General features: G+C 70.4%; 53 protein-coding genes (2 of these 53 only partly in view). 23 read left to right on the top strand and 30 right to left on the bottom strand.

Annotation, left to right across the window (positions count from 1 at the left end):
- The 6 genes from NQ151_RS04725 to NQ151_RS04700 all read right to left on the bottom strand — a co-directional run.
- Positions 1–572, bottom strand: the 5' portion of a protein-coding gene (locus NQ151_RS04725; protein ID WP_257527157.1) for a 2,3-butanediol dehydrogenase. 484 nt of this gene lie to the left of the window's left edge; only the first 572 of its 1056 coding nucleotides appear in the window; its start codon is at positions 570–572; the stop codon falls past the left edge of the window.
- A 90-nt stretch (positions 573–662) separates the two neighbouring features.
- Entirely contained in the window at positions 663–1130 is a 468-nt protein-coding gene (locus NQ151_RS04720; protein ID WP_257508358.1) for a SixA phosphatase family protein, read from the bottom strand.
- A complete protein-coding gene (locus tag NQ151_RS04715; RefSeq protein WP_257508359.1) occupies positions 1127–1477 on the bottom strand; it encodes a gamma-glutamylcyclotransferase in 351 nt (116 codons plus the stop codon). The genes NQ151_RS04720 and NQ151_RS04715 overlap by 4 nt, the downstream gene beginning before the upstream one ends.
- Positions 1478–1490: 13 nt before the next feature.
- Positions 1491–2762 (bottom strand): DUF445 domain-containing protein, encoded by a 1272-nt coding sequence (locus NQ151_RS04710; RefSeq protein ID WP_257527156.1) that lies wholly within the window; start codon positions 2760–2762, stop codon positions 1491–1493.
- Positions 2763–2783: 21 nt separating this feature from the next.
- Positions 2784–3956 carry an acyl-CoA dehydrogenase family protein gene (locus NQ151_RS04705; RefSeq protein WP_257527155.1) on the bottom strand — a complete coding sequence of 391 codons (1173 nt, stop codon included), beginning with the start codon at positions 3954–3956 and terminating at the stop codon, positions 2784–2786.
- Positions 3953–4708, bottom strand: coding sequence for an alpha/beta fold hydrolase (locus NQ151_RS04700; protein WP_257527154.1), 756 nt, complete (start codon positions 4706–4708; stop codon positions 3953–3955). The genes NQ151_RS04705 and NQ151_RS04700 overlap by 4 nt, the downstream gene beginning before the upstream one ends.
- A 63-nt stretch (positions 4709–4771) precedes the next feature.
- Between NQ151_RS04700 and NQ151_RS04695 the strand changes: the two genes are divergently transcribed.
- Complete coding sequence (locus NQ151_RS04695) at positions 4772–5176, top strand: pilus assembly protein CpaE (RefSeq protein ID WP_257508363.1); 405 nt, start codon at positions 4772–4774, stop codon at positions 5174–5176.
- A 6-nt stretch (positions 5177–5182) separates the two neighbouring features.
- Here the strand turns inward: NQ151_RS04695 and NQ151_RS04690 are convergent, their stop codons facing one another.
- Entirely contained in the window at positions 5183–6388 is a 1206-nt protein-coding gene (locus tag NQ151_RS04690; protein WP_257527153.1) for an MFS transporter, read from the bottom strand.
- A gap of 343 nt (positions 6389–6731) precedes the next feature.
- On the opposite strand from NQ151_RS04690, the gene nrdH reads away from it, so the two are divergent.
- From nrdH to NQ151_RS04665, 5 genes are all read left to right on the top strand, one after another.
- The gene (nrdH, locus tag NQ151_RS04685; RefSeq protein WP_257508365.1) at positions 6732–6965 is read left to right on the top strand and encodes a glutaredoxin-like protein NrdH; all 234 of its coding nucleotides are present in this window, start codon (positions 6732–6734) and stop codon (positions 6963–6965) included.
- A 52-nt stretch (positions 6966–7017) separates the two neighbouring features.
- Complete coding sequence (gene nrdI, locus NQ151_RS04680; RefSeq protein WP_257508366.1) at positions 7018–7452, top strand: class Ib ribonucleoside-diphosphate reductase assembly flavoprotein NrdI; 435 nt, start codon at positions 7018–7020, stop codon at positions 7450–7452.
- Positions 7434–9590, top strand: coding sequence for a class 1b ribonucleoside-diphosphate reductase subunit alpha (gene nrdE, locus NQ151_RS04675; RefSeq protein WP_257508367.1), 2157 nt, complete (start codon positions 7434–7436; stop codon positions 9588–9590). The genes nrdI and nrdE overlap by 19 nt, the downstream gene beginning before the upstream one ends.
- 51 nt (positions 9591–9641) lie before the next feature.
- Positions 9642–10616: a class 1b ribonucleoside-diphosphate reductase subunit beta gene (gene nrdF / locus NQ151_RS04670; protein WP_257527152.1), complete on the top strand. Its 975-nt coding sequence runs from the start codon at positions 9642–9644 to the stop codon at positions 10614–10616.
- 215 nt (positions 10617–10831) lie between these two features.
- Positions 10832–12352 carry an ATP-dependent DNA ligase gene (locus NQ151_RS04665; RefSeq protein ID WP_257527151.1) on the top strand — a complete coding sequence of 507 codons (1521 nt, stop codon included), beginning with the start codon at positions 10832–10834 and terminating at the stop codon, positions 12350–12352.
- A gap of 28 nt (positions 12353–12380) precedes the next feature.
- Here the strand turns inward: NQ151_RS04665 and NQ151_RS04660 are convergent, their stop codons facing one another.
- Complete coding sequence (locus tag NQ151_RS04660; RefSeq protein ID WP_257508373.1) at positions 12381–12752, bottom strand: VOC family protein; 372 nt, start codon at positions 12750–12752, stop codon at positions 12381–12383.
- Between the two features lie 172 nt (positions 12753–12924).
- Here NQ151_RS04660 and NQ151_RS04655 point away from each other — a divergent pair, with 172 nt between their 5' ends.
- Entirely contained in the window at positions 12925–13299 is a 375-nt protein-coding gene (locus tag NQ151_RS04655) for a cupin domain-containing protein (RefSeq protein ID WP_257527150.1), read from the top strand.
- Positions 13300–13309: 10 nt separating this feature from the next.
- Positions 13310–13600: a DUF4287 domain-containing protein gene (locus tag NQ151_RS04650; protein ID WP_257508375.1), complete on the top strand. Its 291-nt coding sequence runs from the start codon at positions 13310–13312 to the stop codon at positions 13598–13600.
- Positions 13601–13804: 204 nt separating this feature from the next.
- Here the strand turns inward: NQ151_RS04650 and NQ151_RS04645 are convergent, their stop codons facing one another.
- Positions 13805–14308 (bottom strand): hypothetical protein, encoded by a 504-nt coding sequence (locus tag NQ151_RS04645; protein ID WP_257527149.1) that lies wholly within the window; start codon positions 14306–14308, stop codon positions 13805–13807.
- An 84-nt stretch (positions 14309–14392) separates the two neighbouring features.
- Here NQ151_RS04645 and NQ151_RS04640 point away from each other — a divergent pair, with 84 nt between their 5' ends.
- From NQ151_RS04640 to NQ151_RS04600, 9 genes are all read left to right on the top strand, one after another.
- The gene (locus NQ151_RS04640; protein ID WP_257508377.1) at positions 14393–14824 is read left to right on the top strand and encodes a MarR family winged helix-turn-helix transcriptional regulator; all 432 of its coding nucleotides are present in this window, start codon (positions 14393–14395) and stop codon (positions 14822–14824) included.
- Positions 14825–14844: 20 nt separating this feature from the next.
- On the top strand, positions 14845–15303 hold the full coding sequence (locus tag NQ151_RS04635; protein WP_257527148.1) for a DUF3817 domain-containing protein: 459 nt from the start codon (positions 14845–14847) through the stop codon (positions 15301–15303).
- Between the two features lie 43 nt (positions 15304–15346).
- Entirely contained in the window at positions 15347–16114 is a 768-nt protein-coding gene (locus NQ151_RS04630; protein ID WP_257527147.1) for an LLM class flavin-dependent oxidoreductase, read from the top strand.
- Positions 16115–16185: 71 nt separating this feature from the next.
- Positions 16186–16938, top strand: coding sequence for a DUF1684 domain-containing protein (locus tag NQ151_RS04625; protein WP_257527146.1), 753 nt, complete (start codon positions 16186–16188; stop codon positions 16936–16938).
- 80 nt (positions 16939–17018) lie between these two features.
- Positions 17019–18530: an ABC transporter substrate-binding protein gene (locus NQ151_RS04620; protein WP_257527145.1), complete on the top strand. Its 1512-nt coding sequence runs from the start codon at positions 17019–17021 to the stop codon at positions 18528–18530.
- A gap of 36 nt (positions 18531–18566) precedes the next feature.
- A complete protein-coding gene (locus NQ151_RS04615) occupies positions 18567–19511 on the top strand; it encodes an ABC transporter permease (RefSeq protein WP_502883554.1) in 945 nt (314 codons plus the stop codon).
- Positions 19508–20383: an ABC transporter permease gene (locus tag NQ151_RS04610; RefSeq protein ID WP_257527144.1), complete on the top strand. Its 876-nt coding sequence runs from the start codon at positions 19508–19510 to the stop codon at positions 20381–20383. Before NQ151_RS04615 ends, NQ151_RS04610 begins: the two co-directional genes overlap by 4 nt.
- Complete coding sequence (locus tag NQ151_RS04605; protein WP_257527143.1) at positions 20380–21210, top strand: ATP-binding cassette domain-containing protein; 831 nt, start codon at positions 20380–20382, stop codon at positions 21208–21210. Before NQ151_RS04610 ends, NQ151_RS04605 begins: the two co-directional genes overlap by 4 nt.
- Positions 21207–21986, top strand: coding sequence for an ABC transporter ATP-binding protein (locus NQ151_RS04600; RefSeq protein ID WP_257527142.1), 780 nt, complete (start codon positions 21207–21209; stop codon positions 21984–21986). The genes NQ151_RS04605 and NQ151_RS04600 overlap by 4 nt, the downstream gene beginning before the upstream one ends.
- Positions 21987–22101: 115 nt before the next feature.
- Here the strand turns inward: NQ151_RS04600 and NQ151_RS04595 are convergent, their stop codons facing one another.
- Both NQ151_RS04595 and NQ151_RS04590 read right to left on the bottom strand, forming a co-directional pair.
- Positions 22102–23208, bottom strand: coding sequence for a class I SAM-dependent methyltransferase (locus tag NQ151_RS04595; RefSeq protein ID WP_257527141.1), 1107 nt, complete (start codon positions 23206–23208; stop codon positions 22102–22104).
- Entirely contained in the window at positions 23205–24464 is a 1260-nt protein-coding gene (locus tag NQ151_RS04590) for a DUF4921 family protein (protein WP_285891847.1), read from the bottom strand. Before NQ151_RS04590 ends, NQ151_RS04595 begins: the two co-directional genes overlap by 4 nt.
- Positions 24465–24568: 104 nt before the next feature.
- Here NQ151_RS04590 and NQ151_RS04585 point away from each other — a divergent pair, with 104 nt between their 5' ends.
- The gene (locus NQ151_RS04585) at positions 24569–24994 is read left to right on the top strand and encodes a DoxX family protein (RefSeq protein ID WP_257527139.1); all 426 of its coding nucleotides are present in this window, start codon (positions 24569–24571) and stop codon (positions 24992–24994) included.
- On the opposite strand, the gene NQ151_RS04580 is transcribed toward NQ151_RS04585, so the two are convergent.
- The 3 genes from NQ151_RS04580 to NQ151_RS04570 are packed head-to-tail and all read right to left on the bottom strand — an operon-like array spanning position 24964 to position 27412.
- Positions 24964–25830, bottom strand: a complete 867-nt coding sequence (locus tag NQ151_RS04580; RefSeq protein WP_257508388.1) for an NYN domain-containing protein — start codon at positions 25828–25830, stop codon at positions 24964–24966. The genes NQ151_RS04585 and NQ151_RS04580 overlap by 31 nt on opposite strands.
- 2 nt (positions 25831–25832) lie before the next feature.
- On the bottom strand, positions 25833–26816 hold the full coding sequence (locus NQ151_RS04575) for a Gfo/Idh/MocA family protein (RefSeq protein ID WP_257527138.1): 984 nt from the start codon (positions 26814–26816) through the stop codon (positions 25833–25835).
- 53 nt (positions 26817–26869) lie between these two features.
- On the bottom strand, positions 26870–27412 hold the full coding sequence (locus NQ151_RS04570; RefSeq protein WP_257527137.1) for a hypothetical protein: 543 nt from the start codon (positions 27410–27412) through the stop codon (positions 26870–26872).
- Between the two features lie 116 nt (positions 27413–27528).
- Between NQ151_RS04570 and NQ151_RS04565 the strand changes: the two genes are divergently transcribed.
- From NQ151_RS04565 to mmsB, 5 genes are all read left to right on the top strand, one after another.
- Positions 27529–28548, top strand: coding sequence for a LacI family DNA-binding transcriptional regulator (locus NQ151_RS04565; protein ID WP_257527136.1), 1020 nt, complete (start codon positions 27529–27531; stop codon positions 28546–28548).
- Positions 28549–28691: 143 nt separating this feature from the next.
- Positions 28692–29426, top strand: coding sequence for an L-ribulose-5-phosphate 4-epimerase (locus NQ151_RS04560; RefSeq protein WP_257527828.1), 735 nt, complete (start codon positions 28692–28694; stop codon positions 29424–29426).
- Between the two features lie 65 nt (positions 29427–29491).
- On the top strand, positions 29492–30622 hold the full coding sequence (gene chvE, locus NQ151_RS04555) for a multiple monosaccharide ABC transporter substrate-binding protein (RefSeq protein ID WP_285169147.1): 1131 nt from the start codon (positions 29492–29494) through the stop codon (positions 30620–30622).
- 101 nt (positions 30623–30723) lie between these two features.
- Positions 30724–32250, top strand: coding sequence for a multiple monosaccharide ABC transporter ATP-binding protein (mmsA, locus tag NQ151_RS04550; RefSeq protein ID WP_257508392.1), 1527 nt, complete (start codon positions 30724–30726; stop codon positions 32248–32250).
- A gap of 22 nt (positions 32251–32272) precedes the next feature.
- A complete protein-coding gene (mmsB, locus tag NQ151_RS04545) occupies positions 32273–33520 on the top strand; it encodes a multiple monosaccharide ABC transporter permease (protein ID WP_257508393.1) in 1248 nt (415 codons plus the stop codon).
- Positions 33521–33585: 65 nt separating this feature from the next.
- Here mmsB and NQ151_RS04540 read toward each other — a convergent pair whose 3' ends face one another.
- From NQ151_RS04540 to NQ151_RS04465, 16 genes are all read right to left on the bottom strand, one after another.
- Positions 33586–34896 (bottom strand): O-acetylhomoserine aminocarboxypropyltransferase/cysteine synthase family protein, encoded by a 1311-nt coding sequence (locus tag NQ151_RS04540; RefSeq protein ID WP_257508394.1) that lies wholly within the window; start codon positions 34894–34896, stop codon positions 33586–33588.
- A 185-nt stretch (positions 34897–35081) separates the two neighbouring features.
- The gene (locus NQ151_RS04535) at positions 35082–36029 is read right to left on the bottom strand and encodes a quinone oxidoreductase family protein (RefSeq protein ID WP_257527134.1); all 948 of its coding nucleotides are present in this window, start codon (positions 36027–36029) and stop codon (positions 35082–35084) included.
- A gap of 29 nt (positions 36030–36058) precedes the next feature.
- Complete coding sequence (hrpA, locus tag NQ151_RS04530) at positions 36059–40021, bottom strand: ATP-dependent RNA helicase HrpA (RefSeq protein WP_257527133.1); 3963 nt, start codon at positions 40019–40021, stop codon at positions 36059–36061.
- Positions 40022–40157: 136 nt separating this feature from the next.
- Positions 40158–40784 (bottom strand): hypothetical protein, encoded by a 627-nt coding sequence (locus NQ151_RS04525; RefSeq protein WP_257508397.1) that lies wholly within the window; start codon positions 40782–40784, stop codon positions 40158–40160.
- Positions 40781–41284, bottom strand: a complete 504-nt coding sequence (locus NQ151_RS04520; protein WP_257508398.1) for a hypothetical protein — start codon at positions 41282–41284, stop codon at positions 40781–40783. The genes NQ151_RS04525 and NQ151_RS04520 overlap by 4 nt, the downstream gene beginning before the upstream one ends.
- A complete protein-coding gene (locus tag NQ151_RS04515; protein ID WP_257508399.1) occupies positions 41281–42909 on the bottom strand; it encodes a hypothetical protein in 1629 nt (542 codons plus the stop codon). The genes NQ151_RS04520 and NQ151_RS04515 overlap by 4 nt, the downstream gene beginning before the upstream one ends.
- A complete protein-coding gene (locus NQ151_RS04510) occupies positions 42906–43193 on the bottom strand; it encodes a hypothetical protein (protein WP_257508400.1) in 288 nt (95 codons plus the stop codon). Before NQ151_RS04510 ends, NQ151_RS04515 begins: the two co-directional genes overlap by 4 nt.
- Before the next feature lie 73 nt (positions 43194–43266).
- Positions 43267–43560 carry a WXG100 family type VII secretion target gene (locus tag NQ151_RS04505; RefSeq protein ID WP_257495991.1) on the bottom strand — a complete coding sequence of 98 codons (294 nt, stop codon included), beginning with the start codon at positions 43558–43560 and terminating at the stop codon, positions 43267–43269.
- A 98-nt stretch (positions 43561–43658) separates the two neighbouring features.
- The gene (locus NQ151_RS04500; protein WP_257508401.1) at positions 43659–48131 is read right to left on the bottom strand and encodes a type VII secretion EssC family protein; all 4473 of its coding nucleotides are present in this window, start codon (positions 48129–48131) and stop codon (positions 43659–43661) included.
- Entirely contained in the window at positions 48128–48871 is a 744-nt protein-coding gene (locus NQ151_RS04495) for an FHA domain-containing protein (RefSeq protein WP_257508402.1), read from the bottom strand. The genes NQ151_RS04500 and NQ151_RS04495 overlap by 4 nt, the downstream gene beginning before the upstream one ends.
- 20 nt (positions 48872–48891) lie before the next feature.
- Positions 48892–50319: a serine/threonine-protein kinase gene (locus NQ151_RS04490; protein WP_257527132.1), complete on the bottom strand. Its 1428-nt coding sequence runs from the start codon at positions 50317–50319 to the stop codon at positions 48892–48894.
- Positions 50316–51425: an FHA domain-containing protein gene (locus tag NQ151_RS04485; RefSeq protein ID WP_257527131.1), complete on the bottom strand. Its 1110-nt coding sequence runs from the start codon at positions 51423–51425 to the stop codon at positions 50316–50318. The genes NQ151_RS04490 and NQ151_RS04485 overlap by 4 nt, the downstream gene beginning before the upstream one ends.
- Positions 51418–52278 (bottom strand): PP2C family protein-serine/threonine phosphatase, encoded by an 861-nt coding sequence (locus tag NQ151_RS04480; RefSeq protein ID WP_257508405.1) that lies wholly within the window; start codon positions 52276–52278, stop codon positions 51418–51420. Before NQ151_RS04480 ends, NQ151_RS04485 begins: the two co-directional genes overlap by 8 nt.
- Positions 52278–53645 carry an FHA domain-containing protein gene (locus NQ151_RS04475; RefSeq protein WP_257527130.1) on the bottom strand — a complete coding sequence of 456 codons (1368 nt, stop codon included), beginning with the start codon at positions 53643–53645 and terminating at the stop codon, positions 52278–52280. Before NQ151_RS04475 ends, NQ151_RS04480 begins: the two co-directional genes overlap by 1 nt.
- Positions 53646–53711: 66 nt before the next feature.
- Positions 53712–56240, bottom strand: coding sequence for a transglutaminase domain-containing protein (locus NQ151_RS04470; protein WP_257527129.1), 2529 nt, complete (start codon positions 56238–56240; stop codon positions 53712–53714).
- Positions 56237–57394: the 3' portion of a DUF58 domain-containing protein gene (locus tag NQ151_RS04465; RefSeq protein WP_257527128.1), read on the bottom strand. The gene runs 198 nt beyond the window's last position; 1158 of the gene's 1356 nt are visible here — the last part of the coding sequence; its start codon lies beyond the right edge, outside the window; its stop codon occupies positions 56237–56239. Before NQ151_RS04465 ends, NQ151_RS04470 begins: the two co-directional genes overlap by 4 nt.

The raw sequence follows: 57394 nt of genomic DNA, 5'->3' as shown, positions 1-57394 counted from the left end.
AACCACACGCCGATGCCGATGGGTCCTGCCCCGGCGATCAGGGCCGTGCCGCCCGCGGGCACCTCGACCTGCGCGACGGCGTGCCACGCGACGGCCATCGGCTCGACGAGAGCGCCCATGCGCAGATCGACGCTGTCGGGCAGCACGTGCAGCATCGAGGCGGGGACGGTGGTGAACTCCGCCATCCCGCCGCCGTGCGAGGTCAGCCCGTGGAAGCCGATCTTCTGGCAGATGTTGTACATGCCCTTGCGGCACGCGGGGCACTCCCCGCAGTAGTACACCGGCCACACCGCGGCACGGTCGCCGACCGAGATCCCTTCCACGCCCTCGCCCAGCTCCACGACGGTGCCGGCGAACTCGTGCCCGAGGATCTGCGGCGGCTTGGCGCCGGTGAGCGGGTGCGCATGCTCCAGGTCGACCCCCGCCGCCTCCGGCGTGTAGTACACGTGCAGGTCTGAGCCGCAGATGCCGGAGTAGGCGTTGCGCAGCTTGACCTCCCCGGGCCCCGGCGTCGGTTCGTCGACCTGCTCGACTCGGAGGTCCTCTTTCTTGTGGAAGCGTGCAGCGCGCATGCGTGCGGTCCTTTCCTCGGTAACGCGGGGGAGCCTACGTCCGCTGCAGGGCGCTGTCGACCCACTTGCGCAGCACCCGATCGGCACCGTTCAGCGGGGAGTGTCGAATGTCCAGTCGTCGGGCGCGAGCGCCGTGGCGACGTCCCAGTCGTCCTGGTCCCACGTGAAGGTCGCCACCGCGCAGGTGGGCATGTGCCCGATCTCGTCGCTCAGCCGCCCCGCCAGCGCGCTCATCCCCGGATCGTGCGCGACGACGAGGACGGATGCCGCGCCCTGCCGCGCCGCAACCTCCAGCAGTTCGTCGGCCGAGGCGCCGTACAGCTCCGGGAGCAGGCGGGGCTGCACCGCGAACTGCTCTCCGAAGAACTGCGCCGTCGTCCGCGCCCGCAGCGCCGTCGAGGCCACGATCACATCCGGAGAGAATCCGCTGTCGGCCAGGCGCGCGGCCATGACCGGCGCATCCCGCAGGCCGCGGGCGTTCAGCGGCCGGTCGTGGTCGTCCAGCTGCGGGTGACCCCAGTCGCTCTTGGCGTGCCGTACCAACCCGAGACGGATCATGATCCCGCCGCCACGTACACCCAGGCGACGCGCCCGCTCGCCAGCGTCACGGGCATCCGTCGCAGCAGCGGCGTGACCAGCTCGTCCGCGGCGTCCAGCTCGGCTGCGGTGAGCACCAGCAGCCTGCCGATGACCTTGTCGCGTGGGTCGCGGGTCTCCCGCAGCACTCGCTGCGCGATGGGGCCGATGCGCTCGGCGAGCAGAGGGTCCGCTCGCGCGCGGGGTTCGGCGACGTAGCCGGGCAGGACGTCCTGCTCGGTGTGCACGACGCGACCGAATGTGTCGAGCTGAATCTCGCCGCCGCCGAGCGATCCGTAGCTGAACAGCAGTTCGCCCGTCTCTCCCATGCGCCCAGGCTACCTAGCCGACGAGGGCGTGCGCGATGGTGAAGATGAGCAGTCCGGCCAGTGCCCCGACGATGGTTCCGTTGAGGCGGATGTACTGCAGGTCGCGGCCGACCATGAGCTCGATCTTCTCCGTCGTCTCGGCCGGGTCCCACTTCTCCACGGTCTCGGTGATGATCGAGGCGATGTCGTGGCGGTAGCGGTCGACGAGGAACACCGCGCCGTCGGTCACCCAGGTGTCGACGCGGTGCTGCAGCGCCGGGTCGGTGGACAGGCGCGCGCCGGCATCCACGAGGGCCTGCGTGGCGCGCTGGCGCAGGGCGCTGGCGGGATCGGCCAGCGACGTGAGCAGGCCCGCCTTGGTGGTGTTCCACGCTTCGGCGGCCAGCTCCCGCACCCGCGGCGAGTCGAACACGCCGCCCTTGGCGTCTTCGAAGCGGCCGATGGTCGCCGGGTCGTGCTGCAGGTTGTCGGCGAGGCGTTCCAAGTACTGGTCGACAGCGCGACGGGCGGGGTGGCCTGGGTCGTCCTGCACGGCGCGGACGAAGGTGACGGCCTCCTTGTAGAGCGTGTCGTCGATGAGACGGTGTGCCATCGACGGCACCCACGACGGCAGGCGGCGGGACACGAGACCGTCGAACGAGGCGCGGTTGACCTCGAGCCAGGCCGCGATGGTGTCGGCGGCGAGGTCGACGGCACCGTGATGCGCACCGGCATCCACCAGTCGCTCGAGCCAGCCGCCCAGCGGCGGACCCCACTCCGGGGCGATCACGTGCTCGCGGGCGATGTCGGTGATCAGATCCTGCACATCGCTGTCGCTGAGCGCGCGCAGGACACCTGCGACCATCGCCGAGCCCTCGTCGGCGACGCGATCGGCGTGCTCGGGGCGGGCCAGCCATTCGCCCAGGCGCCGGGACACGCCCATCGACTCGAGCTTGGTGCGCACGACGTCGGCGGAGAGGAAGTTCGTCTCGACGAACTCGCCCAGCGTGCGCCCGATCTCGTCCTTGCGGCTGGGGATGATGGCGGTGTGCGGGATGGGGATGCCCAGCGGATGCCGGAACAGTGCCGTCACCGCGAACCAGTCGGCCAGCGCGCCGACCATGCCGCCTTCCGCGGCGGCGCGAACGTACGCCAGCCACGGCACTTCCTGCTGCAGCGGGAACGACACCGCGAACACGACGGCCATGAACACCAGCGCCCCCAGCGCCACGTTCTTCATCACGCGCAGCGCGCGGCGCCGCTCCTGGTCGGCCGGGCTCAGCAACGCGGTGGGGGTGGGGGACATGTCGTCATCCTCGCACGCGGTTCAGCCCCCGACAGGCCCCAGCCACGCGGTCGCGACGGTGGAATGGGCCGACTCCGGGTCGGAGGGGTGGAACAGTCCCGCCAGCACGTCGCGGTACAGCCGGCCCAGTTCCGCCGTCGCGAAGTACGACGACCCGCCGGCGACCAGCACGGCGTCATCGACGATGGTCTTGGCCGCCGTCACGGCGCGGTGCTTGACGCCTGCCAGCAGCGAGAACCAGCGCGCACCGTGGTCGGTGAGTTCGTCGACGTCGCGGCACAGCGCGTCCAGCTGCGGCGGCAGCGCGTCGTAGGCCAGTGCCATGTCGGCCACGCGCCAGCGGATGTCGGGGTCCTGGCTGTAGGTCTTCCCGGTCTTCTTCGAGGTGCGCCAGCCCGCGGTCTCCACCGCGACATCCAGCGCACGACGGGCGATGCCGGTGTAGACGGAGGCCAGCAGCAGCTCGAACACGCTGAAGATCCCGAAGACGATCGGGTCGGGGTTGGGCCCCGGCGGGATGCGGCGGGCGATGCGATCGGCGGGCGCGACGGCGCCGTGCAGTTCGGTCGTGCGCGACTGTGTGCCCCGCATGCCGACGGTGTCCCAGTCGTCGCGGGTGACCACGCGCCCGCCCTGCTCCTCGGTGCGCGGCACGAACGCGTAGACGAGCTTCGGCGCGTCGGGGGAGGTGGTGTCCAGGCCATGCAGCCCCAGCTGGGTCCACACCGGGGCGAGCGAGGTGAAGATCTTCGTCCCGGTGAAGGCGTATCCGCCGTCGGGGCGCGGCGCGGCATCCGTGTCGCTGCCGAACAGCACCAGGTCATTGCCGGCTTCGCTGATGCCGAAGGCGTACACCTCGCCGGCGACGGCGCCTTCGAGCACGTGATCGAGGTCGTGGATGCCGCGGTCGCGCAGCACCTTGGCCACTCCCGTCCACACCAGGTGCATGTTGACGGCCAGTGCGGTGGCCGGTGCGGCGCCGGCCAGACGCTGCTGCAGCAGCGAAACTTCGCGCAGGCCCAGGCCCGCCCCGCCGAGTTCGGTGGGAGCCAGGACGCCGAGGTAGCCGGCGGCGGTGAGGTCGGCGAGGTCGTCTTCCGGGAAGGTGTTGTCGCGGTCGTGCGTCGCGGCGCGGGCGCGGATGCGCTCGATCAGGTCGTCGGGCAGCACCGTGGTCGGGTCGAACGAGGTCATGCGAGAGCCTCCATCAGGTGTCGCACCGTGTCGGCGGGCTGGTCCCGGTGCGGCGAATGACCCGCGCCGGTCACGACCGACATCGTGATCTGCGGGTTGGTGAGCACTTCGTCGGCGAGGCTGCCGCTGAAGATCGAGTACACCTTCGGGTCGCTGGCGATGATGTGGGTGGGCACCCGCAGCCGGGCCGCCGAGTCCCGGACGTCCCAGACGGCGTTCTGCTCGCTGGTCTGCTCGACCGCCCAGATGCTGGCCTGCCGGGCGGCGAGGGCCTTGAGTTCGATGTCGTTCGGATGCCAGTCGGGGTGTTCGGCACGCACTGCCGCCGCGGTGGGATCGGCGAACGCCCGCGCCTGGCTGTTGCGCACGATGGAGCGGTCGCGGCCGGCAAGTTGGATGCCGGGATCGACGAGGACCAGCCGCCTGGTCCAGTCGGGGGCAGCGGCGGCGGCGACGGTGGCCGCGGCACCGCCGAGGGAGTGGCCGATGACGAGATCCCACGGCCCGCCGTGGTCCGGGGTCGTCGCCGTCACGTCCGCCGCGTAGGCGGGGATGGAGTAGTCCAGCGCGCGCGGCGCGGTGCCGTGGCCGCGCAGGTCGACGGCGGTCGCGTGCCAGCCGACATCGGCCAGCGCCGTGCCGTACAGCCACATCAGCGGCCCGTTGGAGCCCAGGCCGTGGATCAGCAGGGCGTGGCGGGAGGCGGCGGGATCGCCCCACGCGTACCGGGGGAGGGTGACGGGGGCGGTCATGGTTCCAGCCTAGAACTGCGTACGACGGCCTGGCGCGGTGCGGACTCGGGGCATGATGGTGACGTGATCTCGACGGACCTGGCACGGGAGCTGCGCGCGGCGGGGCTGGTCTGGCGGCCGCGGTCCGGTGACCGCTTTCAGCTGGACGAGCCGGAGTTCGACGCGGATGTTTTCACCGTGAGCGACATGACGATCGAGCCGCGGATGTTTCCCACCGGGACGCTGCTGGCCTTCAACGGCACGACCGAGTGGGCGCTGGATTCGGTCGCGCTCGAGGATGCGCTGTGGCTGCCGTCCGAGGCGCAGCTGCGGGAGATGCTGCGGGGGACCTTCCGCGCGCTCACCCGCCTGCCGGACACGTTCCAGGTGGAGATAGAGGTCGCCGGGGCGCGCCACACGTTCCGGCATCCGGCCCCCGCCGACGCCTACGCGCGGGCCGTGCTGTTCCTGCTCGGCCGCATCGCCTGACGCCGGTCAGGCGACGATCGACACCGGTTCGGTGTCGGGGATGGGGCTGGCGTCCTTGCCGCGGAGGTCCGGGAAGCCCCGCACGAACAGCACCGACACCAGCACGCCGGCGACGGCGAACGCGGCGCCGGCGATGAACGCGCCCTGAGGGCCGATGCCGTCGATGAGGAATCCGGCGACGGCGGAGCCGGCGGCCGAGCCGATGAGCTGGCCGGTGCCGACCCAGCCGAACGATTCGGCCGTGTCGCTGAACTTCACACTCGCCGAGGTCATCGCGAACATGACCGCCAGAGCCGGGGCGATGCCGACGCCGGCGATGAGGAGCGACCCGCCGAGCCACCAGATGTCCAGGGACACCATGGTCAGCGCCAGTCCTGCGGCGACGATCGCGAAGCGGCGCGCCATCGCCCAGCGCCCGATGGGGATGTGCCCGAACCCGAGCCCGCCGGCGAGGCTGCCCACCGAGAACACCGCCAGGACGAGCCCGGCTTCGAGGCCGCCGTGGTCGAAGGTGGCAACGACCCCGGCCTCCACGGCTGCCGTGGCGCCGATGAGGAGGAATCCGGTGGCGGTGGCCAGCAGCACAGCCGGCTTGGTCAGCACCTTGCCGATCCGGCGGCGACTGCGAGGGATACGCACCCGGCCGAGCTCGGGGGAGGCGATGAACCAGGAGCAGCCGGCGAGCAGGATGACGACGATGCACACCAGCGCGGGCACCGTTCCCGCCTGCGTCGCGATGAAGGTGATGAGCACCGGCGCGATGATCCAGATGATCTCCTGCAGCGACGCGTCGAGGGAGAACAGCGGCGTGAGCTGGCGGGAGTTGACCATCTTGGGATAGATGGTGCGCACCGCCGGCTGCACGGGGGGTGTGGACAGGCCGGCGAGCAGGGCCACGGCCATGTAGCCGGGGACCACAAGTGGGACCAGCGCCAGCACGCTGATCGCGGCGGCGCAGATGAGGGTGGTGAGGATCAGCACCTTGCGCATACCCCACGCGCCCATCCAGCGGCTGGTCACCGGGCCGGCGACGGCCTGGCCGACCGAGGTGGCGGCCAGCACCAGGCCGGCAGCGCCGTAGGAACCGGTGACGTGCTCGATATGCAGCAGGATCGCCAGGCTGGTCATGCCGTTGGGGAAGCGCGCCGTCAGCTGCGCCGCCATGATGCGCCCCACGCCTGGGGTGCGCAGAAGATCCCGGTATCCCGCCACGTGGGTCAACGCTACCGCGACGCCTCGCGACACGCCGGAGGGGTCGATGCGCACCGAATGTGGATGTCGGAGGGTGCCTCTAGCGTGCTGCCTGTGGATGGATCTGGCCGCGGGCTGCGCGAGCCGCGTGATTCAGCGCCTTTTCAGGCATCGGACGATCTCGCGTCCTGTGGATGAAATGGTGGACAACCTGTGTTGTACATGGGGAGAGCGGTGGAAAACTACACGGATGTAACTACTATCCCTTGTGGTGCTTCTGAACGTCGGCACCCATATGTAGTATTGGACTCCCGGCGAGCAGATGCCGGGGACAACGAAGATTTTTGAGGGGAACACGGTCGACATGGCGATCACGGTCTACACCAAGCCTTCCTGCGTGCAGTGCAACGCGACCTACCGGGCACTGGACTCGAAGGGCATCGAATACGAGGTCCTGGACGTCTCCGAAGACGCCGCGGCGCTCGAGCACGTCAAGTCGCTGGGCTACCTGCAGGCGCCGGTCGTCGTCACCGACGAGGACCACTGGTCGGGCTTCCGTCCCGACAAGATCGCCGAGCTCGCCACGCGCCTGGCCTGAGGCCTCGATGTCCCGCGCCTCGGCGCGGACTCGGTCACCGGAGGGGGTGGACATGCAGGCAACCGCGACGCACGCGCCGCTGCTGGTCTACTTCTCCAGCCTGTCCGGTAACACGGCGAGATTCATCGAGAAGCTCGGGCTGCCGGCCGTGCGCATTCCCCTGCACGCGTCCGACGCCGCCCCTGCGGTCGACGAGCCCTTCGTCCTGGTCACGCCCACGTACGGCGGCGGTCAGGGCAGGGGCGAGGAGAAGGGTGCCGTACCCAAGCAGGTGATCCGGTTTCTCAACGACGAGAACAACCGGCGCCTGATCCGCGGAGTCATCTCCGCGGGCAATACCAATTTCGGCGAGGCGTTCTGCGTCGCCGGAGACATCATCAGCCGCAAGTGCAACGTGCCGCACTTGTATCGGCTGGAACTGTTCGGCACGCCGGAAGACGTCGATCGCATAGGCGAAGGACTGGAGCGATGGTGGAAGCAGCACTGACCGACAAGGGTTTCAAGATGGACACGCGATTCGAGGGCATGGATTATCACTCCCTCAACGCGATGCTCAACCTCTACGGCCCGGACGGCAAGATCCAGTTCGACGCCGACAAGCGTGCGGCGCGGGAGTTCTTCCTGCAGCACGTCAACCAGAACACCGTGTTCTTCCACTCCCTCGAGGAGAAGCTCGACTACCTCGTCGAGAAGGAGTACTACGAGCCGGCAGTGCTGGCGAAGTACTCGATGGAGTTCATCAAGCAGCTCAACGACTTCGCCTACGGCAAGAAGTTCCGCTTCGAGACCTTCCTGGGCGCGTTCAAGTACTACACCAGCTACACGCTGAAGACCTTCGACGGCAAGCGCTACCTGGAGCGGTTCGAGGACCGCGTCGTGATGACGGCGCTGGGCCTGGCCGACGGTGACGAGCGTCTCGCCACCGAGTACGTCGACGAGATCATCTCCGGCCGGTTCCAGCCGGCGACCCCGACGTTCCTCAACACCGGCAAGGCGCAGCGCGGCGAGCTGGTCTCCTGCTTCCTGCTGCGCATCGAAGACAACATGGAGTCGATCGCCCGCGGCATCAACTCCGCACTGCAGCTGTCCAAGCGCGGCGGCGGCGTGGCGCTGCTGCTGTCGAACATCCGCGAAGCGGGTGCGCCGATCAAGCAGATCGAGAACCAGTCCAGCGGCATCATCCCCGTCATGAAGCTGCTCGAAGACAGCTTCAGCTACGCCAACCAGCTGGGTGCGCGTCAGGGCGCCGGCGCGGTGTACCTGTCGGCGCACCACCCCGACATCCTGCGCTTCCTCGACACCAAGCGTGAGAACGCCGACGAGAAGATCCGCATCAAGACCCTGTCGCTGGGTGTCGTCATCCCCGACATCACGTTCGAGCTGGCCAAGAACGGTGAGGACATGTACCTGTTCTCGCCGTACGACGTCGAGAAGGTCTACGGCGTGCCCTTCGGTGACATCTCGGTGACCGAGAAGTACCGCGAGATGGTCGACGACGAACGCATCAAGAAGACGAAGATCAACGCGCGCGAGTTCTTCCAGACCCTCGCCGAGATCCAGTTCGAGTCGGGCTACCCGTACATCATGTTCGAGGACACGGTGAACAAGGCCAACCCGATCAAGGGTCGGATCAACATGTCCAACCTGTGCTCGGAGATCCTGCAGGTCAACACCCCGACCACCTACAACGAGGACCTCTCGTACAAGGAGATCGGCAAGGACATCTCCTGCAACCTCGGGTCGATGAACATCGCCCTGGCGATGGACGGCGGCAACCTCGCCAAGACGGTGGAGGCCAGCATCCGGGCCCTCACCGCGGTGAGCGAGCAGAGCCACATCCGCTCCGTGCGCTCGATCGAGGACGGCAACGACCGCTCCCACGCGATCGGCCTCGGGCAGATGAACCTGCACGGCTACCTCGCCCGGGAGCACGTCCACTACGGCTCCGAAGAGGGCCTGGACTTCACGAACATCTACTTCTACACGGTGCTGTTCCACGCCCTCCGGGCGTCGAACCTGCTCGCGATCGAACGAGGCACGGCCTTCGACGGCTTCGCCGACTCCACGTACGCGTCGGGGGAGTTCTTCGACAAGTACCTCGAGCAGGAGTGGGTCCCGCAGACCGAGAAGGTCAAGGAGATGTTCGCCGGCGTCCCGATCCCGACGCAGGACGACTGGCGCGAGCTGAAGGCGCTGATCCAGCAGCACGGCATCTACAACCAGAACCTGCAGGCCGTGCCGCCGACGGGCTCGATCTCGTACATCAACAACTCGACGAGCTCGATCCACCCGATCGCGTCGAAGATCGAGATCCGCAAGGAAGGCAAGCTCGGCCGCGTCTACTACCCGGCGCCGTTCATGACGAACGACAACCTGGAGTACTACCAGGACGCGTACGAGATCGGCTACGAGAAGGTCATCGACACGTATGCCGCCGCCACGCAGCACGTGGACCAGGGCCTGTCGCTGACGCTGTTCTTCAAGGACACCGCCACCACGCGTGACATCAACAAGGCCCAGATCTACGCATGGCGCAAGGGCATCAAGACCATCTACTACATCCGTCTGCGTCAGCTGGCCCTCGAGGGCACGGACATGGCCGAGTGCGTCTCCTGCATGCTGTGACCCGCGGTCACTGAGCGAACGCAGCGAGACGAAACGACGAAGGACATCGACATGACCGAAAAACTGCCGCTGCTGGACCACGTCCAGGCCATCAACTGGAACCGCATCGAAGACGACAAGGACCTCGAGGTCTGGAATCGCCTGGTGAACAACTTCTGGCTTCCCGAGAAGGTGCCGCTGTCCAACGACATCCAGTCGTGGAACACGCTCACCCCCGAGGAGCAGACGCTCACGATGCGGGTGTTCACCGGCCTGACGCTGCTGGACACCATCCAGGGCACCGTCGGTGCGGTCTCGCTCATCCCCGACGCGATCACCCCGCACGAGGAAGCCGTCTACACGAACATCGCGTTCATGGAGTCGGTGCACGCGAAGAGCTACTCGTCGATCTTCTCGACGCTGTGCTCGACGAAGGAGATCGACGAGGCCTTCCGTTGGTCCGTGGAGAACCCGAACCTTCAGAAGAAGGCTCAGATCGTCATGGAGTACTACCGGGGCGACGAGCCGCTCAAGCGCAAGGTGGCATCCACTCTGCTGGAGAGCTTCCTGTTCTACTCGGGCTTCTACCTGCCGATGCACTGGTCGTCGCGGGCGAAGCTGACCAACACCGCCGACCTCATCCGCCTCATCATCCGCGACGAGGCCGTGCACGGCTACTACATCGGCTACAAGTTCCAGAAGGGGCTCGAGCGGGTCGACCAGGCCAAGCGGGACGAGATCAAGGACTACACCTTCTCGCTGATGTACGAGCTCTACGAGAACGAAATGCAGTACACGCAGGACCTCTACGACTCGGTCGGCCTGACCGAGGACGTCAAGAAGTTCCTGCACTACAACGCCAACAAGGCGCTGATGAACCTCGGTTACGAGGCGATGTTCCCGGCCACGACGACGAATGTGAACCCCGCGATCCTGTCGGCGCTGTCCCCGAACGCGGACGAGAACCACGACTTCTTCAGCGGGTCGGGTTCGTCCTATGTCATCGGCAAGGCCGAGGCCACCGCAGATGAGGACTGGGACTTCTAGCCTTTCATCGCTTCGCGAAAAGCCCCGGTCGACCCTCCTCGCGAGGTGTCGGCCGGGGCTTTTCGGTGTCGCCCTCACGCGTCGCTTCAGGTGGCAGTTGTTGTCGCTTGGGGTGCGGGGAAGCGGCACGAACGGCCCTGAGCGCGTCGGTTTTCGCATGCGCAGGTGCAGCAAGCCCCTCGATGAGCGTCGGATGCCGCTGGCAGACTTGCTGCATGCTGCTCACCGACCTCGTCGACACCGCCGAAGCCGTGGCGGCCACGCGCTCCCGGCGGGCGAAGGTCGAGTCGCTCGCGGGCCTGTTGCGGCGCCTCGAGGCGGATGAACTCGCCCCGGCCCTCGGTCTGATGCTGGGCAAGCCGCGCCAGGGACGCATCGGCGTCGGGTGGCGCGGCCTGGCCTCCGCAGCGGGCGAGCCGGCGGCGGAACCGACCCTCACGATCGCCGACGTCGACGCCACGCTCGATGCGCTGGCGTCGGCATCCGGTGAGGGTTCGGCCCTACGCCGTTCCTCGGTGCTCACCGGGTTGCTCGGCCGTGCGACGGCGCGGGAGCAGGACTTCCTGCGCGGCGCGCTGCTGGGGGACGTGCGCACCGGCGCACTCGAGGGCGTCGTCACCGAGGCGATCGCCGCCGCCGCGGAGCGCCCCATCGCCACGGTGCGGCGCGCGGCGATGCTGTCGGGCGACCTCGGCGAGACGGCGCGCATCGCCCTTCACGGCACCGAGGCCGAGCTGGCGGGGACCGGTCTGGTCGTGGGGCGCGCCGTGCTGCCGATGCTTGCGAGCACCGCAGCCACGGCGGCGGAGGCGCTGGCCGCAGTGGGTGAGGCATCCGTGGAGTACAAGCTCGACGGCGCGCGCATCCAGGTGCACCGCAGCGGCGACGACGTGCGCATCTTCACCCGTAACCTCGCCGACATCACTCATCGCCTGCCCGAGATCGTCGACATCGTGCGGGCGATGCCGGTGCGCGACGTGGTGCTCGACGGCGAGACCCTCGCCCTCGATGAGGACGACGCGCCGCGTCCCTTCCAGGAGACGATGTCGCGGTTCGGTGCCGAGGTCGCCCGCGAGCTCGTGCTGCATCCGTGGTTCTTCGATGTGCTGCACCTCGACGGCCGGGATCTGATCGATGAGCCGCTGCGCACGCGGCTGGACGAGCTCGCCCGCATCGCTCCGGCTCACCGCATCCGAGGCGAGATCACGTCCGACCCCGAGGTCGCCGAGCGGGTCAGCCGCGATGCCCTCGCCGCCGGACACGAGGGCGTCGTCGTCAAGGCGATCGACTCGACCTATGCGGCGGGCCGTCGCGGATCGAGCTGGCTGAAGGTCAAGCCCGTCCACACGTTCGATCTCGTCGTGCTCGCCGTCGAGGGCGGATCGGGGCGTCGTGCGGGGATGCTCTCCAACCTCCACCTGGGTGCCCTCGACCCCGATGGCGAGTTCGGCGAGCCAGGGGGATTCGTGATGGTCGGCAAGACCTTCAAGGGCCTCACGGATGCCACGCTGCGCTGGCAGACCGAGCACTTCCCGACGATCGCGACCCACCGCACCCCGAACACGGTGTGGGTCGAACCGGTCACGGTCGTCGAGATCGCGATCGACGGCGTGCAACGCTCGCCCCGGTACCCCGGGGGGATCGCGCTGCGTTTCGCGCGCGTCAAGGCCTACCGCGGCGACAAGCGCGCCGAGGATGCCGACACGATCCAGACTTTGCGCGGGCTGTTGCGGTAGCGGGGCGGCGTCTCGCGCGCCGCCGGGGTCAGTCCCGGGGCGGCAGCTGCTGCAGCGTCCAGGTGTTCCCGTCCGGGTCGTCGAACGTCACGAATCGTCCCCACGCCTGCTCATCGACACCCCGGGCCTCGACCCCGGCAGCGCGAAGCTGGGCCAGCGCCGCGTCGGCATCCGCCACGACGACCTGGATGGAGTCCTGGCTGCCCGGTTCCATACGCGAGCCCAGCCCGGTGCCGAACGCGATCGAGCACGCCGACCCCGGCGGGGTCAGCTGCACGAACCGCAGACCCTCGTACGGAACCTGGTCGTGGTCGGCATGGAAGCCGATCTTCACGTAGAAGTCCTTCGCGCGGTCGACGTCCGTCACCGGCACGAAGATGAGCTCGATCTTCCAGTCCATGGCGTCCCCCTCAGCCTGGGATCCCGTCGGGATCGCTGTGCCGGTCACGCTACGCGCGGATCCGGACACATGCTGTCCTGGAGAGGGCGTGGCCAGATCGGGTCTTGGGTCGTGGGACCGTGTATGCCACCCTCGGAGCAGCGACGACGCACCGGGAGGGACGATGGACGAGATGCTGAAACCGATCCCCGCCGAGGTGCTGCGGATCGGCAGCGGCCGCACCCGGCGGTTCGTCGGGCGCGAGCACGGCGCAAGCCTGTCGTACTTCTTCGTCGACAACGACCCCGGTCAGGGCCCGGAGCTGCACCGACATCCGTACACCGAGACCTGGATCGTGCTGGAGGGCGAGGCCGACGTGACGATCGGCGATCGCGTCATGCGCGCGACGGCGGGGGACACCGTGACCGCGCAGCTGTGGACCTGGCATCGCTTCGTCAACTGCGGCACGTCGCGGCTGCGGATCGTCTGCATGCACGCGTCGCCGGTGATCATCCAGGAGTGGTGGGACTCCCGCGGCACGCTCGACATCCCCTCGCTGACCGACTGAAGGAGTGCACATGTCTTTCCAGGCCTACCTCGACGCCGTCGAGAAGAAGACCGGGCTCACCCCGCGGCAGCTGGTGGAGATCGCAGGGGAGAAGGGTTTCAATTCGTCGAGCCCTGCCGGTCCCATCGTGCAGTGGCTCGCCGATGACTACGGACTCGGGCGAGGGCACGCCATGGCGATGGTCCACGTCATCACGAAGGGGCCGCAGATCAGTGCGAAGCACGTCGGTAGCGGCGCCACGCACGCAGACCCGACCGACACGCTGTGGCTCGACGGAGCGGCTACCAACCCGCATCCCTGACGCGGCGGATCAGAACCGGGCCGAGAACCACCGTCGGTCTGCAGCAGCTGCCCGGTGACTCAGCGGCCCTGGGAGAGATGCGAGGGCGGCGGCGGCGTCGGAATTCAGGCTCACGAGCGCCGGCGGGGCCGAAATCCGCCCGAGCGGGCGGCTCAGCCTGAATTCCGACGTCGGTGGGCCGCGGACCCGCGGGATGGGTCGGGCTCAGCCGACCGTGGCAGGCACGCGCGCGGCGCGCGTGGCCCGGCGGCGCGCGACGAGCGCGGCGATCCACTCCACGACGAGCCAGAGCCACCCGGCGATCCAGACGAACGCTGCCAGCGAGGAGACACCGGAGGACAGCTCGGATGCTGCGCGGTCACCGGCCTGTCCGGTCCACAGCATGAAGGTCGATCCTCCGGGGCCGGTGTCGCCACCGTCGACGAGGAACAGACCGACGAGCACCACGGCGATGCTCGTCGCCCAGGCGGCGATCAGTCCGCGCAGGGCGGCAGGTCGCTCCCGCAACACGGCGCGCGGCGTGAGGTACCCGTTCACGGCGGCGGCGATCTGCACGCCATAGCCGATGAGCCACAGCGGTGCAGTGATGACGAGTGCGAGCATGACCCAGCCCGCCGAACCGAGCTTGAACACCAGCGCGATCGGCGGCAGCACAATGAGGGCGGTTGCGGTCAGAACCGCGATGGCGGGGCTCAGGGGGCGAGTCATTCCTCAATCATGGCCGCTCGTCAAGCCCACTCGCTCCAGGTCGATAGCATCGGGAGTATTGGTCTATTCGAGGGAGGAATCGCGATGAACGCTGAACGCCCCCCTTTCAGTCCTGTCATCTCGCTGCTGACGGTGTCTGCCATCTGGGATGCGCGACTGGGTGCCGCTCTGAAGTCGGTCGGACTCACGACGCGCAAGTACGGATTGCTCGCCCACGTCGGCGCAGAGCCCGGCATCTCCTTCAGTGAACTGGCCCGCCGCAGCCAGATCACGGTGCAGACCGCGCACACGGCCGTGCGCGCCCTCGCCAGTGCGGGGATGGTGACGGATGCCACGGCTCACGCCGGCGCGGCATCCGACCTGCGCGTGACGAAGAAGGGCCAGCGCGCCCTCGACAGCGCCGAGGCGCTCGTGGCGGACCTGGACGTCACCTTCACCGCGACCCTTCCGGGTCTGGCCGCCGCGCTGCAGGGGCTGCACGAGCGGCCCTTCGGTGAAGCGCCGCCGGCCGCCTAGCCTTCAGGTAGGCTGAAGGTATGTTCCGCACGCCACTCGCTCTGTTCCGCACTCTCGCGATCGCAGAGGCCGTGTCGTGGACACTGCTGATCGCCGGGCTGGTGCTGCGGGCCACCGCGGACCTGGACATCGCCGTGTCGATCGGGGGAGGGGTGCACGGGTTCGTCTTCCTGTCGTACGCGGTGACCGCCGTCGTCGTCGCGAAGAACAACCGCTGGTCGCCGTGGCCGGCCACGGTCGCCATCGCCGCCGCCGTGATCCCGTACGCCACCATCCCCGCCGAGATCTGGCTGCAGCGCACCGGGCGTCTGGCGGGCACCTGGCGCCCCGACGAGACGGCCGACCCCCGCGATGGCACCTGGCACGACCGGCTGTTCCGCACGCTGCTGCGGCATCCATTGCTGTTCGCCGTCGCGCTCGCCCTGGGCGTGGCCGTGGTCTTCACGGTGCTGCTGATCGTCGGCCCGCCCGGACGCTGAACCCACCACGCGGGCACCGCGCCCCCCCAGAGAAGGAGCTGACATGCTGTCGATCGGCATCGCCGCCGCCGCAGGCCCGGGGGTCGCGGCCGAACTCGCACCCCTCCTGGAGCGCGCCGGCTTCCACGGCCTGTGGGTCAACGACACCCCCGGCGCCGACGCCCTCGAGGTGCTCGCGGCCGCCGCCGCGGCATCCGAGCATCTCGTGCTCGCGACCGGCGTGCTGCCGATCGACCGGCGGCCTGCCGCGGAGATCCTGCGGGAGGTCGATCGCCTCGCCCTCCCGCAGCACCGGCTGGTGCTGGGCATCGGGTCCGGTCAGCTGAGGACGGGTGCATTGGATGCCGTGGCGGGTGCTGCCCGGATGCTGCGCGCCGGGACGCAGGCGCGCGTCGTGGTGGGCGCTCTCGGCCCGCGCATGCGCGGACTGGGCGCGACGACGGCGGACGGGTTGCTGCTGAGCTGGCTGACACCCGCGGCCGCGGCGGAGCAGGCCCGCGCCGCGCACGCCGCCGCTCCCGACGCGCACGTCGCGCTATACGTGCGTACGTCGCTTCATCCGGACGCGGACGGGCCACTCGCGGCGGAGACCGCCCGGTACGGCGGGTTCCCCGCCTACGCGGCCAACTTCGCGCGACTCGGATTCGCCGCCGAGCAGACGGTGATCGACAGCTCCGCCGACCTGCGCGAGGTCGTCGCGGCCTACCGCGGCGGTGTCGACGAAGTGGTGCTGCGTGCCATCGTCCCCGCCGCCGATCCGGCGGCCTACCGGGAATTCACGGAGCAGGTCGCACGCACCCTGACGCCGTGATTGCACAATCCGCGGCAAAGAAACAGTCGGCAACGGAATTTCTCAACCGTCGCCACGTTTGATTACCTGTCATGGTGAGCACTGAAACGATCACAACCGAGCCCGAAACCCACGCCGAATGGGTGCGCGCCCGTCGTAAGACGGTGACCGCGCCGCACGGGGCGCTCTCGCTCGTGCTCACGCACTGGTCCGCTCCGGGCGAGCCGCCCGTCGATGAGGCCGTCGCCCGTGAGGGTCACCCGGCGTCCGCGCTGTTCACGCGCCTGCAGCGCACCGATATCGAGACCGGCCTGCCCCAGGAGGCGTATCGCATCTGGCGTCAGGATTCCCCGGCGAACCTGGCGTTCGAAGACATCGAGCGCTACCCCTACGACCCCGCCTGGGTGCTCGAGGGCCGGTTCGAACTCGTCGACCAGCAGCGGGTCGTGCCGTTCGAGCACATCCGGGATGCCGGTGCCACGCGGGGTCTGCCCGTCTCGGGGGATCTCGTGTTCACCGTCGACGGCACCGAGTACCGCCTGAGCGCGTTCGACACCGTCTACGGCGGCACCGCCAGCCTGCAGCTGGTGTTCGGAGACCGCACCAACGGGGCCGAGACCTACGGTGCTGGTCGCTTCCTGGTGCTGGACCACCCCGCCTCCGGCGGCACCCTGCGCCCGGGCGACAGCATCCCGATCACGATCGACTTCAACCGCGCCACCGTGCCGCCCTGCGGGTTCTCGAACCAGATGAACTGTCCGCTGCCGCCGCTGCAGAACCGGCTGCCGTTCGCGCTGCGCGCGGGCGAGAAGCGCGTGCGCTTCGCCGACGGCTTCACCCTCTGACCTCCGCGACACCCCAACATCTTGAACACGGCGCCGTCCCGGGCCGCCGAGCCGCACCACTTCACAGCAAAGGACCCGACGTGACCTCACGCCGCCCAAATCGAATCCTCGCCGCGTCCGCCGCGGCATCCGCCGGTCTGCTCGTCCTGGCCGGCTGCGCGTCGGGCGGGTCTGCCGACTCCTCCGGCGACGACGCCACCGCCGCGGAGATCGTGGTCGGCTCGCAGAACGAGCCCACCAACCTCGACCAGATCTTCGGCGGCTCGTCGGGTGTGACCGAGGTGTTCACCGGCAACGTGTACGAGGGCCTGTTCCGCATCACCGACGACGCCGAGGTCGAGCCGCTCCTGGCTGCCGAGACCGAGGTGTCCGAGGACGGCCTGGTCTACACGTTCACCCTCGCCGACGCCGCGTTCCACTCCGGCGAAGAGCTCAGTGCCGAGGACGTGAAGTACAGCCTGGAGCGCTTCGTGGGCGAGGAGTCGATCGCCGCGCGCAAGAGCCAGCTGAGCGTCATCGACCACATCGACGTCGTCGACGACCAGACCGTCGCCGTCACGCTGAAGCAGCCGTCGATCAGCTTCACCTACAACCTCGGCTATGTGTGGATCGTCAACGAGGATGCCGGGGATCTCACCACCTCCTCCGACGGCACCGGCCCCTACGCCCTCGCCGACTACCGCAAGGGCGACTCGATCACCCTCGACGTCAACGAGGACTACTGGGGCGAGGCTCCCGCCAACGGCGGTGTGGTCTACCAGTACTACGCCGACCCGACCGCACTGAACAACGCGCTGCTGACCGGCGCCGTGGATCTGGTCACCAGCCAGTCCAACCCCGACAGCCTGGGCGAGTTCGAAGCCGCCGGGTTCGAGATCATCGAGGGCACCTCCACCACGAAGGAGCTGCTCGCGTTCAACGACCGGCTCGCGCCGTTCGACGACGCCAACGTGCGCAAGGCGATCTACTCCGCGATCGACCGCGAGAAGCTGCTCGACGCGATCTGGGACGGCCGCGGTGAGCTCATCGGCTCGATGGTGCCGCCGTCGGAGCCGTGGTACCTGGACCTCGCCGACAACAACCCCTACGACGTGCAGTTGGCAGAACAGCTGCTGGCGGATGCCGGCTACGCCGACGGGTTCACGTTCACCATCGACACCCCCGACTCCGGAGTGCACTCCACGGTGGCGGAGTTCCTCAAGTCGGAGCTGGCGAAGGTCGGCGTGACGGTGGAGATCAACATCATCACCGATGACGAGTGGTACCAGAAGGTCTACACCGACAAGGACTTCGAGGCGACCCTGCAGGGCCACGTCAACGACCGCGACATCAACTTCTACGGCAACCCCGACTTCTACTGGGGCTACGACAACGCCGACGTGCAGAACTGGCTGGCCCAGTCGGAGGCGGCATCCTCGGTCGAAGAGCAGACCGAACTGATCGCCCAGGCGAACCAGCAGATCTCCGACGACGCCGCGAGCGTGTGGCTGTACCTCAACCCGCAGCTGCGCATCGCGGCGGAAGGGGTGACCGGCGTGCCGGAGAATGGACTGAACTCACTGTTCTACGTGTACGACATCACGAAGGCGTAGCAAATCACCCGGTACCTGCTTCGACGAACAGGATTGTTGCTGCTGGCGTTCGCGCTGGCGGTGACAATCCTGTTCGTCGTGCTGCGGGTACTCGGAAATCCGGTGTTCGCGCTGATCTCGGTCGGGGCGACGGATGCCGAGATCGCCGCGGCCGCCGCGCGCCTCGGGGTGGACCGGCCGATCCACGAGCAGTACTTCGCCTACATCGGGCAGCTGCTGTCGTTCGACCTCGGCCAGTCGTTCACCAACCACCTGTCCGTCGGTGACGAGATCCTGCGGCGGCTGAACGTGACCCTGCCGCTGACGCTGCTGGCGTTCACGCTGTCGGTGCTGATCGCGGTGCCGGTCGGCTTCTTCGCCGCGTGGAAGTCGCGCACCTGGTACGGCACCGCGTTCTCGGCCGCGTCGCAGCTGGGCGGGGCGGTGCCGGTGTTCTGGGTCGGCATCCTGCTCGTGGCGGTGCTGTCGCTGGGCTGGCGCATCTTCCCCGCCGGCGGCTTCCCCCGCACCGACTGGGAGGACCCCGGGGCCGCGCTGTATTCGCTGACCCTGCCGGTGCTGACCATCGCGCTGGTCGCCGGCAGCGACCTGGCCCGCTACGTCCGCAGCGCCACGCTGGACATCCTCGGACAGCAGTACCTGCGCGCCGCGCGTGCCTCCGGCCAGAGCTTCGCCACCGCGCTGCTGCGCCACGGGGTGCGCAACGGGGTGGTGCCGCTGATCTCGATCCTCGCGATCCAGCTGTCCACGACCTTCGTCGGGGCGGTCATCATCGAGCGTGTGTTCGCGTTGCCGGGGCTGGGGGACATGCTGCTGGTGGGGATCAAGGAGCAGGATTTCCCGAGCGTGCAGGGCGTGCTGCTGTTCTCCACCGCCCTCGTGCTGGTGCTGGGGTTCATCGCCGACGTGCTCCAGCGCATCATCGACCCGCGGCTCCGGGGCTCCATCTCCGGCAACCGGCGAGCGAAGGCCGTGGCATGACCGCGACGACCCTGCCCGAAGCGGCGACGCCATCCGTCGTCCCGGCCGCCCGTCGCCGCGTGCGCCGGTCGGTCAACCTCGCCGTCGGCGCCGCGCTGTTCGGCCTGATCGCCGTGATCGGCCTGGTCTCGGTATTCTGGACGCCGTTCGCGTACGACGACACCACCGGCGACCGGCTGCAGCCGCCGTCGCTGGAGCACTGGGCCGGCACCGACCGCCTCGGCCGCGACCTGTTCACGCAGCTGATGATCGGGGCGCGCCTGGCCCTCGCGGTGGGGTTCGGTTCGGTCGCGATCGCCGCGATCGTGGGGATCACGCTGGGACTTGCCGCCGCGATTGCCCGGCGCTGGGTGGACGATGCCATCTCGAGCCTGCTCGACATCGCGATCGCGTTCCCGACGCTGCTGCTGGCGATGCTCATCGTGGCCTGGCGGGGCGCGTCGCTGGAGTCGGCGATCCTCGCGATCGGGCTGGCGGGGGCGGCGATCATCGCCCGGCTGACCCGCATCACCGCCACCCGGGTGCTGGCGATGGACTACGTCACCGCGGCGCGCACGTCCGGCACCGGGGTGTTCGGCATCATCCGCCTGCACGTGCTGCGCAACGTCTGGCCCACGCTCATCGTGCCGCTCGCGCTGCAGTTCGGCGGCGCCGTGGGCGCCGAGGCGTCACTGTCGTACCTCGGGCTCGGGTCGCCGCCGCCCAACGCGTCGTGGGGGCGGATGCTGCAGGAAGCGCAGAGCACGGTGCTGGTCGCCCCGACCGCCGCGATCCTCCCCGGCATCCTGCTGGTCGCCCTCATCATCAGCGTCAATCTGCTCGCCGACGGCCTGCGGGACGTCGCCGACCCGACCTCGCGGAGCATCCGATGAGCGCCCTGCTGAGCGTCGCGGGCCTGGGCGTGCGCATCGACGGGCCGGACCCGGTCGATCTCGTACACGCGGTGGACGTCGTGCTGCAGCCGGGGGAGCGCCTCGGGATCATCGGCGAGTCGGGCTCGGGCAAGTCCCTTACGGCGCTGGCGGTGCTGGGGCTGCTCGGGCACCCGCTGGTCGCGCGCGGCTCGGTGCGCGTTGCTACCGCCGGCGGCGAGGTGGAGGTCGTCGGCACTCCGTCGCGGCGACTGGACAAGGTGCGCGGGGCGACGATGAGCGCGGTGTTCCAGGAGCCGCTGTCGTCGCTGGACCCGCTGATGCGGGTCGGCAAGCAGGTGGCGTGGCCGCTGGCCCACCATGGCGGGCTGCGCGGCGATGCGCTGCGCCGCGGCGTGCTCGACGCCCTCGCCGACGTGCAGCTGAGCGACCCGGAGCGCATCGCGCGGTCGTACATCCATGAGATCTCCGGGGGGCAGCGGCAGCGCGTCGCGATCGCGCTGGCCCTGGCGGCGGGCCCTCAGCTGCTCATCGCCGACGAGCCGACCACCGCGCTGGATGTCACGGTGCAGGCCGGCATCCTGGACCTGCTGCAGCGCGAAGTCACCGAACGGGGCATGGCGCTGATCTTCATCAGCCACGACCTGCCCGTCGTCTCGGGCATCGCCGACCGTGTGCTGGTGATGCGCGGCGGTCGGCAGGTGGAGCTGGGGGAGACGACGCGGATCCTCGGCGCGCCGGCCGACCCCTACACGGCAAAGCTCGTCGCGGCATCCCGCCGGCTCGACGACTTCCTGCCGCGCGCGAGCGAAGGACTGGGCGCATGACGGCTGCCGAGCAGACGCCGCTCCTCGCGGCGGAGAACGTGACCTTCGCGTACGGGCGCGATGCCCCCGTGCTGCGCGAGGTGTCGGTGGCGCTCGCGCCGGGGGAGAGCCTCGGCCTCGTGGGCGAATCCGGTGCGGGCAAGACGTCGCTGCTGCGGCTGCTGCTGGGGCTCGCGGCGCCGACGGGCGGGCGCGTGCTGTTCGACGGGCGGCCGCTGCAGCTGCGGTCGGCGGCGACGATGCGGGACTTCCGCCGCGCGGTGCAGCCGGTGTACCAGGACCCGTTCTCGTCGCTGGATCCTCGCATGACGGTGGGGGAGTCGATCGCCGAACCGCTGCGGTCGCTGCGTCTTGCCGGCGACCGGGAGTCGCGTGACGCGCGGGTGGCGGAGCTGCTGGCCGCGGTGGATCTGCCGGTGGATGCCACCGAACGCTACCCCGAGGCCTTCTCAGGCGGCCAGCGGCAGCGCATCGCGATCGCACGCGCCTTGGCGCCGCGGCCCCGGCTGATCCTCGCCGACGAGCCGGTGAGCGCGCTGGACACCTCGGTGCGCATGCACGTGATCGAACTGTTCCAGCGCCTGGCGCGCGAGCAGAGGATCGGGATGCTGCTGGTCTCCCACGACCTGACGATCGTGTCGGCGCTGTGCGGGCGGATGGCGGTGCTGGAATCCGGCCGGATCGTCGAGGAGGGGCCGACCCAGCGCCTGCTCACCGCACCCGAGCATCCGTACACCCGCCGCCTGCTGGCATCCGTCCCGCGCCTGCCGGTCTGAGCCCGGGTGGCCGCGTGCCGGTTCTTCGGAGATCGGCGGGTTTTCAAAGCGGATCGGGGTTGTGGCTCCGAAGTTGTGGCGTTCTCCGAAGTTGTGGCGCGGGCGGGCGGGCGGGTCAGCGGCGGGTGGAGACCGTCACGGTGAACTTCGCGTCGCGGGCGACCTGCCGGGTGGGGCCGACGAGACGCTCGAGCGCGGGGCGGTAGCGCAGCGGCGAGTTCCAAACGCACCACAGTTCCCCGCCGGGGCGCAGCGCCCGTGCGGCATCGGCGAACAGCCGCGGGGCCAGGGCATCGGTGACGGCCGCGCCGCTGTGGAACGGCGGATTGAGCGCGACGAACGCCGCCGACCCGTCGGGCTGCGCCGACAGCGCGTCGTCGCGGACGACCGTCACCCGGTCGCCCACACCGTTGGCATTCGCCGTCGCGCGCGCCGAAGCCACCGCAGCCGCCGACGCGTCGGACGCGTACACCTGCAGGGACGGATGCCGCATCGCCAGCGTCACCGCAATGACCCCGGTGCCGCAGGCCAGGTCCACCACGAGCCCTCCGGAGGGAAGCACCTGCGGCAGGTGTGCCAGCAGCAGCCGCGTGCCGATGTCGATGCGGGCGCCGGCGAACGCGCCGCCGTAGGCGCAGACCACGAGTCCGTCGTGCCGCTCGCGGGCGGGCACCGGGTCCGCGCCGTCATGCGGTCCGCGGGCCACCAGCACCCGCGCCTTCTGCCGTGCGTGGGTCACATCCACCCGGGTGAAGTACTCCCGCAGCACGTCGTTCATCGCCAGCGACATGTGCTTGATGCGGCCGCCGGCGAACACCACGACGTCGGGGTGCGCGTGCGCCGCGACCAGTCCGGCGGTGTCGCGCAGTGCCGCGAGCGACCGCGGCAGCCGCAGCAGCACCACCCGCGCGTCCTGCACCAACTCGGTCTCCAGCGGCAGCGACCGCACCCGGTCGGCGAGCCCGAACGTGGCGGCGTTGGCCGCGAGGGCCTGCTCCCCGGTCACGGCATCCTGGTGAACGCGGATGCCGCTCGCGCCCGCGTCGGCTGCACCCAGCGCCAGCGCGCCGTACGCGTCACCGATGACGATTAGCTCACCGTCACCGGCCGCAGCCCGCGCCGCGGCGGATTCGTCCAACAGCAGCCGGTCGGCGGCGTCGACGGCCCCCAAACCGGCATCCTCGACGTCCGGCCAACGCCGCAGCGAATCGAGGTCGATCATGCGTCCTCGGCGTAGCGCAGGCGGCTGTCCGCGGGGGTGCATTCGTCACCGATGCGGATGCCGTCGGCGATGCGGCCCGCGTCGCGCAACTGCTGCAGCTGCGCGACGGTGCGTCGACGCAACTCCCACGGGTCGATCGTGTTGACGTAGATCTTGGTGCCGCCCTCGAACCCGGCCGGGTTGGAGGTGCGCCATTTCAGCACGACCCGCCACGGCATGGGCCACGGCGCCCCCGGCGGCCGGTAGTGCCACTCCTCATTGGTCGGCACGTGCGGCCCGGTCGCGGCGTGCAGCGCGTGCACCAGGTCGGACATCGCCCGCACCTCGGCGCCCGTGTGCTCGTGGGGGAGGTTCGCGGGGGAGGTGGAGTACACCTCGAACGCCGGGTACCGGTGCCCGACGCCGGCGAACGCCACGGCACCGTCGGTCGCGGCCACGACGAGCCCTTCCTGCACCGACATGTCGGCGATCGCGTGCTGGTACAGGCCGTGATCGGCCGACAGCATCCGCAGCTCGTGGTCCAGCTGCGGGCCGGGTTCGTCGATCGCGACCAGCTGCTTGTGCAGATGCTCGAACGAGGCGCCGGCGGCGCGCAGCCAGTTCTGGAAGACGGCGACGTACGCGGCGTTCGGCTGGGCCCGGAGGATCTCCTGCAGCGATTGCACCGTGAAGGCGATGTAGACGGCGTGCTCGTCGGGTGTGAGCAGCCCCGAGGATGCCAGTTCGTCGTCGGTCCGCGCGCCGTCGGTGACGTGACGGCGCGCCACGATGACGTCGTGCGACCCGCCGACCAGATCCAGCGCCGCCTCTTCCAGGCTCTGCGGCGTGCCAGAGGCCCGCGCGCGGATCGCAGCGAGGTACTCCAGATGCTGCCGTCCGACGGGGTCGGCCAGGTAGTCCTGCGCCCACTGCACGACCTGCGTGGGCTGGCGGAACCCGTGGTTCTCGCGCCAGTACTCGGCCGAGACGATCTCGAACAGGTTGCCGAAGCGGCGGAACTCCGCGACGGTGTCGGACAGCTCCCGGGCCGGGATGCGCCGCAGCTGCTGGAAGTCGGGCCCGACCAGGCGCACCTTCTCGGGCGTGGTCTCCAGGTACCGGTCCTCGCAGAACGCGCACAGTCGTCGTTCCTGGCCGGGGGCCAGTTGCACGACGTCCTCACGCGGGGTGAACAGGGGCCGCCCAGCGCGGCCGGGGACGGTCCACACGCGAGTACCGGTCAGCGGACCGACCTGTTTGACCGTGCCGTCCGGCATCCGCTGCAGGGGAGGGCGTTGCCTGGCATCGCTCACGCCATCAGCCTAACCTCGTGCCCTGTCAACCCGTCGACGCCCCCGCCGGGGTGGAGTTGACTGCCCCCATGAAAACCGTCGCGCGCTGGTTGCTGGCCGCCTTCATGCTGTTCGCCGGCCTGAGCCACCTGTTCTGGGCTCGCCGGGAGTTCCAGGCCCAGGTGCCCGACTGGATCACCGAGACGGTCCCCATCGACAAGGACGGCGTGGTCGTGGCATCCGGGGTCGTCGAAGCCGCGTTCGGGGCGGCGCTCATCGCGCTGCCCAAGGAACGGCGCCGCATCGGCGCCGCCCTCGCGGCGTTCTTCGTCGCCGTCTTCCCCGGCAACATCGCCCAGTACACCCAGCACCGTGACGGCTTCGGGCTCGACACCGACCAGAAGCGCCTCGTGCGGCTGTTCTTCCAGCCGTTGCTGGTCGCCTGGGCGCTGTGGTCGACGTCCCCCGCTTGCCCGGGGTCGCGTCAGCGCGCGTCGGGGTGGAAGCGCACCTGACGGGTGTTGCCCTCTTCGCGCAGTTCGACCACGGCCGGGTACTCGCGCAGGAAGTCGGTGAACGACTTGTGGCCGAGCTCCTTCTCGCTGAACGACGGGTCCATGCGCCGCATGAGGTCCTTGACCGCCGACGCGTTGACCCACTCGTCGTCGGTGCGCACGCCCTCCAGGCGCAGCGCACGTTCGAGCAGCTCGGTCGCCGGGTCCACCACGCGCTTGCGCGCGCGGGACCGTGCCGGCGTGGAGTCCTTCTTCTCCGTCGGGTCCGGGCGGGAGACTCCCGGGAGCGAGTCGTAGGAGTCGAACTGGTCGCATGCGGCAGCGAGGGACTTCGCGGTGGATCCGGCCACGCCCACACCCACCACGACCCGGCCGAGTCGCTTGCAGCGCTGCGCGAGCGGCACGTAGTCGCTGTCGCCGCCGACGATGACCACGTGGGTCAGGTCGGGCAGGCGGAACATGTCCTCCACGACGTCCACTGCCAGGCGGATGTCGGCGCCGTTCTTGGCATACGCGGCGGCGGGGAACAACTGCACGAGATCGACGGCGCGGGCGACCAGCTGGGCGCGGTACTCGGCGTTGACCGGCATCGACCAGTCGGCGTAGGCGCGGGTGAGAACGAGCGTCCCGAAGGATGCCGCATAGTCGATGATCGCGCCGACGTCGATGGTCGCCGCGGCGAGCCGCCCGGCCACTTCGGGCTCGGAAGCGTCGGCGGCGATCTTCTGGCGGTCCCGGGAGTACGCGTTGCGGCCGTGCACCCGGTCGTACCAGCTCATGACGATGTTGTCGAAGTCGAGATAGACCGCGACGCGTGCCGGCTGAGGGTCGGCCATGCTCATGCCTCCTGGGGGTAGTGCACGCCGATCTGCGCGCGGATGTCGTCGAGGGTGCCCATGATCGCGACGCTCTCGTCGAGGGGCAGTTCGTCGCTGTCGACTCGGCCGGTGGCGATGAGGCGTTCGGCTGCAAGCGCCTGGTACTGCATCCCGCGCCCGTCGACCTCGGAGGTGTACTCCTCGAGCACGGTGCCGTCGGGGGCGGTCAGGCGGAAGGTGGTGGGGGCGTACCAGGTGCGGTCGATGTCGATGCGCGCCTCGGTGCCGACCACGTGGGCGGTGTTGGGACCCGCGCCGCGCGAGGACGACACGGTGGTCGAGACGGCGCCGGTGCCGTGGGTCATGACCGTGGCGACCTCGGCATCCGCCCCGGTGTCGATCAGGCGCGCGACCGCGCGCACCGACGTCGGGGCGCCCAGGACGTCCCAGGCGAACGAGATCGGATAGATGCCCAGATCCAGCAGCGCGCCGCCGCCCAGCTCGATGGCGTTGAGCCGGTGCGTCGGGTCGGTGGAGATCTTCTGCGTGTGGTCGGCGAAGACGGTGCGCACCTCGCCCAGTGCGCCGCCGGCGATGAGCTCGCGGATGCGCACCATGTGCGGCAGGTAGCGCGTCCACATCGCCTCCATCGCCAGCAGGCCGGTGCGGCGGGCGACGTCGCGCACGGCAGCGGCCTCGGCGGCGGTGAGGGTGAACGGCTTCTCGACGAGCACGTGCTTGCCCGCTTCGAGCATCGCGATGGCGTTCTCGGCGTGGGCCGGGTGCGGGGTCGCGATGTAGACGATGTCCACGTCGGGGTCGGCAGCGAGCTCCTCGTACGATCCGTGCGCGCGAGGGATCGCGAACTCGTCGGCGAAGCGCTGCGCCGACGCAGCGGTGCGCGAGCCGACGGCGGCGACGGTCAAACCCGCGGTGCGCAGGTCACTTGTGAAAGCGTGGGCGATGCCGCCCGTGGCGAGGATCCCCCAGCGAAGTCCGGTCATCCTTCGAGCGTACCCGGCGCGGCCCCGCAGCCAGGCTCGACGCGTGGCATCTCTCACGTGTTGCGTCCCGGCGTGCGGGGCGGCACCTCCGAGACGGCCAGCAGGAACGCGGCGATCTGGATGCCCGGGCCTTCGAGCACGGGGCCGCGGCCGAACTCCCACCCGTCGTCGGTGGCTCGCACGGTGTGACCGGCGACGACCGCGCGGCGCGGGAGCGGCGCTGTCGTTGCGGCGTAGAGCGCGACAGCGCCGGTGACCTGCGGCGGCACATGTGGCGCGCTGCCGGTGCGGCCGGTGAGCAGCAGATAGGCGCGGACGGTGTGCGCCAGTGAGCGGATGCCGCGGCGGCGGCCGTCGCGTACCCGCGCGGCGAGGGCGAGAAGGCCCGGTTCGTCGGGTGTGGCATCCTCGCGCAGCCTCGCCTCGGTGAGGAAGTCACGGGCGAGGGTGGACGCCTGCTGCGGCGGTGCGGCGGCGATCACGCCCGCCGCCGCGACGATGACGTCGGTGGTCTGGGCGCGGCGGTCGCTGGTGACGGCCGACTCGTCACCGGGCTTGCGCTGGCTCAGCGGCAGGAAGCGTCCGAGATCCGACATGCCGGAAGTTTAGGCCGGGGGTGTGTCGTGCCCACGTGCGAATGCTCGCGTCGCGCGGGGTGAGCCCCCATAATGGGACGGATTGATGTGAACGTGCACATGCGAGGCGGGCGGGGATGACCGACGAGGCGAGCGGCAGACGCCCCAGCATCCGTGACGTCGCCCGGCTGTCGGGTGTCTCGCACCAGACCGTGTCCCGCGTGCTCAATCACCACCCCAGCATCCGGCCCGAGACCCGCGATCGCGTGCTGTCGGTCATGGCCGATCTGCAGTTCAGCCCGAACCGGGCCGCGCGGGCACTGGTGACCAGCCGTTCCCAGACGATCGGCATCCTCGCCGCCACCAGTTCGCAGTACGGTCCCGCCTCGTCCATCGCCGCGATCGAGTCGGCCGCCCGCGCGCGCGGTTACTGGGTGTCCACGGCCAACGTCGAGGCATCCGACCCGCTGTCGATCCCGGCGGGGCTGTCGCACCTGATGGCCCAGTCCATCGAGGGGCTCGTCGTCATCGCCCCGCAGGTGCGGGTGATCCGGGCGCTGGCCGCACAGCGCATCGACATCCCCTACGTCACGCTGCAGTCGACTGATCTCGACCCGGGGCACACCCTCTCGGTCGACCAGATCGCCGGTGCCCGTCTGGCCACCCGGCATCTCATCGAGCTGGGCCACCGTGACATCTACCACCTCGCCGGTCCGCAGGACTGGATCGAGGCCGAAGCGCGCATGCGCGGGTTCCTCGAGGAGATGAGCGATGCCGACATCCCCACGACCGCGCCGATCCTGGGCGACTGGAGCGCCGAATTCGGCTACTACGCCGGCCGAGAGCTGCTGCGGGTGCGCGATTTCACCGCGATCTTCTCCTCCAACGATCAGATGGCGCTCGGGCTCATCCACGCCATCCGCGACGAGGGTCTCGACGTCCCGCGCGACATCAGCATCGTGGGATTCGACGATATTCCGGAATCGGCACATTTCTGGCCGCCGTTGACCACGGTGCGACAGGACTTCGCCGAACTCGGCCGCCGCTGCGTGGATCTGCTGCTGGGCGCGAGCGCGGGGTCGGTGCAGACCGCGGACACCGCGCTGGTGCCCGAACTCGTCGTGCGTGCGTCGGCTATGGCGCGCGCTCGCGTCTGACGCGGTGTTACCAAGCCGAGACCCGCGACTGCTTGACATGCACCGGCGCGGCATCGCTATAGTCGTCCCAATGTGAACGGTCACATTGGCCGTCGCGATCAACATCGGACACCGTTGAACCGGCGAGGGAGCCCACCGTGGCAATTGGCAGTGACGCCGAGCGCAAGCAGCGCTACGTCACCGGCGTCAAGACCGAGGTCGCCGTCGCGCGGGTGCGGGCGGAGGTCGCGGCGTTGCACGCCGAGTTGGTGCGGTACGGGCTGGTGGTGTGGACGGGTGGGAATGTGTCGGGGCGGGTGCCGGGGGCGGATCTGTTCGTGATCAAGCCGTCGGGGGTGTCGTATGACGAGCTGGGTCCGGAGAACATGATCCTGTGCGACCTGGACGGCGCCGTGGTTGCGGGGACGCCGGGCGGTGACCGGTCACCGTCCAGCGATACCGCGGCGCATGCGTTCGTGTATCGGAACATGCCGGCGGTGGGTGGGGTGGTGCACACGCATTCGCCGTATGCCACGGCGTGGGCCGCGCGGGGTGAGGCGATCCCTTGTGTGATCACCGCGATGGCGGATGAGTTCGGTGGGGAGGTGCCGGTGGGTCCGTTCGCGATCATCGGGGACGATTCCATCGGCCGGGGCATCGTGGACACCCTCACCGGGCACCGGTCGCGGGCGGTGTTGATGCAGGGTCACGGGCCATTCACGATCGGGGCGACGGCGCGGGATGCGGTCAAGGCCGCGGTGATGGTGGAAGACGTCGCCCGCACCGTGCATCTGGCCCGGCAGGGCGGGGAACTTTCCCCGATCCCGCAGGATGCGATCGACCGGCTCTACGACCGGTACCAGAACGTGTACGGCCAGACCACCGACGACCGTCGGTAGCCCTACCGGGCAAACGGTCAACAACGAAACACCAAGACAGTGCAGTCCACTGGAAAGGAACGACAGTGAAGAGCAAGAAGATCTTCTTCGCCGCAGCGACGTTCGCCGCAAGCGCCCTCATTCTCTCTGGATGTTCGGGCGGCGGCGGCGGCGGCGGTGACGCAGGCGGAGAAGGCGACGGCGGCCTGATCGGCGTCGCAATGCCCACCCGCAGCTCAGAACGCTGGATCCAGGACGGCGATGCCGTGAAGGCTTCGCTCGAGGAGCAGGGTTTCGAGGTCGACCTCCAGTACGCAGAGGACGACATCCCCACCCAGGTCTCGCAGATCGAGAACATGATCACCAAGGGCGCCGAGGCGCTGATCATCGCCTCGATCGACGGCACGACGCTGTCGGAGGTGCTGCAGAACGCGGCAGACAGCGACATTCCCGTCATCGCCTACGACCGCCTCATCCGCGACACCGAGAACGTCGACTACTACGCGACGTTCGACAACTTCCTCGTCGGACAGCAGCAGGCATGGTCCGTGCTCAACGGACTGGGCCTGACCGACCTGGAAGGCAACCCGACCGACGGCGCGCCAGCCGGTCCGTTCAACGTCGAGCTGTTTGCAGGCTCCCTGGACGACAACAACGCCTTCTTCTTCTTCGAGGGTGCCATGAGCGTGTTCGAGCCGCTGATCGAGGACGGGACGCTGGTCGTCAAGTCGGGCCAGACCGACATCGAGCAGGCCGCGACGCTGCGCTGGGACGGCGAAGAAGCGCAGAGCCGCATGGAGAACCTGATCACGGCGAACTACTCCGACGGCTCGCAGGTCGACGCGGTGCTCTCGCCCTACGACGGCATCTCGCGCGGCATCATCGGCGCCCTCACCGACGCCGGCTACACGGTCGGCGAAGAGTGGCCGACCATCTCCGGCCAGGACGCCGAGGTCGACTCGGTCAAGGCGATCCTCTCCGGCGAGCAGCACGCGACGATCTTCAAGGACACGCGCGAGCTGGCGAAGGTCGCCTCGGCGATGGCCGTCGCGCTGCTGAACGGCGAGGAGCCCGAGGTCAACGACACCACGACATACGAGAACGGTGTCAAGGTTGTGCCGTCGTACCTGCTCGGCCCGGTGCCGGTCGTCGCAGACAACGTCGAGTCGGCCCTGGTCGACACCGGCTACTGGAAGGCGGAGCAGCTCGGCCTGTAAGGGTCCGACTCACCACCGACCGATTGACGACGGTGGTGGGGCACCCGCCCCACCACCGTCGTCAACCACCGATCACACACCCCTCGAGGAAGTCGGAGAACGTGACGAACAACATCCTGGAGATGCGCGGCATCACCAAGACGTTCCCTGGAGTCAAAGCGCTCGCTAACGTCAATTTCAGTGTGCAGAACGGCGAAGTGCACGCGATCTGCGGTGAGAACGGCGCCGGCAAGTCGACGCTGATGAAGGTGCTGTCGGGGGTCTATCCGCACGGCACGTACGAAGGTGAGATCATCTACGCCGGCGAAGAAGTGCAGTTCAAGAGCCTGAGCGACAGCGAGGCCAAAGGCATCGTGATCATCCATCAGGAGCTGGCGCTGAGCCCCTATCTGTCGATCGCCGAGAACATCTTCCTCAACAATGAGCGCAAGACCGGCGGCCTCATCGACTGGAACAAGACGAATTTCGAAGCCGCGACGCTGCTGGGGCGCGTGGGTCTGAAGGACAACCCGACGACCAAGATCAATCAGATCGGCGTCGGCAAGCAGCAGCTCGTCGAAATCGCCAAGGCGCTGTCGAAGGAAGTGAAACTGCTCATCCTCGACGAGCCGACCGCGGCGCTCAACGACGAGGACTCCGACCACCTGCTGGATTTGATCCTCAACCTCAAGGACGAGGGGATCACGTCGATCATCATCAGCCACAAGCTGAACGAGATCAAAAAGGTCGCCGACACCGTCACGGTGCTGCGCGACGGCAAGTCGATCGAGACGATCGCCAAGTCCGAGGTCACCGAGGACCGCATCATCCGCGACATGGTCGGCCGCGACCTCGAGCACCGGTACCCCGACCACGAGCCGCAGATCGGCGAGGAGCTGCTGCGCGTGGAGGACTGGACGGCGCACCACCCGCAGGACCCGACCCGCGTCATGGTCGACAACGTCTCGCTCACGGTGCGCGCGGGGGAGATCGTCGGCATCGCCGGGCTCATGGGCGCGGGACGCACCGAGTTCGCGATGAGCCTGTTCGGCCGCCGCTACGGCTCGCGCATCACCGGCCGCGTCTTCATGCGCGGCAAGGAGATCAAGACGCGCACCGTGGCCGAGGCGATCGACAACGGCATCGCGTATGCCACCGAGGATCGCAAGACGTACGGGCTGAACCTCATTGAGGACATCAAGCGGAACATCTCCATGGCGTCGCTGCACAAGCTGGAGAAAGCGGGCCTGGTCAACGACAACGAAGAGTTCGCCGTGGCCAACCAGTACCGCAAGAGCATGAACATCAAGGCGCCGAACGTGCTGGTCAAGACCGGGAAGCTCTCCGGCGGCAATCAGCAGAAGGTGGTGCTGTCGAAGTGGATCTACTCCGACCCCGACGTGCTCATCCTCGACGAGCCGACCCGCGGCATCGACGTCGGCGCGAAGTACGAGATCTACACGATCATCAACAAGCTCGCCGCGTCCGGTAAGGGGATCATCGTGATCTCCTCCGAACTGCCCGAGCTGCTCGGCATCGCCGACCGCGTGTATGCCCTCTCCGAGGGGCGCATCACCGGCGAGGTGCAGGCCGAGCACGCCACACCCGAATCCGTCCTCAAGCTGATGACCATGGAGAAGCCCCGCTGACGGGCTGCAGGAGACAACGATCATGTCCAACCAAACGCAGACGCCACCGACCTCGAACGAATCGCAGGCAGCAGGCGCGCTGGTGAATCCGGCCGACAACAAGTTCACCCGATGGCTGGCGACGGTGCTTTCCGACCTGGGCAAGAACGGCATCTTCATCGCGCTCATCGCGGTGGTGGTGCTGTTCACGATCCTGACCGACGGCATCCTGCTGCGCCCGCAGAACATCTCCAACCTGATCGTGCAGAACGGGTACATCCTCGTCCTTGCGATCGGCATGGTGATGGTCATCATCGCCGGTCACATCGACCTGTCGGTCGGGTCGGTGGCGGCGTTCATCGGAGCCGTCTCCGGCGTCTTCGCGGTGCACTGGCAGCTCCCGTGGTGGCTCGCGATCATCCTGTCGCTGCTGATCGGCGCGGCGGTGGGGGCATGGCAGGGATTCTGGATCGCCTACGTCGGCATCCCCGCGTTCATCGTCACCCTCGCCGGCATGCTCATCTTCCGCGGGCTCGCGCTGGTGGTCCTGGGCAACCAGAACATCGGCTCGTTCCCCACGGAGTACCGCGCTATCGGCAACGGGTTCCTCAGCGGCATCTTCGGTGAGACCGATCCCGACATCTTCACCCTCGTCGTCGGGGCCGTGGCCATCGTCGCCCTCGTCGTGCAGCAGCTGCGCACCCGCGCCGGGCGCCTGAAGTACGGCCAGGAGGTCGAGTCGGTCGTCTGGATGACGGTCAAGCTCGTCGCCGTCGCCATCGCGATCGGGTTCTTCACCTGGGCGCTGGCGTCGTACAAGGGCATCCCGGTCACCCTGATCGTGCTCGCCGTGCTCGTGCTGGTCTACGGCATCGTGATGAACCGCACCGTCTTCGGCCGCCACATCTACGCGATCGGCGGCAACCGCCACGCCGCCGAGCTGTCGGGCATCAAGACGCGTCGTGTGGACTTCTTGCTGTTCGTCAACATGGGCGTGCTCGCGGCCCTGGCCGGACTGATCTTCACCGCCCGGCTGAACCTCGCCGGCCCCAAGGCCGGTGACGGCTTCGAACTCGAAGCGATCTCGGCGGCGTTCATCGGCGGTGCCGCGGTGCAGGGCGGCGTCGGCACCATCGGCGGCGCGATCATCGGTGGCCTCATCATCGGTGTGCTCAACAACGGCATGTCGATCATGGGCATCGGCACCGAGTGGCAGCAGGTCGTGAAGGGCCTCGTTCTGTTGCTCGCCGTCGCATTCGACGTCTACAACAAGCGCCGCTCCGGCAACTGACCCGACCCGACGAAACGCGGCTCCCTGCAGGGGAGCCGCGTTTCGTCGTTCCGGCGTGCCTGGTGTCAGCGCAGCGCGTCCAGCGCCGAGGTGAGGTCCCGCACGATGTCGACGGGGTCCTCCAGACCGATCGACAGGCGGATCGTCGCCGACGAGATGCCGCCGGCAGCCAGCTGCTCGGGGCTCAGGTGACTGTGGGTCATCGAGGCAGGGTGGGCGATGAGCGTGCGGGCGTCGCCGATGTTGGCCACGAGGTGGGCGACCTGCAGTCGGTCGATGAGCGCCGCGGCGCGGTCGAAGTCGTCGTCTGCGTCGGTTCCGGGGTGCAGCTCGAAGGAGAAGACGGATGCCGCGCCTCGCGGCAGGTACCGCTTCGCGGCATCGTGCCAGGGGCTCGCCGGCAGCCCCGGGTGGTGCACGCGGGCGACGGCGGGGTGGGCGTCGAGGGCTTCGGCGACGGTCTGCGCCGACGAGCTGTGCCGGGCCATCCGCAGGTCGAGGCTCTCCAGCCCCTGCAGCAGCTGGAACGCGTTGAACGCCGACAGCGACGGGCCGAGGTCCTGCGAGTACTTCGTGCGCAGCAGCGTGAGGTAGGCCTTGGCGCCGAACTGCTCGACGAGTGCGGCACCCGGCACCCGGGCCAGGGGCGTGTTCAGCTGCGGCCAGCGCGCGGCATCCGCGGTGAAATCGAACGTGCCGAGGTCGACGACGAGACCGCCGAGGGCCGCACCGTGCCCGCCGATGAACTTCGTCGCGGAGTGCACGACGATGTCGGCGCCGTGCTCCTTGGGTCGCTGCAGGTAGGGGGTGGCGACGGTGTTGTCGATGATCAGTGGCACGCCCGCGTCGTGCGCGATGTCGGCGACGGTGCGCACGTCCAGCACCTGGGCGAGGGGATTGGCGACGGTCTCGGCGAAGAACGCGCGGGTGCTCGGGCGCACCGCGTCGCGCCAGGCCTGGGGGTCGTCCTGGTCGACGAAGGTCACCTCGATGCCCCAGTCGGCGAACGTGTCCGCCAGCAGGTAGATCGTGCCGCCGTAGAGCTGATGCGCCGCGACGATGTGCTCACCCTGCCGGGCGAGGGTCAGCAGCGCCAGCGCGACGGCGGCCTGACCGGACGAGACCGACACCGCACCGACACCGCCCTCGAGAGTCGCCACGCGCTGCTCGAGCACCGCGGCGGTGGGGTTGCCGGTGCGGCTGTAGACGTTGCCCTCGCGGCGCAGTGCGAACAGGTCGCGCGCCTCGGCGAGCGAGGCGAACTGGTAGGCGTTGGTCTGGTAGATCGGCGGCACCGACGCGTGGTGCACGGCAGCCGGGTCGTATCCGGCCTGCACCTGGGCGGTCGCGAACGAGGGACACGGAGCGTCGGGCATGGCACCATCATCCCGCCCGGTGCCGGAGCAGCCGGGTTCGTGTGTCGCATTGTTGCGGCATCCGCCGGGGCACCCGCGGCGCGCGGCCGTGATGAGCGTAGGAGATGGGGCGAAGGAAGGACGGATGCCGCGGGGAATCTCCTACCCCCGTCACATCTCCTACGCTCGCGACGTGCGCGGGCGCGTCAGGGGACGAGCGTGATCTTGCCGTCGACGCCGTCGGTCACGAGGCGGTGCGCCTGCGCGGCCTCGGACAGCGGCAGCGTGGGGCCGAGCTCCACGTCGAACGCTCCCACGGCCAGCAGCGCCAGCGCCACCGGCACCGCTTCGACCCGCCACGCCTGCTGCTGGTCGGTCAGCGGCCACGGCGCACCGCCGGAGAACGCGCGGATGCCGAGGCCTGCGGCATCCGGTCCGCGCACGATCGTCGCGATGCGCGAGCGGTCGTCGAGCAGTTCCAGCGAGGCCTGCAGCGCCTCATCGGTGCCGGCGCAGTCGAGGATCGCCGTCAGCGAGTCGCCGGCGACCTCCCGGATGCGGTCGGTGAGGCCTTCGCCGTAGGTGACCTGCGTCGCGCCGAGGGCGGAGACGCGGTCCGCGCGGCGCTCGGAGGACGTGGCGATCACGTCGGCACCGGCCATCCGGGCGAACTGGATGACCGCCTGGCCGACGCTGCCCGACCCGCCGTGCACGAGCAGCGTGTCGCCCGCGCCGATGGCGAGCGACCTGACGCACTGGTACGCGGTCCCGACCGGGATGCCCAGCGCGGCGCCGGCGGCGGCGGAGACGGCTGCCGGCCGGGCGAAGACCTTGTCGACCGCCGCGACGACCTCGTCGGCGTAGCAGCCTTGGACGCCGGAGAGTACCACCGGGTCGCCGGGGCGGAACCCGTCGACGTCGTCGCCGACCGCGGTGACGATGCCCGCGGCATCCATACCCAGGCGGCGGGGCTTGTCGGTGCTCGGCGGTGCCGATGCCCGCAGCCCGGCGCGCAGCTTCGCGTCGATGGGGTTGACCCCGGCGGCCTGGATGCGCACCGCAACCTGACCGGGGCCGGGCTGCGGGTCCGGGACCTCGATCTCGTGCAGGACCTCGGGCTCACCGAACTCGGTGTAGACGATCGCGCGGGACATCGCGGCCTCTCTTCCTTAGGGGGACGTGCCTATCCTCGCAGAGCCTTCCCAATCCGCTGCGGCGACACCGACTCGGCGGTGCCCAGCCGCTGCGCGAACAGGCTCACGCGGTACTCCTCCAGCAGCCACCGCGCATGCGCGAGGTTCGCCGGAGCGTCTTCGGCCAACGGAATCGTGCCGCCGGCTTCGGCGTACAGGGCCGCCATCCGCTCGTAGTCGGTGAGGCGCTGCCGGTCGCGACCCGGGTTGTCCGACAGCTGCGTGACCCGCTCGAGCGCGCCGGCCAGATACCGCGGCAGGTGCGCGAGCCGGGCGACGCCGATGCGGGAGACGAAACCGGGGAACACCAGGCCGGACAGCTGCGCCTTGACGTCGCCGAGCGCGGCGAGCAGGGTCATCGAGTTCTGGCCGCGCACCGCCTTTTCGACGTCACGCGCCGCCGTCAGGATGCGGGCGGTCAGCGCCACGGTCTGGAACAGCTCGTCCACGACGGTGCGGGAGAACTCCTCGCGCACGCGGGCGAACTCCGCCGCGGTGCGGACGACCGCGCCGGGAAGCGTGCGATCGAGAACCGCGTCCGCGACGGCGACGCGCGCGTCTTCGATGAGGGCTTTCGCCGACGGATAGGGGGATGCCGCGAGGGCGAGCTTCTCGTGGGCGGTGAGGTGCTCGAGCACGTAGGGAGCGGGCGAGGGCACCGTCAGCAGCAACAGCCGGCGCACTCCCGCGCGGGTGAGGCGCTCCGCGCGCTCCGGGGTGGCCTGGATGCGCAGCGCGACCGTCGCGCCCTCGTCCACGAGCGCGGGGTAGCCGCGGACGACACCGCCGGCGACCCGCGTGTCGACCAGGGCGGGCAGATCGCCGATCGTCCAGTCCGTCAGTCCCGTCTGCTCGGCGATGCCGGCGCTCGGCCCGCTCGTCGTAGGCGGGGCCGGGGCAGCGCCGGGACCCGGTGCGGGCGCGCCGGCACGCGGGCCGCGCGGGGCGGCGAGCGACTTGGTGACCGCACCGCGGGCGCGGTCGGCCAGACGCTCCTGGAGTGCGCGCAGATCCCGGTCGGATGCCACGGCGCGGCCGCGCTCGTCGACGGCGCGGAACGACATCCACAGGTGACCTGGCACCCGCTCCAGGTCGAAGTCCGCCGCCGTCACCGGCTGGTTCGCGACCCGTTGCACGCGGGCGGCCAGCGCTTCGCGCAGCGGCCGCGGGGGGAGGCCGTCGTGGGATTCGGGGCCTTCGCCGGCGAGTTCGTCGGCGAAGCGGGCCGCCCAGTCAGCCGCCGGTACGACAGAGCGGCGGATCGCCTTCGGGAGGGCCCGCAGGAGTCCCGTGATGAGCTCGCCGCGCAGCCCCGGCACCTGCCAGTCGAAGCCGTCCGGCTTCAGCTGGGCCAGCAGCGCCAGCGGCACCACGACGCTCACGCCGTCGTCGGGGGCGCCCGGTTCGAACCGGTACGCCAGCGACAGCACCTGGTCGCCCTGCTGCCACCGCATCGGGAAGTCCCGCTCGTCGGCGCGCGAGGCATCGTCGACGAGGTCGGCCTCGGTCAGGTCCAGCAGGCGGGGCTTGTGCGCAGAGGCATCCCGCCACCAGGTCTCGAACGAACGCACGTCGAACACGTCCTGCGGGATGCGGGAGGCGTAAAACGCGTACACCGCCTCGTCGCCGGCGAGGATGTCGCGGCGACGCTCGCGCTCCTCGATCTTCTCCAGCCGGCGGCGCAACTCGAGGTTGCGCCGTTCGAACGCGGTCAGCCGCTTGTCGAGGTGGGCGACGTTCCATTCGCCCTCCACCAGCGCGTGGCGGATGAACATCTCCCGCGCGAGCGGCCGGTCGATGCGGGCCAGCTGCACGCGGCGGCGGGGGACGATCTCGAGCCCGAACAGCGTCACCTTCTCGGCGGCGACGGCCGCCCCGGCATCCTTGGACCAATGCGGGTCGCTGAGGGTGCGGTGCGCGAGGTCGCCGGCGAGCTCTTCGGCCCACTCCGGGTCGACCTTGGCGACGGTGCGGGCGTACAGCCGCGACGTCTCGACGAGTTCGGCGGCCATGACGGCGTCGGGGGAGGCCTTGCGCAGCCCCGACCCGGGGAAGATCGCGAAGCGGGCGCCGCGGGAGCCGCGGTACTCCGCGCGCGGGCGGCCCTTGGGCGCCTTCACGCCCTTCGCCACCGCCGCGGCGGGCTGGCTACGGGTGTCGAGGATGCCCAGATGCGACAGCAGCCCGGCGAGGATCGCGCGGTGCACCCGGTCGGGGTCGGCGGCGGCGCCCTCGACCGGCTTGGGCGCGTTCGTGAGCGAGCGCAGCTGCCGGTGCACGTCGAACCACTCCCGCACCCGCACGTAGTTGAGGTACTCGGAGCGGCACAGCCGCCGGAACGCGCTGGAGCCGAGCTCGGCCTGCTGCTCGCGCAGATGGTTCCACAGATTCAGGAGGGTGAGGAAGTCGCTGGTGGGGTCGGTGAACCGGGCGTGCAGACGGTCGGCCTCCTCGCGGCGCTCCTCCGGCCGCTCCCGCACGTCCTGGATCGACAGCCCCGCCACGATCGCCAGCACGTCGGGGGCGACCTCCAGCCGCCGCGCCTCGATGAGCATGCGCGCGAAGCGGGGGTCGATCGGCAGCCGGGCGATCTCGCGGCCGATGTCGGTGAGCTTCCAGCCCTTGCCGGCGTCGGCGGCCTTGCGTGCGGCTGGGCCGGAGCCGCCGGCAGTACGTACCGCACCGAGTTCCACGAGCAGGTCGAACGCGGCCTTCACGCCGCGGGAATCCGGCGGAGTGAGGAACGGGAACTCGGTGATGTTGCCGAAGCCCAGCGCCAGCATCTGCAGGATGACCGATGCGAGCGAGGTGCGCAGGATCTCGGGTTCGGTGAACTCCGGGCGCGCGGTGAAGTCCTCCTCGGAGTACAGCCGGATCGCGATGCCGTCCGAGGTGCGGCCGGCGCGGCCGGCGCGCTGCTGCGCCGAGGCCTGCGAGACCGCCTCGATCGGCAGCCGCTGGATCTTCGAGCGGGCGCTGTAGCGCGAGATGCGGGCGGTGCCGGTGTCGATGACGTAGCGGATGCCGGGGACGGTGAGGCTCGTCTCGGCGACGTTGGTCGCGAGGATCACGCGGCGCCGGACGCCCGCCACGGTGGACCGCTCGAACACCCGGTGCTGCTCGGCCGACGACAACCGCCCGTACAGCGGGAGCACCTCGGTGGGCGCGGCATCCTTCGCATACATGCCGCGGACGGCATCCATCGCGTCGCGGATCTCCGCCTCGCCGGGGAGGAACACCAGCACGTCGCCGGCGGGTTCCCGGTCCAGTTCCCGTAGCGCGCCGAGCAGCGCGTCGACGTCATCGGCGCCCTCCGCCGGCGCCGCGGCCGGGTCGGCATCCGCCACTCGTGCCCGGTACCGGATATCCACCGGGTAGGTGCGCCCGGAGACCTCGATGATCGGCGCGGGGGTGCCGTCGGCGGCCGCGAAGTGCTTCGCGAAGCTCTCCGGGTCGATCGTGGCCGAGGTGACGATGACCTTCAGATCGGGGCGGCGCGGCAGGATGCGCCGGAGGTACCCGATCAGGAAGTCGACATTCAGTGACCGCTCGTGGGCCTCGTCGATGATGATCGTGTCGTAGCGGCTCAGTAGCTTGTCGCGGTGGATCTCGTTGAGCAGGATGCCGTCGGTGACCAGGGCCACGCGGGTGTCGGCGGAGACGGCGTCGGTGAAGCGCACCTTGTAGCCGACCGTCGTGCCCAGCGGCACCTGCATCTCCTCGGCGACGCGCTCGGCGATGGTGCGGGCGGCGATGCGGCGGGGCTGGGTGTGCGCGATGCGGGTGCGGCCGAGCTCGAGACAGATCTTCGGCAGCTGGGTCGTCTTGCCCGAACCGGTCGCCCCGGCGACGATCACGACCTGGTTGCCGGCGATCGCGCGCGCGATCTCGTCCCGCGCGGCGCTGACGGGCAGCTCGGGCGGGTAGGCGATGACAGGTTCTGGTGCGGACACAGCCCTCCATCGTATGCCCGCCGGAGTCTCTCCCCAGAACAGGAGGACTCACCGCTGCAGGACGTTTCAGCGAGGATCGTCCTGTGTCGGTGATTCCTCCTGTTGCGGGAAGGCGCGGCGGGAGGTGGATGCCGCGTCAGGCGTCCTGGAAGGCGGACGCGGAGACGATGGCGTCGAAGTACGACAGCAGCGTGTTCGGGATCTCGCCGAGGGGGCTGGAGAGCACCACCGTGAGCAGCCGCTTGGAGCCGGGGATGGGGTACCAGTACTGGGCGACGAGGCGGCGCTGCGTGTACTGCTCGCCGTCCTCGATCTGCACAGTCTCCTGCACCGTGTGCACGCGGACGACCTCGGAATCCCGGCACTGCCGCCGCACCAGGGTCTCGGCGGCTGCGGCGTCGATGAGCGGGAAGCTGCGCTCGAGCGTCGCGAGAACGGCGTCGGGGGCGGTGCCCACCGTCGGGCTCATCCGCATCCGCTCGTCCTCGAACACGGTGAGCGTTGCCGACATCGGCTCGCCGGGGCCGAGTTCGGTCTGGATCATGAGCAGCTGGGCCTCGGCATCCGCCGCGGCCGTCGCCGCGGCGGTCAGTTCGTCGCGCAGCCGCGCCCGCGCGCTCGCGCGGTCGTCGGCGCGTCCCAGCACACCGCGCGCGATCTGCTTGGTCGAGTCGGCGATGGCCTCGGGGGAGGACAGTTCGATGCGCCACCAGGTCCCGATCATCCGGAACACCAGTCGCGGATCGGTGGCGACAGCGGTCACCGGCTGCCGCCGATCGCGGCCGCGTCGGGACCGACGAGCTCCAGGGCGGAATCGGTCAAGCGGTGGTCCACACCGTCGGGCAGCCCCGTGGCCGCCGCCGACAGGTCCAGGCTCCGCGACTGGTCATCGGCCGCCCAGGCCAGAAGGGTCAGGTAGTCGACATCGGAGGTGGCGTTCTGAAGCGCCGCGACGGCGATGTTCACGACCGTGTCGGTGCTGACCGGCTCGTCGCCGGAGAGCACGACGGCGACGGTCATCACGCGCGCAAGACCCGATTGGTCCACCTGGACGGTCGGGACGTCGGTGATGCGCGGGTCGGATGCGGCTACGGCGCTGCGGACGGTGACGGGGCTCATCGTGGTCTCTTCCTGATCGGTCGTCGAGTCGCTGTGGGGGCCGGATCCGGGTGCGACGGCGCAGCCGCCGAGCGCGCCAGTCAGGGCGAGCGCGAGGGCGACCGTCGCGCCGCGCGCCGCCTGCCGGGTGCGGTGTCGGATCACTCGGACCACCCGTAGTAGTTCTGCTCGAAGCCGTACGTGTTCTCGTCTCCGGCGAAGAACCTGTCGAGCTCGTCGACGGTGCCGTCGGGCACCTGGTCGACCTGGTCGAGCAGGGTCTGGTGGTACGCCTCGGCGTTGTGGATGCCGTGAACCCCCAGGTGCGCATCGGGCGAGTCGGTCTCGATGGTGGTCCAGTTCGGCTCGTTCTGCGAGTAGCCGTCGGTGCCGACGGTGATGATCGAGTCGAGAATCGTCACGGGGTCGCCGTTGTGCTGCACGGAGACGACCGACACGGATGAGGGGATCGGCATGTGGTCGATGGGGGCGCCGGCTGCGACGACCGCGGTCCAGTTGTAGTCGTTGTTGTACGCGGCGAGGGAGCCGGCCATGATGCCGCCCTGGCTGAAGCCGATGAGCATGACCGGGTCGTCGGCGCCGACGCCGGCCTGCTGCATGGCCTCCAGCACGGCGCGTTCGTATTGCGAGCGCAGCGCGGGGGTGAGCATGAGGGCGAGGTTGCTGTCGAGGTCGTGCACGCCGCCCTGATCGCCATTGAGGCGGGAGAGCCATTCCTGCGTGCTGGGCAGGGCAACCCGCCAGCGGACGGTGCCATCGGCATCAACGACCTTCGTGACGCCGATGACGGTCTCGTCCACGCTGACCAGGTCGCCGTTATCGTCGAAGGTCTTGCCCAGGGTGTCCACGCGACCGGCGTCGGACACCGCGCCGGCCAGACCGCTGGGGTAGCCGTATGTCGACCCGCGTTCGCTCTCGGTCAGTTCGTGCTTGCCGACGGCCGGCGTCGGTTTGAGGATGTCCGACAGCACGCTGCCCAGCAGGAAGCCTGCCAGCAGCACGGTGACGGCCATCGCGATCATGGGACCGATGACCGGGATCAGCGCCAGCAGCGAATACACCAGCAGCAGGATGATCGCCACGCCCAGCAGGGCGATGACGGTGGCCATGAGCCGCTGTAGTTCCTTGTAGACGTCGGCGAGGAAATCGCCGACCCACTTCCCGATGTCGCCGAGGAAGTCGCCGATGTCGTCGAAGAACTCCCCGACCTTGTCCCAGAAGCCCTCGTTGGTGGCATCGATGGCGGTGTTGATCTTGTCGATCGCGGTCTGGGCGGCCTGCTCCATGGCGGCGCGCGCCGCTTCGATCTCGGCGCGGGCGTCCTCGGCGGCGGCATCCATCCGGCCTGCGCGCGCGCGCACCGAAGCCACCTCGCGCTCCGCCGCGCTGATATTGCCCGCCGGCGCGTCGGCCTCTTCGTACTGGGTCAACCGCCGCTCGGCCAGCAGCAGATCGAATTCGGCGCCGGCGGCACTGCTGGCGTACTTGGCTGCGTCGATCTCGGCGTCATCGGCGCGGTCGTGAGCGGTCTTGAGCGATACGGCGTACTCGCTCAGCGCGCTGGCGGTGCCGTAGTAGCGCTCGTGCACCCGGTCGAGGTCGCGCGCGACCTGTGAGCTGCGTTCGCGGATGCCCTCGAGGGAGCGTGCCGTGCTCTCGTAGGCGAGTCCCCGCAGCTCGTCGGCGGCGGCCGAAATGCGTGAGGCGGATCTGACGTACGCGTCGGCGTAGTCGGCCAGTGCGGCGGGGTTTCCGGGGAGGACGCTCACTTCTTTCCCTCCGTCGCTGCGGCCAGGTCGGTGTCGAGGTCGGTGAAGGTGTCGACCACCGCGCCGAGGTAGTCGGCGACGAGGCGCAGGTTGTCCTGCAGTTCGCCGCGGGCGATGTCCCACTTCTCGCCGAAATCGCGCACCTTGCCGGCGAGGCCGTCGTGGCCGGTCGCGGCGGCGGCGTCTTCGGCGATGCGCTCGGCGCTGCCGAAGTCGCTCGCCACACGGTAGGCGGTGCTTGCGCTGCGGCGCAGCTCGTCGAAATCGAGCTTGAGATCGGGCATCAATGTCATCCTTCGTCGGATACGACGAAGCGGGGCCGGCCGTAGTGGACCGGCCCCGCTTCGAGGGTCGAGATCAGCCGATCGAGCTGGCCAGCTGCTCGTCCGTGGACTGCAGCGCGGAGGCGGCCTTCTCGAGGAACTGCGCCATGCCGTCGATGCCCTGCACGGTGCGCTGCGCACCCGAGGTGAACTGCTCGTACGACGAATCGAACGCACCCGATGCGCGAGTCGTGGTGAAGCCGTCCTGCACGAGCTGGCTGACCAGTGCGCGCAGTTCCTGCAGCTTGCCCTCGAGGTCGGACTGGCCCGAACGCAGACGGTTCGCGGCGCTCTGCATCTGATCGTAGGTGACGTTGAGGTTCGCCATTGTGTCACTCCCTGTGTCGTGAAGCGGCAGTTCCTGCCGACGTGTTCAACCTATGGGACTCCGGGACCGGGCACCAATGGGGACTACTCCCCATTTGGTCAGGACCCCTCCTCGCCGAGGAACGGGAACTGCACGCGCACGGTCTTTCCGCCCACCGCGAGCATCGCCCGACCCGGGGGGAACTCGCGCTTGAGCAGGCGCGGGAAGGCGGTCTTCAGCACCACCTCGCCATCGTGGGTGTCCGGTTGGAGCACCACGCCGCGGCGGGAGGACTTGATGTCACCGAGCAGCCCGAAGCCGGTGGTCCAGTCGCTCGTCTCGCCCTCGGCCACCAGCAACCCGTCGCCGCGTTTGACCCGCTTGGCGAAGTCCGACAGCGGCATCTCGGCGATCGAGGTGGAATACTCCGACGCTCCCTCGAGGAACACCGCCACCCCCTCGAGTCCCCGCTCGTCCTGCAGGATGGCGTCGATCAGCCGGCTGGCCGAGCCGCCGTCGGTGGCGGTGTCTACCCAGGCCACCGCGTCGCGCAGCGGCGACCGCGAACTGCCGATGTAGTACCGGCGCACGGCGGGGTTCGCCCGAAGCAGCGACTCGGCCATGGCGTGCAGCGCGTTGGTGCGCCCGCTCTGCGGAGAACCGGCCACCACGAACAATCCCGTCGGCTCGAACGCGAGCGGGGCCAGCGTGTCGCCCGACAGCCCCAGCACGGGTCGCCCGTCCAGGTGGGCGGGCAGCTCGGTGATGGGGTACAGCTCGGGCAGCGCACGCACCGGCGGGGCGTCGGTGCGCCCCTGCCGGCGCATGGCATCGGCGAACTCGCCGATCGCCTGCGCCTGGGCGCGCGGGTCGGATGTGCCGGCGATGACGGCGATCTGCGTCTCCAGCCCGTCGACGATCGCACGCCCCGCGGGGGACTCCGGGGAGAGCACGTCGCGAGGCGCGCCGACCATCGCATACGCGTCGGAGTCCGACAGGCGCAGCACGACCCGCTTCTGGATCGTGGACTGCAGCGCGGTGGGCACCGCCTGACCGCGGTCGGCGGTGAGGGCGACGTGGATGCCGACGGATCGGCCGTCGGTCATGATCTGCTGGAACACCGCGTAGGCGTCGGCGCGGCCGGTGACCGCCTCGAACTCGGCGCGGAACGTGGGGAACCCGTCGATGAGCAGCAGGATGCGCGCCTCGTCGGGACGGCCGGCGAGGGTGCGGTACTGCGAGATCGTGCCGGCGTTGACGGCGGCATACGCTTCGCCTCGTCGGTCCAGCTCGCTTTTGAGCATGCGGAACAGCCGGGTGACGCGCTCGCCGGCGTCGGCGGGGATGACCGCGCCCACGTGCGGCATCGCCTCCAGCATCCGAAGGCCGCCCGATCCGAAGTCCAGGCCGTACACCTCGACGGGGCCGCCGCGCGGGGTGATGCCGGCGGCGACGGCGAGCGTGCGCAGCGTGGAGCTCTTGCCGGCGCCGCCGGTGCCGAAGATCGCCAGGTGGCCTTCGTTGTCGGGTTCGAAGTAGACGGTGTCCTGCGCCTGACGCTGCGGCACATCCTGCACACCGAGCAGCAGCTTCTCGTCGGTGCGCTGTCGCAGCAGCGTGAGGTCGTAGACGGTGGCCAGTTCGTCCAGCCAGGGCCGGCGGGGCGGGGCGATCGAGGCGGATTCGGATGCCTTGACCATCGTGGCCACCAACCGCTGCTGGTCGGTGGGGCCGAGGTCGCGTTCGGCCGAACCGGTGCCGGTCTTGGGCACCTCCCAGCGGCGGGGCGGGCCGAACGCGAACGACTCCAGTTCCACCTCGGGTGCTTCGTCCTCGACGAAGCTCCAGCCGCCGGTGTAGGCGGACTGGAACACGGTGAGCCGGCCCGGCCCGGTCTTTGCGGCACCGCGGCCGGGGATGCCGGGGTCGAAGCCGGCGGCATCCTTCGTGCCGATGACGTCGTCGGAGTCGACCTCGTCCGCCATGCGCAGCGCGACGCGCATGTTGGTGTTCGCGCGCAGGTTGTCCTTGATCACGCCGGCGGGGCGCTGCGTGGCCATGATCAGGTGGATGCCCAGTGATCGGCCGCGCTGGGCGACGTCCACGACCCCGTCGACGAAGTCGGGCACCTCGTTGACGAGGGCGGCGAACTCATCGATGACGATGACCAGTGCCGGGGGTGTGTCGGGGTCGCCCCGCTTTTCCAGCTCCAGGATGTCCTTGGCCTTCTTGCGGATGAACAGGGTCTCGCGGTGGTGCAATTCCGCGCGGAGGCTCACCAGTGCCCGGCGCACCAGGTGGGGGCTGAGGTCGGTGACGAGCCCCACGCAGTGCGGCAGCACGGTGCAGTCGGCGAACGCCGCCCCGCCCTTGTAGTCGACGAACAGGAACGTCACGCGCTCGGGGCTGTACTCCGCCGCCATGCCCAGCACCCACGCCTGCAGGAACTCGCTCTTGCCCGAGCCCGTCGTTCCGCCCACGAGGGCGTGCGGGCCCTGCGCGCGCAGATCCAGGTGCATCGCGCCGGAGCCGGCCTGCCCGACGATGGCGCGCAGCTTCGGTGCGGAGGGGGCGCGGCCGGCGGCGGAGAGGATCGAGCCGTTCTGCTCCCAGCGGTCGACGACGGCGCTGGGCGCGGTGGCCATCTCCTTCCCGATGAGCTGCAGCATCGGCACCGACCGGGGCACGTCGCTGGTGTCGGCACCGATCTCGCCGGCATCCACGTACGACGACAGCCGGCGGCAGAACTGGGTGAACTGGGGGAGGGTGAGGCCCTCGACCTCGACCGGAGTGAGGGTGCGGCCCAGACGCACGTAGCCGACGGCGGCGGTGCCGTCGGCGGCGAGCTCGACGAACGTGCGGCACGCGGCCGGCAGCGACGCGGTGTCCGGTGCCATCCAGATCGGGTACACGCCGCGCCCGGCGGCGCGCTCGAGCACCTGGATGAGGCGGGCGCGGTCGACGGGCGCGTCGTCGGAGATCAGCACGACGATCGCCGGGAGCGGCTCGTCGGAGCCGGTGTTCGCACCGGTGTCGGCACCCACCTTCGCGCCGGCGGTCAGCGCGGCGCGCTTGTCGCCGATCGCGCCGAGCTGCACAGGTGCATCCTCGCCGCGCGGGGAACGCGCGCTGAGGATCTCCTCCAGGCGCGAAAGCACGCTGGCCGCCGCCGACGCGGTGTCGGCGAACGGTGCGCCGCCGAAGACGGCATCGGACTGCATGGCGTGCGGCAGCCACTTGGCGTCGGTGAACTCCGCTGCCCACCCTGGGCCGAACAGGCCGCCGATGACGAGGTCGGTGGGGGCGTGCAGGCCGGCCAGCTGCGCGGCCACCGCGCGGCCGTATGCGGCGACGGCGGCGGGGTCGCCGGCGACGCCGAGCGCACCGGCATCCGACAGCTTCTCCACCACCGGAGTGCGCGGAACGGTCTCGTAGGTGGCGATGAGCTCTTCGAGCTGCTCTACCTGCTCGGGGATGGCCCGGTCGGTGTTGCCGGTCTCCTTGACGGTGTTGCGGGTGGGGACATCGCCGACCCCCAGCCGCACCTGCAGGAACGACCAGTGTTCGGGACGGCGGGTCCACACCAGCGCGTCGCGCTTCTGCACGGCGTCGTAGATCTCGTGCAGCGGCACCGCCTCGCGCGCCCGGATGCGCATCTCGTCCTCGCGCTCGCGCGCCAGCCGGGCCGAGAGCCGCTCCATCTGCGCGACGAACCTGTTGTGATCCAGGCGCTTCTTGCGGCGCTGCTGCGACTTGGCCGTCGCCCACGTGCTGATCATCATCAGCGGCGAGATCGCCACGAAGATGAGGGTCATCGGGTTCTTCAGCACGATGAACATCGCGATGCCGGCCACGGCCGGCAGCAGCGCGGCCGCCCACGGGAACGGCTGCGGGTCGGCGGGCGTGGGCGGGTCGGCGCCCTCCATCTCCCGGCCGACGTACCGCGGCTCGACGCTGGGGGAGCGGGTGAGGCGCACTTCGCCGATGGGGGAGGAGTGCGCCACCTCCGACGGCAGGTAGCCGGCGCGGATGACGGTGCTGCCCAGCAGCGCATCCTGGCCGTGCTGCAGTTCGAGGCGGCCGACGGGGGCGCCTTGGACGATGATGCCGTTGGCGGAGTTGAGGTCGATCAGCTCGATGCGGTCGCGGCCGACGTGCAGTCGTGCGTGGCGTTTGGAGACCATCGCGTCATCGAGCACGACGCCGCAGTCATCGCCGCGGCCGATGACGGTCGACCCGCGGGGCACGGTGTAGCGCCGGCCGGCGGCGCGTCCGCTCACGATCTCGATGTAGGCCACCCCGGGGCGGGGTGCGTCGTCCAGGCCCACCACCGCGATCTGCACGCCGGAGGCCAGCGCCAGGTCGGCGAGGGTGTCGTCGGGGTCGAGCACCTCCGGGGTGCCGCCCACGGCGGGCGCGTGGGCTTCGAGGGTGACCGTCCCCGGCGCGTAGGCGGCGCCGTGGTAGGTGCCCAGCGGATCACGGGCCGCGATCGAGTCGGCCACTTCCGCCACCCGCACTCCCGGTTCCGCGGCCAGCGCGATGTCCTCGGTGGAGCCGTCGGGACGGCGGAGCGTGACACGGACCTTCATCGGTTGCCTTTCGCGCTCGCGGCGGATGCCACCTCGAGCAGATCGAGATCCTGCGCGGTGATCAGCCGGGAGAGCATCGCGTGCTCGACCAGGCGGGCGCGCCGGTTGGTCGCAAGCTTGCCGACACCCCCGCGCAGACCCTGCACGCCCTCGCGGTCCAGCTTGTCGCAGACGTTGTCGAGCTTGCGGTTGAACGTGGTCAACGGCCAGCCCAGGCGCGCCGCCGCCGCCGCGGAGGACGGCAGCTGGCTCGCACCGACCATGCCGCCGCGCAGCAGCGGCTCGCACAGCGCGATCAGCAGCAGCCGCTGGCTGGGGGTCAGGCTCACCGCGCCGATCGTGGTGGTGCCGTCGGATTCGTGCTGCGCCGCGCGGGGGTCGCGCCCGACGAAGCTGGCGGAGTCATTGCGCACGCCGAGCTCGTAGGTGAAGGCGCCGGCGGAGAACATGACCGTCAGCTCGGCGAACACCAGCGGAACACGGGCGCCGGGGCCCACCACCGCCTGGTAGGCACCGTCGGGGGTCGCCAGGCTCACTGAGATGGTCTGCCCGATGTTCGACAGCCACCACAGGTCGCCCTCGGCGTCGAAGGCCAGCAGCCGCCGGTGCAGGTACTGGTTGGTGTCCACCGTCAGGTCGGCGTCCCGGCCGACCGAGAACGTCGTCCCCGGGACCGGGTGATACCACTCCCCGCAGAACTCGATTCCGAGCGTGCCGCCGCCGGCGCCGTGCTGTGTCATCGTCTGTCCATCTCTCGTCGTCACATGCCAGCCAGCAGCGCGATGGCCGCCACACTCGCGGCGATCACCAGCACCGTCGCGCCGATCGCCACCCCCATCGCGACGCCCCGCCGCCGGCGCCTGGCCGGCGGCGCCACCGCGGCCGTTCCCGGGGCCTCGGGGGTCGCCGGCGCCGTGGGCGCCGCACGCACCACGGGCGTCGCCGGGACGCTGCGGATGCCGTAGGTCTCCCGCGGCAGCGCCTCCGCGCCGGGGTCGTGGGCGCGGCGGGAGGATGCCGGTGGTTCGGTGAGCGGCGGCGCGGCCGGATCGGTGTCCTGCTGCGGGTCGCCGGCGAGGAGGCGGGTGGGCTCGTCGGCGTAACCGACCTCGGACGGGTCGGGCCTGGAGTCGCGTCGGCGGGGGCCGGTCAGCCGCGTCGGCTCGTCGGCAACCGGCGGCGCCGGCGGGTCGGGGACGGCGCGTGCGGACAGCACGGTCTTCTCCTCCGGCTCGACTCGGCGGCGGGCGGCGAACTGCGTAGGTTCGGCCGGGTCGGCGTCGTGAGGGTTCGTGCCCGCGTCGGCTGCGGCGACGGCGGTGGGCGGCACGACCGCCGGGATGTCCAGGTGTGTCATCGGCAGGTGCAGGTCCTGCTCGATCCGCTGCAGACTGCGGGCGAACTCCGATGCCGTCTGCGAGCGACGATCGGGGTCCTTCGCCAGCGAGGCGAGGATCAGCCGCTCCAGCGCAGCGGGCACGTCGTCGCGCCCGATGGGCGGCGCCGGCGTCGTCAGCACTCGCGTGACCAGCTCTGACAGGTCGGCTGGAGCGCGCGCGGCGTCGAACGGGCTGCGACCGGCGAGCACCGTGTAGGCGGTCGCGGCCAGGGCATACACGTCGGATCGGGCGTCGAACCCGCGGCCGGTGACCAGCTCGGGCGCGGCCCACGGCACCGAGACGCCGCCGGCGTCGGCACTCGCGCCCGCGATGGACGACAGCCCGAAGTCGGTGAGTGCGGGCCAGCCGTAGTCGGTGGTCAGCACGTTGGCGGGCTTGATGTCGCGATGCAGGATGCCGGCGCGGTGCGCCGTCTCGACGGCACCGCACAGCCGGATGAGCGTCTGCAGCACTTCGGGGACGCTGACCACTCGCGCCGGGTAGGTCTCTGCCAGCGTCGGCCGGGAGCAGTACTCCATGACCAGGTAGGGGCGGCCGTTGTCGGCGACGGCGGCGTGGTGGATCGTCACGATCGACGGGTGCGTCGACAGCGCCGCCATCAGGTTGGCTTCGGTTTCGAAGCGGGTACGTGCGGCGGGGTCATCCACCGGCTCGTGCATGATCTTCACGGCCACGAGGCGCCGCGGCAGGTGCTGGTCGTAGAGGAACACGTCGGCGAAGCCGCCGGATCCGAGCGGGCGGGCAAGGGTGAATCCGGGGATGTCGACGGGGCCGTACTTCGCGGTCACGGGATCCCCGCGAACGTGATGCGGCTGCCGGTGCCCAGCTCCGCCACCGCCCCGTCGGTGACCAGCACCGGCTCGCCGGGGCGGACGCGGCGGGGTCCGGTTCCGACGGCGGTGAACACGGTGCCGTTGGTGGATCCGAGGTCCTCCAGCAGCACCTGCCAGCCCTCGACGTGGATGCGCACGTGCGTGCGCGACACGTCGCGGTCGTCGATCGAGACGAGGGTGGGGATGGCGTCGCCGGCGGTGCGGTCGGCGCGCGGGCTGCGGCCGATGAGCACCGTGCCCTGCAGCGGGATCGACCGGCCGTCCGGCAGCAGCACGGCGCCGAGGTCGGGCAGGGGCACCCGGGCGACCGCCGCGCCGGTCAGCGACGCACCGCACCGCGTGCACGTGTCGCGCTCGAGCGGGTTGGGGTGACCGGCGACGCACACGATGCCGCTGATCGCGGCGGCGGGCTCCTCCCGCAGCTGCGGATCGTCGGCGTCCTCGTCGGGCGGGCGCACCGCGGCGGCTTCCACACCGAAGTGGATGGTCGCCCCGAACAGTTCGTCGTAGCGACCGGCGGCTGGTGCCGCCGGCACCGCGGAACCCGGCTGCCGCGCGAGTTCGGGTGCCTGCTCGAAGAGGGCGTCGGAGAACTCCAGCGTGAGGCCGGGGTCGGCGGGAGCCGCGGTGGCCACGGTGCAGGACAACTGCGACACCGCGAGGGGGCCGAGGTGGGCGGGAACGGCCGGACCGGGCGTGGGCGAGCCGGCGTGCGCGGTGAAGGAGGCGACCTCGGTGAGGCAGAACTCATGCCACGTCCGCAGATGGGTACCGGCCAGCTCCGTGGCGCGCCCGTCGCGATGGGTCACCGTCAGCCGCACGTCGCCGCGCACCAGGCCCGAGAGGGTGTCGCCGGTCACCTCCCCGGCGAACAGGTCGGGGACGGCGGAAACGCCGCCGCGCAGCATGACATCCAGAGCCGCTTCCCAGCCGTCGCCGGGGGCGGCCTCGGTCAGCACCGTCCGCGCGGTCGCGGCGGCCCGCGGGCCGGCGAACAGCAGCGCGAGGCTGCCGGTGAGGATGGCAGGCAGCTCCCCGGGGCGATACGACCAGTCAGCCACGGCGTGCTCTGGTGCGCAGCGACCGCAGGGTCGAGACCTCGATCGTGGCCGAGGCGTCGTCACCGCTCGGCAGCCCGCCGGTGGTGTCGTCCTCCAGCGGGCTGATGCCGCCGGCGACCACATCGATCACGATGGCGGAGATGTTGTCCCGTCCGCCGTTTCCCAGCGCCTGCGCGATGAGGGCCGCGGCGGTCGGGGCGGGGGCACCGCCGAGGGTGAGCCCGGCACGGATCGCCTCGTCGGTGAGCTCTCCGGTGAGGCCGTCGGAGCACACCAGCAGGCGCTCACCGGTGACGATCGGCAGCAGCCAGTAGTCCGCGCGGCTGCGCTCCTCGCCGACGGCCCGGGTGATGACGTTGCGGCCGCGGTAGGTCGACATCTCGTGGCGGGCAAGACGACCCTCATCGACGAGCTCCTGAGCCACGGAGTGGTCCACCGTCAGCTGCTCGAGGTGGTCGGTGAGCAGCCGGTACACCCGTGAATCGCCGACGTTGACCACGAGCCACCGCTGCACTCCGCCCTGACGGACGGCGACCACGCCGGTGAGGGTCGACCCGGCGCCGCGCGCGGTAGCCGCCGCGATCGACGTGACCGCGGTGTGCGCGCGCTCCACGGCGTGGGCGACGTCCTCCGGGGCGAGGTCGTCACGTCCGACGAGCAGGCGGAACACGTCGATGATCGCGGCGCTGGCGAGGTCACCGGCGTCATGGCCGCCCATCCCGTCGGCGACGATGTAGACCGGATGCTCGGCCAGCAGGGCGTCCTCGTTGACGGCGCGCCGGAGCCCGGTGTCGGTGCGCGTGCCGCACGTCACCAGCAGCGTGCCGGGGGAGGGCGTTGACGTCGCCGTCATCAGGTGTCTGCGTGCAGTTCGAGCCGGGCATCGCCCAGGAAGAACACGTCCGACACCCCGGCGGATCCGGCGACTTCGCTCTCGTCGCCGAGGAAGACGCCGTTGGTCGAGGCGAGGTCGGTGACCACCCAGCCGGCGTCTCGCCGCTGCAGGAGGGCGTGGGTCTTCGACACGGTGCGGGTGGCGTCGTCGACGGCGACCACCTGTGCACCGGCATGCTCGCCCGGGGCGACCGGGTTGCGTCCCAGCACGACGGTGTCCGCGGTGAGCGCCACACGCGCGCCGCCGGGGAGGGCGAGGGACCAGCCGCCGATACGACGGGCGGCCAGCACGGTGCGTTCATCGAGGTCGTCGGCGGCGACCTGGTCGACTGCGGCCACCGGCGTCGGGGGGGCGGCGGGGACCGGGACCGGGGGTGCGGCCGCGGAGACCGGGGTCGCAGCGACGGCGGCAACGGGAGCTGCCGCAACGACGGGCGGGACGGGTGGCGCCGCGGGCGCGGCCGGGCGGGAGGAGGATGCCGGCGCGGGCGGCGGGGGCGGGGCCCACGGGTTGCCGCCGATCGCGGGCGGCGACGGGACGGCTGGAGCGGGAACCGCCGGCGCGGCGCCCGGCGGGACCGCCCCGCGCAGCGGACCGGGCGCGGGCAGGGGCGCGGCCGGCAGCGGCGGGGCACCGTGCGGCGGGGCACCGTGCGGCGGGGCACCGAGCGGCGCGGCGGGCGCACCCAGGGTGAACGGACTGGCTGCGGGCGGAGCGGGCGGGGCGGTGAGGGTGGGCTGGGCGACCTTCGGCGGAAGTCCGATCCAGCGCGCCGACCCCCAGCCGACGAGGCTGGCCCACACCGGGAACAGCAGCACGCCGAGCACGATGTGACCGGCGCCCAGTCCGAACCCGCGGTTCACGCCGATGAGCATGCGGATCTGCAGGATGAGCGCCAGCACGCCGTAGACGAGCCAGATGAGCGCCGGCACCACGATCGCCGCGACGAGCGAACCCGTCGCCGCACCGGCGTCGTCGGCGCCGGCCGCGCCCACTGCGGCCCCGGCGAACACCGCCGCCACGACGATGCTCGCCACGGCGGCCACGACACCCGCACCGGCGAGCACCGCTGCCCACCAGCCGCGCATCCCCGCGAGGGTGAACAGCGTCCAGACGTTGACAACCGGCACCCACGCCTTCCAGGTGGCCTGGCCGACCTTGCGGAACACCGCCGTCAGCGCGAGCGCCACCCACACGTAGATCCCGATGGCCAGCACGAGCTGGAGGATCGTGAGGATCACCGGCGTCTGCCCGCCCATGCCGCCGCCGTAATATGCGAGCGCCGCTGCCGCGGCATCCGTCGCCGTCCCGACCAGGCCCGTCATCTCTGCTCCTCGTTATCGTGTGAAATCCGGTATCCGCCATCGACTGCGCGCATCGCCTTGCACACCTTAGCGGCGTTCACGACCCCGCCTTGACGAGGCCCACTGGCGCCCGCGCGTGCGGGTGGAACGCAGGAAGGAGCGCAGCGACAGGCGTGCCCGCAGCCGCGCCCACCAGCCGCCTTCGGCGGCGAAGCGTGCTCGCTCCTCGTCGACGATCTGCCAGAAGCGCTCGCTGTCGTCGGCGCTGGGGGCGGTGGGGGCGAACACGGATCGATCGGCCCACTCGGCCAGCATCGTGCCGCGGTCTCCGCCCGCCTCGCCGGCGTATCCGGCGGCCAGTTCGGTGCGGGTCTGGGTGCGCGGCGTGGGGTAGCCGTGGTCCACTGCGGTGTCGACGTATTCGTCCCAGCCGCCGGTAAAACGTTCGACCACATCGTCTGCGTCGCGGCGTGCGCGCCGTCGGAGCGTCTTGAGCAGCACGACCAGCAGGAACGGCCCGACCAGCACCAGGAGGGTCAGCAGCGTGATGCCGGCGATGCGCAGCGCCGCCCACAGCGCGGACAGATCGGCCTCGGTGGTGGTGTCGTCGTCGTCGCGGTCACCGCTGTCGGCGGGGTTCGCCTCGGCAGGCAGCACGGGTTCGGCCACTTCCTGGCGCACGTCGGTGGGGTTCTGCGGGTCGCGGCGCTGCTCCAGCTCGGGACTCATGCTCACCTCGTGCTGGGGTGTCACATCCACACTCACCCACGCCCCGGAGGCATCCTGCACTTCGATCCACGCCGACATGTTCTCGCCGCGGCACTCACCGCTCACACACGCGGGCAGCGCCGCCGGGTCGCCGCCGTCGACCAGCCGCGCGCCCAGCACGATGCGGGAGGCGAATCCCAGCTGGTCGGCGATCATCGAGGCGGCCACAGCGAACTGCTCGTCGTCGCCGACGGCGGCGACCAGGGCAGCGTCGTCGGTGCCGCCGACGTCTTCCTGCCGGTCCAGCAGGGCGGTGAAGAGGCGATCGATGCGGTCGGTGGAGTGCCCCGCGCGGCTCGGCTCGAACGTGTAAGCGCCCAGCTGCGTGGTCCACAGCGCGGGATCCTCGGCGTCGATGAGCAGCGCGTGGCTGAGGAACCCGCGCGCCCGCAGCCGATCGATCAGCACCTGCAGGCCCTCACCGCCGGTCGGGGCCTCCTGCGCGCCGATCCAGTCGGTGAGACTCTCCGGCACCAGCGCTGCATCCAGCTGCGGGGTGTCTCGGCCGGGCGTCAGCTGTGTCAAGCTGCGCGGCTCGTCCTCGATGGCGCCCTGCTGGCGATACGTCGCCCCCGGCCGCAGCCCGGGTTCGGGCAGGGCGATACCCATCCGGGTCTCGGCGTTGTAGAAGAAGCCGTCGGAGCGGTCGGCGCCCGATCCGCCCTCGAACGAAATGGCGGTGAGCGAGCCGACAGTGGGAACCCAGATGCCCTCATACGCGCCGATGCTCACGTCTGCGGTCGTGGCTGTCGTGCCGTCGGGGGCGGGGAGGTTCGCGGGTACCCGCACGAATGCGGTGGTCTGGTCTGCCACGCCCGCGGCCGGATCGATCGCGCGCGCGACCTGACCGTCGAAGAACGACAGCGTCGCCAGTCGCACTCGGTCGGCGCCGGCTGCCCCGTCGACAGTGAACAGCACGGTGTCGAACTGCTCATCGGAGAAGAACTGCCGGTACTGCGACAGCGGGCTCAGCTGAGCGGCCAGCTCGACGCGAGGATCGATGCCCGAGCGCAGCACGTCTCGGGACTGCCCTGCCAGCGCCCAGGGGGCGACGGCGGCGCCGGCGGCGAGGGCGGCGAGCACCATGCCCGCGGCGATGGTGACCCGGCCGGCGACGGCCGAACCCGTGCGTCCCGTGGTGCGTACGCCACTGGCCCGCTCCGCCGCCCGCAGCGCGCGGCGTCGCTCGTGCAGGGTGCGCCAGACGGTGAACGCGAGGGCGAGCAGCACCGCGGCGGCGCCCACGAACAACTCCACGGCGCCGGGCGCGCGCACGCCGCCCACGACGGGGCTGCTGAGCGTGGCGGCGCCGAACAGCACGCCGAAGACGGTCAGCAGCAGCCCCAGCGGCGCGGCCACCACCCACAGCCGCGGAGACCGCCAGGCCAGCGACAGTGCGGCCACCGGGATCGCGAGGAACAGCAGCAGGGCCGGGGCGAGCGTCGTCTGGTAGCTGCCCAGCGGCAGTTCCAAGGTCAGCAGGTCCTTCCAGCCCGTCACCGGGGCAGTCAGCACACCCAGGAACGCCGGCAGCACGGTCTCCATCCGGCTGAGGGCGCTGGGCGCAGCCAGCGGCACCCCGCTGACGATGTAGGTCCCCATCGTCGCGAGCGCCACCCACCACCCCGACCAGCGCCACCGCATCCCGGCGAGGGCGATCAGGTGGGCAAGCACCAACGCCGCCGCCACGACGACGAGGAACGCCGAGTCCCGGTACAGCGGCCACACCGCGATCGCCCCGACCAGGAACAGTGCGTCCAGCAGCACCGCGTTGACAGCCAGGAAGCGCACCGACACCGTCGCGGACCGGCGGCGCGAGTGTCGGCGCAGCGCCGGCGCGGCGCTCACGACTGTGCCCCCCGCGCCAGCAGCTGACGCAGATCATCGAGCAGCCCGATCGTCATCACCGAGATCGTGCCGAGCCGGCGGAAGCCCGGCTCCGCCTCGGGGTTGCACACCACCGCGACCACGGCGACCTCGGCGGGAAACGCCAGCGCCGCGGCCTGCAGCGACCGGGCGGTCTGCGTCGAGCCGCACACGAGGAACGCGATGGACGCGTCGGGATGGGTCTCCCGCGCCAGGGACGTGACGCCGGTGAGCGGTCCCACCAGCGGCGTGCGCTCGACACCGGCGAGGTCATCCAGCAGCGTGCGCGTGCTCAGCGTCGCCAGTTCCCGGATGGTGCGCACGGTGCTGCGGGCGAACTCCGGCACCTCGCCGCCGACGACGACGTCGACGTCACGGCCGTCACGGATGCCGCGGATGCCGATGGAGCCGGCGGCGCTGACGGCCAGCTCGAACTCATCGTCACTGCCGTACTCGCCCTCGGCGAGGGCGAGCGCGATCACCATGCGCGAACGGCGGGTCTCCTCGTACTGGCGCACCATGAGGGTGCCCGTCTTGGCCGTCGACTTCCAGTGGATCTGCCGCTGGGCGTCGCCGGGCACGTACTGCCGGATGGCGTGGAACGAGATGTCGGCGTCGACGATCGTGCGTGAGGCGGATCCCTCGAGGTCGCGGATGAACCCGGTGCTCGTGCTGCGCAGGGTGGTCGTGACCGGGTGCACGTACAGGATGTGGGTGTCGTCCCACGTGGCTTCCCGCTTGAGGATGCCCAGCGGATCCCCGCGCACGGTGTGCGCCGGGCCCACGGTGATCACCCCGCGCCGGTGGGTGGGCACGACCACCTGCTGCTCGTGTTCATGCCCGTGCCGCAGCAGCGGAACGTACACGTCGACGAGGCCCTCGCCCACCGGCACGTCGATGCGGCCGGGGAGGGCGATCCCGCGTCCGGTGTTGACGACTCGCAGCGTCCCCTGCACCTGGGCACCGGCCACGACGCGGTCATGCCCGAGGGCGAGATCGACGTCGTACGAGCGCGCGCTGAACAGGAAGGGCACCGACAGCACGAGCAACGCCGCGGCGATCACGCCGATCACGACGAACTCGAGCCAGCCGAACGCCAGTCCGAGACCCAGCCCCGCCGCCGCGGCGGTCAGCAG

It is taken from the genome of Microbacterium sp. zg-YB36 (assembly GCF_024623575.2).
Taxonomy (GTDB): Bacteria; Actinomycetota; Actinomycetes; order Actinomycetales; family Microbacteriaceae; genus Microbacterium.
Note: the sequence above shows the minus strand (reverse complement) of the source record. Positions and strands in the feature narration are given on the sequence as shown.

Bases quoted from the DNA above. Each gene is read 5' to 3' on its own strand.
- NQ151_RS04720 (WP_257508358.1), bottom strand. From the start codon at position 1,130: ATGATCCGTCTCGGGTTGGTACGGCACGCCAAGAGCGACTGGGGTCAC.
- NQ151_RS04715 (WP_257508359.1), bottom strand. From the start codon at position 1,477: ATGGGAGAGACGGGCGAACTGCTGTTCAGCTACGGATCGCTCGGCGGC.
- NQ151_RS04710 (WP_257527156.1), bottom strand. From the start codon at position 2,762: ATGTCCCCCACCCCCACCGCGTTGCTGAGCCCGGCCGACCAGGAGCGG.
- NQ151_RS04705 (WP_257527155.1), bottom strand. From the start codon at position 3,956: ATGACCTCGTTCGACCCGACCACGGTGCTGCCCGACGACCTGATCGAG.
- NQ151_RS04700 (WP_257527154.1), bottom strand. From the start codon at position 4,708: ATGACCGCCCCCGTCACCCTCCCCCGGTACGCGTGGGGCGATCCCGCC.
- nrdH (WP_257508365.1), top strand. From the start codon at position 6,732: ATGGCGATCACGGTCTACACCAAGCCTTCCTGCGTGCAGTGCAACGCG.
- nrdI (WP_257508366.1), top strand. From the start codon at position 7,018: ATGCAGGCAACCGCGACGCACGCGCCGCTGCTGGTCTACTTCTCCAGC.
- nrdE (WP_257508367.1), top strand. From the start codon at position 7,434: ATGGTGGAAGCAGCACTGACCGACAAGGGTTTCAAGATGGACACGCGA.
- nrdF (WP_257527152.1), top strand. From the start codon at position 9,642: ATGACCGAAAAACTGCCGCTGCTGGACCACGTCCAGGCCATCAACTGG.
- NQ151_RS04665 (WP_257527151.1), top strand. From the start codon at position 10,832: ATGCTGCTCACCGACCTCGTCGACACCGCCGAAGCCGTGGCGGCCACG.
- NQ151_RS04660 (WP_257508373.1), bottom strand. From the start codon at position 12,752: ATGGACTGGAAGATCGAGCTCATCTTCGTGCCGGTGACGGACGTCGAC.
- NQ151_RS04655 (WP_257527150.1), top strand. From the start codon at position 12,925: ATGCTGAAACCGATCCCCGCCGAGGTGCTGCGGATCGGCAGCGGCCGC.
- NQ151_RS04650 (WP_257508375.1), top strand. From the start codon at position 13,310: ATGTCTTTCCAGGCCTACCTCGACGCCGTCGAGAAGAAGACCGGGCTC.
- NQ151_RS04645 (WP_257527149.1), bottom strand. From the start codon at position 14,308: ATGACTCGCCCCCTGAGCCCCGCCATCGCGGTTCTGACCGCAACCGCC.
- NQ151_RS04640 (WP_257508377.1), top strand. From the start codon at position 14,393: ATGAACGCTGAACGCCCCCCTTTCAGTCCTGTCATCTCGCTGCTGACG.
- NQ151_RS04635 (WP_257527148.1), top strand. From the start codon at position 14,845: ATGTTCCGCACGCCACTCGCTCTGTTCCGCACTCTCGCGATCGCAGAG.
- NQ151_RS04630 (WP_257527147.1), top strand. From the start codon at position 15,347: ATGCTGTCGATCGGCATCGCCGCCGCCGCAGGCCCGGGGGTCGCGGCC.
- NQ151_RS04625 (WP_257527146.1), top strand. From the start codon at position 16,186: ATGGTGAGCACTGAAACGATCACAACCGAGCCCGAAACCCACGCCGAA.
- NQ151_RS04610 (WP_257527144.1), top strand. From the start codon at position 19,508: ATGACCGCGACGACCCTGCCCGAAGCGGCGACGCCATCCGTCGTCCCG.
- NQ151_RS04605 (WP_257527143.1), top strand. From the start codon at position 20,380: ATGAGCGCCCTGCTGAGCGTCGCGGGCCTGGGCGTGCGCATCGACGGG.
- NQ151_RS04600 (WP_257527142.1), top strand. From the start codon at position 21,207: ATGACGGCTGCCGAGCAGACGCCGCTCCTCGCGGCGGAGAACGTGACC.
- NQ151_RS04595 (WP_257527141.1), bottom strand. From the start codon at position 23,208: ATGATCGACCTCGATTCGCTGCGGCGTTGGCCGGACGTCGAGGATGCC.
- NQ151_RS04590 (WP_285891847.1), bottom strand. From the start codon at position 24,464: ATGCCGGACGGCACGGTCAAACAGGTCGGTCCGCTGACCGGTACTCGC.
- NQ151_RS04585 (WP_257527139.1), top strand. From the start codon at position 24,569: ATGAAAACCGTCGCGCGCTGGTTGCTGGCCGCCTTCATGCTGTTCGCC.
- NQ151_RS04580 (WP_257508388.1), bottom strand. From the start codon at position 25,830: ATGGCCGACCCTCAGCCGGCACGCGTCGCGGTCTATCTCGACTTCGAC.
- NQ151_RS04575 (WP_257527138.1), bottom strand. From the start codon at position 26,816: ATGACCGGACTTCGCTGGGGGATCCTCGCCACGGGCGGCATCGCCCAC.
- NQ151_RS04570 (WP_257527137.1), bottom strand. From the start codon at position 27,412: ATGTCGGATCTCGGACGCTTCCTGCCGCTGAGCCAGCGCAAGCCCGGT.
- NQ151_RS04565 (WP_257527136.1), top strand. From the start codon at position 27,529: ATGACCGACGAGGCGAGCGGCAGACGCCCCAGCATCCGTGACGTCGCC.
- mmsB (WP_257508393.1), top strand. From the start codon at position 32,273: ATGTCCAACCAAACGCAGACGCCACCGACCTCGAACGAATCGCAGGCA.
- NQ151_RS04540 (WP_257508394.1), bottom strand. From the start codon at position 34,896: ATGCCCGACGCTCCGTGTCCCTCGTTCGCGACCGCCCAGGTGCAGGCC.
- NQ151_RS04535 (WP_257527134.1), bottom strand. From the start codon at position 36,029: ATGTCCCGCGCGATCGTCTACACCGAGTTCGGTGAGCCCGAGGTCCTG.
- NQ151_RS04510 (WP_257508400.1), bottom strand. From the start codon at position 43,193: ATGCCCGATCTCAAGCTCGATTTCGACGAGCTGCGCCGCAGCGCAAGC.
- NQ151_RS04505 (WP_257495991.1), bottom strand. From the start codon at position 43,560: ATGGCGAACCTCAACGTCACCTACGATCAGATGCAGAGCGCCGCGAAC.
- NQ151_RS04500 (WP_257508401.1), bottom strand. From the start codon at position 48,131: ATGAAGGTCCGTGTCACGCTCCGCCGTCCCGACGGCTCCACCGAGGAC.
- NQ151_RS04495 (WP_257508402.1), bottom strand. From the start codon at position 48,871: ATGACACAGCACGGCGCCGGCGGCGGCACGCTCGGAATCGAGTTCTGC.
- NQ151_RS04480 (WP_257508405.1), bottom strand. From the start codon at position 52,278: ATGACGGCGACGTCAACGCCCTCCCCCGGCACGCTGCTGGTGACGTGC.
- NQ151_RS04475 (WP_257527130.1), bottom strand. From the start codon at position 53,645: ATGACGGGCCTGGTCGGGACGGCGACGGATGCCGCGGCAGCGGCGCTC.